Origin of the sequence: Empedobacter sp. UBA7611 (assembly GCF_002484365.1) — a bacterium.
Classification (GTDB): domain Bacteria; phylum Bacteroidota; class Bacteroidia; order Flavobacteriales; family Weeksellaceae; genus Empedobacter; species Empedobacter falsenii_B.
The window spans coordinates 1-56,262 of record NZ_DLJR01000057.1 but is presented as its reverse complement, the minus strand read 5'-3'; the positions used below and the strand labels follow the sequence as shown (position 1 = coordinate 56,262).

The window sequence follows — 56,262 nt, the reverse complement described above, 5'->3', positions numbered from 1 at the left end:
CGTTTTATTCGGCTATTTTTTTCTTCTGTATATTTTATAATTTCAAATGAACTTCTCATTTAGCAAAACCTCTCGGTATTTGCGGTTGCAAAGGTAATACTTATTTTTTTAACTAACAAAATTTATTTTGATAAATTTTTAAAGTTTTTATTTCAACAAGTCAAATTTACTCTCACTTTCAAACTCCTTTCGGAATCGGATTGCAAAGGTAAGACTTATTTCAAAACTCTCAAATTTATTTTTAAATAATTTTGTCGCTATACAAGTCCTTATGTCAATTTCAATACTACTCGTCTTTCGTATTGGGATTGCAAATATACAACCCATTTTTCCGAACTTCCAAACATACTTTACATTTATTTTACATTCTTCCCTTAAGTTGCTGGTACGATGGGAAATATTTTTTGTTTTTTTTAGATGTGAGAAGTGAGATATTAGATTTTAGATTCTAAAACTTCGTTTTTACCGCAGAAAATGATTTGACGTTTTACTTTTCTTCCAAAAAAGAAAAGCAAAATGGATACTTTATGGTTATCGACTCGGGGAAAATTCTACTTCGTAGAATCTATTTATAAATAAAAAAAGCTCGAATAAATCGAGCTTCAGATAATTATTCATTTCATAATATTATACGAGATGTTCCAAAATTGTATTTAATTCTTGTAATTCGACCAAGAAACCATCGTGTCCAAAAATAGAATCTATTTCGATAAATTTTGCATTTGGAATATGATTCGCTATAAATTTTTGTTCCTTTGGGGGAAATAAAATATCCGAAGAAATTCCAATCACTAAAGTATTCGAAGAAATCTGAGCCAAAGATTTCTCTAAAGATTCTCTATTTCGAGCCAAGTTTTGTGAATCCATCGCTTTCGAAAGTGTCCAATAAGAATGTGCATTGAATCGATTTGCTAATTTTTCACCTTGATATTTTTGATAAGAAGACGCTTTGAAATCGTTGTAAACAGAATCCTCGTCTTTTTGCTTCTGTTCATATATAATATAGGTACGATAAGACAACATCGCAATTGTACGTGCTGCAATCAATCCATTTCTTCCTCCATTCTCAGTTTTATCGTTAAAAGTTGCATCTGCCTCGATAGCTAAACGCTGAGATTCGTTGAACGCAATTCCCCAAGGAGAATGTATTGCATTCGTCGCCAACAAAACTAAATTGTCCACTTTAACTTGATTCAGCAACGTAAATTCTAACGCTTGTTGACCACCGAGTGAACCACCAATTAATAAATGAATAGTCGAAATTCCTAAATGGTCTGCTAACAATTGATGCCCATTTGCCATATCTTTTATCGTAATTGTAGGAAAATCTCGATAATAAGGCGAATTTGTTTCAGGATTTGTAGACAACGGATTTGTTGTTCCATAATTAGAACCAATCACATTGGCACAAATAATAAAATGATCTTTTGGATTGAACAATTCATTTTCTCCAAAAAGACCAGCCCACCAATCAAAAACATCCGAGTTTGCCGTTAAAGCATGACAAACCCAGATGATATTATTTTTTTCGGGATTCAATGTTCCCGCTGTATGATAAGCAATGGTTAAATTTTCGAGAATTTGACCATTTTCTAATTCAAATGGTTTTGTATAATTATATTGATGAAAATTCACTGAATTAATTTATAGCTAAAATACTCCGTTTATTTAATTTTTTCAAAAGCTTGTTGAAGATCATTTTTGATATCATCAATATATTCAATTCCGACAGAAAGACGCAATAAACCAGGAAAAACTCCAGCAGATTTTTGTTCATCATCGCTCAGTTGTTGATGAGTTGTTGCAGAAGGATGAATAATTAACGATTTTGCATCGCCAACATTTGCCAAATGACTAATCAATTCTAAACTATCAATAAATTGATTCGCTTTGTCTGCATCACCTTTAATTTGGAATGATAAAACAGCTCCGAAACCATTTTTCAAATATTTTTTTGCCAAATGATGACTTGGAGAAGTAATTAATCCAGGATAATTCACTTTTTCAACTTGCGGATGAAGTTCTAACCAACGCGCAATTTCTAACGTATTGTCCAAATGTTTCTGAACTCTTAACGACAACGTCTCTAAACCTTGTAACAATAAAAAAGAATTGAACGGTGAAATTGCTGGACCAAAATCGCGCAAACCTTCGACGCGGGCACGAATAATAAACTGAATATTACCAAAAGGACCATTCACTCCAAAAACATCGGAAAAAACTAAACCATGATAACCTTCTGATGGTTCAGAAAATTGTGGAAATCTACCATTACCCCAATTATAATTTCCACCATCCACGATAACTCCACCGATAGAAGTTCCGTGTCCACCGATCCATTTTGTTGCAGATTCTACGACAACGTTTGCTCCATGCTCTAAAGGTTTGAAAATATAACCGCCCACACCAAACGTATTATCCACAATAAATGGAATGTTATATTTTTGTGCAATTGCAGCGATTGCTTCAAAATCTGGAACATTAAAACTCGGATTTCCTATCGTTTCTGCATAAATCGCTTTTGTATTTTCATCAATTAATGATTCAATTTTTGCTGGATCTGCATCTTCAGCAAAGCGAACATCAACACCTAAACGCTTAAAACCAACTTTGAATTGATTATATGTTCCGCCATAAAGATTAGAAGCCGAAACAAAATTATCTCCTGATTCTAAAATATTATTTAAAGCAATAAATTGTGCCGCTTGTCCCGATGAAACAGCTAATGCCGCAACACCACCTTCCAGCGCAGCAATACGTTTTTCGAAAACGTCAGTTGTTGGATTCTGAATTCTTGTGTAAATATTACCAAATTCTTTCAAAGCAAATAAATTTGCTCCGTGTTCGGCATCATTAAATACATAAGAAGATGTTTGATAAATTGGAACAGCGCGAGAGCCTGTTGATGGGTCTACTTCTTGACCTGCGTGTACTTGTAAAGTATCGAAATGTAATTGTTTTTCTGTTGACATAATAAAATTGTTTTGAATGTGACTACGATTAATAAATAGTAGGGTAGGTTAGTTAGCTAAAATTAGCAGCTGCACATTCGAATTTTACTATTGATACAATTATAGATGCTCTGAAGCAGGACGCCGTGTCCAAAAGAATGTTTTTTAGAATTGTACTTCATCTTTAAAAAAATTATTCATTTCTAACTACACTTTGTAGTTTTATATTTTATGTGAAATTAGAATAATTTTCTAAATAATAAAATTTATAATTAGTTTTTAGAAAATAAATCTATAAAATTGATTTAAAAAGAATATTCATGCCAAAAAGTTAAAAATATTTCTTTCGAAATCTATAAAAAGGATTTAAACAGAATAAAATTTGAAGTAAAAAAGAGAATATTAAGTAGAAAACATAAAAAAAGGAGATCAAAATTGATCTCCTTTTAAGTTTTATGATAAAAAAGTAATTAGTTTGCTAAAACGATTACTTTATTATTGTTCATTTCTATTGTTCCTCCTTTGATATCTAACAATAATGTAGATTCATTAGATGGAGAACTATAAACTTTTCCAGATTGATTATCGAAATCTTCGAAAGTTTTTGTGTGAACTTTAATTTTGATTGTTCCTTCACCTAAAGTTGCAACGATAGGAGCGTGGTTATTTAATAACTGAAATTCACCATCTTTACCTGGTAAAGTAACAGCATCTACTTCTGCATCGAAAACTACGAATTCTGGCGTAATAATTTGTAAGTGCATAATCCTATTGTTTTTAAAAAAAAGAGTACTTAGCAACTTTCAAAAAGAAAAGAAACGTAAGCACTCTTTATATGGTTAAATTATATTATTTAGCTTCTGCTAACATTTTTTCTCCAGCTTCAATCGCTTCTTCGATTGTACCACGTAAGTTGAATGCAGCCTCAGGATATTGGTCAACTTCACCATCTAAGATCATGTTGAATCCTTTGATTGTATCTTTGATGTCTACTAAAACACCTGGGATACCAGTAAACTGTTCTGCAACGTGGAATGGTTGAGATAAGAAACGTTGGATACGACGTGCACGGTGTACAACTAATTTATCCTCTTCTGATAACTCTTCCATACCTAAAATCGCGATGATATCTTGTAAAGCATTGTAACGTTGTAAGATTTCTTTTACACGTTGTGCTGTTTCGTAATGTTCTTTACCAATAATTGCTGGTGATAAGATACGAGATGTAGAGTTCAACGGATCTACCGCTGGGTAAATACCTAATGAAGCAATTTTACGATCTAATACCGTTGTAGCATCTAAGTGCGCGAAAGTCGTAGCTGGCGCAGGGTCAGTTAAATCATCGGCAGGTACATATACTGCTTGTACAGATGTAATAGATCCGTTTTTAGTAGATGTAATACGCTCTTGCATAGCTCCCATCTCAGTTGCTAATGTTGGCTGATAACCTACGGCTGATGGCATACGTCCTAATAAGGCAGAAACCTCAGAACCTGCTTGTGTAAAACGGAAAATATTATCTACGAAGAATAATACGTCACGTCCTTGACCTTGTCCATCTCCGTCACGGAAATATTCAGCTAATGTTAAACCTGTTAAAGCAACACGAGCACGTGCACCTGGAGGTTCATTCATTTGTCCGAAAACGAAAGCAGCTTTAGACTCTTTCATGTTTTCGCTGTTTACTTTAGATAAATCCCAAGATCCACCTTCCATAGAGTGCATGAAATCTTCACCATAATTAATTAATCCAGCTTCAATCATCTCACGCATTAAGTCATTACCTTCACGAGTACGCTCACCAACACCAGCGAATACAGATAAACCTCCGTGTCCTTTAGCGATGTTGTTCATCAACTCCTGAATTAATACTGTTTTACCTACTCCGGCACCTCCAAATAAACCAATTTTACCACCTTTTACATATGGCTCTACTAAGTCAATTACTTTAATCCCTGTAAATAAAACTTCTGCAGATGTTGATAATTCTTCGAATTTTGGAGCTGGACGGTGAATAGGTAAACCATTTTCTTTGTCTAAATTCCCTAAACCATCAATAGCATCTCCAACTACATTAAATACACGTCCTTTGATGTCTTCTCCGATAGGAACCATAATTGGTTTTCCTAAAGCGATAACTTCTTGACCTCTTTGTAAACCATCAGAACTATCCATTGCGATACAACGTACAGTATCTTCACCGATGTGTTGCTCGACTTCAAGAATTAATGTTTCTTTTCCTTGACGAGGAACCTCTAATGCATCATAAATATTTGGAAGGCCTTCTGCGTTATCAAAAATAACGTCAATTACAGGTCCAATAACCTGTGCAATCTTACCTTTCTTTTGATTTGCCATTATATGAAATGATTTAGTTTATTTTATTTGGGTGCAAAGGTAAGTTAAAAACATTGTATAATTTATATACTTTTTAAGATTTTTGTCATAATATTTTGATTAGTAATCAGAATATTACAATCAAAGGAAATTAAAAATAGATTTGAAGTTCGATTTGAAAGCCTTAATTTTGTGCAAAATCATTTTTAGTGAACGTTTATCAATCCTTAGAAGAAATCAAACCAATCAAACGTCCTGTCCTTACTTTGGGCATGTTTGATGGTGTGCACATTGGACACCAATCTATTCTAAAACAACTCAATACAATTGCAAAAGAAATTGATGGAAAAAGTGTTTTGATTACTTTTAATCCACATCCTCGAATGGTTTTACAACCAAATTGTGATCTTAAATTTTTGAACACTTTAGAGGAAAAAGAAAATGTTTTGCGTCAATTTGGGTTAGAACATTTGATTATTCAAGCGTTTACAAAAGATTTTTCGCAAGTAACTTCTGTCGAATTTGTCAAGAATTTATTGGTTGATAAAATTAATATTGATACGCTAGTGATTGGCTACGATCATCATTTCGGGAAAAATAGAGAAGGAAATTTTGAACAATTACAAGTTCTTTCGAAAAAATATGGTTTCAATTTGATTCAATTGCAAGCTGTCGAAGAAAATGATGTGGCGGTGAGTTCTACAAAAATTAGAAATGCACTTATCGAAGGAAATATCGCGTATGCGAATAAAGCGTTGAACTATCAATATCCGCTTTCTGGAGAAGTTGTTCATGGTGACAAAATTGGTCGTACACTTGGTTTTCCTACCGCTAATTTACAAGTTGATCCCAATAAATTAATTCCAAAAGATGGCGTTTATGCCGTTGATGTTTTTGTGGATAATCAAAAATATTTAGGTTTATTAAGCATCGGATTTAGAGAAACGGTTACCAATTCTCGTGAACATCGAGTAGAAGTGAATATTTTGGATTTTGATCGAGAAATTTATGGAGAAACAATTCGCCTTGAGTTTTTAGGTCATTTGCGAGATGAAAAGAAATTTAATTCGTTAGATGATTTAATTACAGCGATGAATCAAGACAAAGAAAATGCAATAAAATTGTACGGAAATAATTAAAAAAGGTTCGCTTTTAGCGAACCTTTTTTAGTATGACTACTTATTATAATATGTAAAAATTTCTTTTTTATTCTTTTCCAAAACTCCCAAAAGCGTAGCATCAACCTTTGGTTCGTTTGTCGTTAAAACAATTTTACTATTTACTTTCTCGAATGTAATGACAAGATTATTCGTTGTACTTTCAAATGAAATTTTATTTTTCAATTTCTTCTGTAATTTAAAATTCGTTCGTAAAATATCTGATTTTACTGTAAACTTCAAAGGTTTATAAACAATTGCAGATTTGTCAATCTCAGATTTTTTTGGTGAAACATCTAAAACCGAAGCTGTTTCTAACGAAGAATTTGCAGCGCGTGTTTCTGCAACAACCGTCATTTTCATCACATCAGAAGTATCTTTTAATTTAGCATTTTGTCTACTTACACCATTTGCGACTACAACACCAGAAGCTTTACTTGCTAACTTATCTGAAATGACTGAATCTTTTGTGTTACCAAAATTTTGACTATTTGCTTTAGCATATTGACCTTCTTTTTCTATGGAATCTAAAACCTTAGAACGAACTTCCATTGCTTGCGGTGCTGATAAATTAACTGGAGCATTTGGAGCGGACGCATTAGATAATTGAGGAAAATATCCTTCGTCAGCAATTGCGTCAGCAGAATGTCCTTCAATTACTTTATAAACAGGCTCTTTTGTAACTTCATCATTCTTTACTATTTCTAGAGGTTTTTCCAAATCTTTATCTTTCGATTCCAAAACCACTATTTCTTCTTGTTCAGTAGGTGATTGCTCAATAACTGGGGCATTTGTTTTGACAATTTCAAGTAAATTTTCTCTATTTTCAGTATTAATATTCTCGATAAAAAGTACAAAGTAAGGAATCGCAATCAACGCGAAAACAGCAGCAGAAAACCATACACTTGAAACAAATTCGCGAATAGGTTTCTTTTTCTTTTCCTCGTTCTGCAAACCAGATTCAATACGTTTCCACACCAAATCTCTCGGCTTTTCGCCGACAGTTTCGTTTCTTCTTGATCGAAATAAATCTTCTATTGGATCGTTTGTGTTCACGATAAACTTGATTTTATATTTTCATTCTTACTTAACATTTCCTTCAATTTCGTCTTCGCTAAATTAAGTTGCGATTTCGATGTTCCTTCTGTAATGCCCAAGCTTTCGGCAATTTCTTTGTGTTTATACCCCTCAATAACGTAGAGGGTAAACACGAGACGACAGCCTTCGGGCAGATAATCGAGGAGTTTCATCACATCATTTTCTTCTATTTGTTGCGAAGCTTCTTGATTAGATGAAATAGAAGAGGAGTAATCGTCAACATTGAGATGAAAAATTTTATTTTTCCGCAACTCCATCAAACATTCATTAATCATAATTCTTCGCATCCATCCTTCAAAACTTCCTTCGAACGAATAATATTCAAGATTCTGAAAAATCTTCAAAAATCCTTTTACCAACGCATCTTCCGCTTGTTGTATATCGGTAAAATAACGTTTACAAACCGCAAAAAATCGCGCATCATATTTTTCGTAAAGCAGCCGCTGTGCTTTCGAATCATTGCTGATACAAGCTTTTATGAGTTGTTTTTCGTCCAAAATACTTTTTCTTTCTTATTATTTAGATGCGAAAATTACGCTTCTGGTTGCTTTGATAGCGTAAAATATTTGTTAAAGTTCTGAAAACTTATTCATTAAACATAAAAAAAAGTCGCTACAAGAGCGACTTTATATTCATTTTTAATTGATTTTTTTATCCAACTAAATTATGTTTTACTAGATATTCTGCAATTTGAACCGCATTTGTAGCTGCACCTTTGCGTAAATTATCTGCAACAATCCAACAATTTAATGCATTTGGTTGAGATAAATCACGACGTATACGTCCTACAAAAACATCGTCTTTTCCTTCTGAATAGAAAGCCATTGGATAAGTATTTGTGTCTGGATTATCTTGTACTGTTACACCTTCCTGTTCTGCTAATAATTTGCGAACTTCGGCTAAATCAAAATCATTCTCAAATTCAATATTCACCGACTCCGAATGTCCTCCTTGCACAGGAACACGAACCGCAGTAGCAGTGATATTCATTTCGTCCACACGCATAATTTTACGAGGCTCACGCGTTAATTTCAATTCTTCTTTTGTATAACCTGTTTCTTCATCAAAAACATCACAATGAGGCAATGCATTTTTGAAGATTTGATATGGATAAACTTTCGCAACATCACGTCCTTCAATTTCTCCATTCAATTGTTCAACTGCATCTTTACCAGTTCCTGTAACCGATTGATACGTAGAAACAACAACACGTTTAATTCCATATTTTTTATGCAAAGGATTTAACACCATTACCAACTGAATTGTAGAACAGTTAGGATTTGCGATAATTTTATCATTTGTTGTTAAAATATCTGCATTGATTTCTGGTACAATCAACGGACGATCTGGATCCATTCTCCAAGCCGATGAATTGTCAATTACAGTTGTTCCAACTTCTGCAAACTTAGGCGCCCACTGTTTGGAAGTTTCTCCACCTGCTGAAAAGATTGCGATATCAGCTCGCATTTCTACAGCATCCTGCATTGATACAATTTTGTATTCTTTTCCTTTGTACTCAATAGTTTTTCCTATTGATCTTTCTGATGCTACTGGTATAATTTCAGTGATTGGAAAATTTCTTTCTTCCAAAACTTGGAGCATAACTCTGCCGACCATTCCGGTAGCGCCTACGACTGCTATTCTCATTTGTTTATTAAATAATGTATTATAAAATTTCGAATTGCTAATTTACTGATTATTTTGATACATTTTTCTCTCTTTCATAGGTTTAGCAATCAATTTGATATGATATATTTTATGTTATGATGTTAATTCAGGTTTTTGAACTTTTCCTCGAATTAAAATTTATAAATCTCTTTTTTATAAGAATTTTGAACACAAAAAAAGTGGAACAAATTGTTCCACTTTTTAAAATATTTTTGAAATAACCTTCAAATTTAGTCTTAAGCAAACTCGTTGTAAGCTGCTTTTAAGTTTTCTGCAATAGCTGCTGCAGAGTGCCCTTCGATGTGGTGACGCTCTAACATATGTACTAATTCACCATCTTTGAATAAAGCAACTGCTGGAGAACTTGGAGGAAATGGAGCAAAAAATTCACGTGCTTTTGCTACAGCATCTTTATCAAATCCTGCGAAAACTGTTGTTAAGTGTGTAGGAACTTTATCATTATCTAATGACATTACAACTCCTGGTCTTGCAGCACCTGCAGCACAACCACAAACACTATTTACCATTACCAAAGTTGTTCCTTCTTGTTTTATTGCTGCTTCTACTTGTTCTGGAGTAGTTAAATCTTCAAAACCATTAGAAGTCAACTGAGCCTTCATTGGCATTACTATTTCTGCTGGATACATATTGTTCTTTTTTTGTTTTAAATAAAAATAAATTATTTTCAAAGTTACATAATTCTAAAACTTTTTAGAATACTTACTTTTGCAGCAACAAATTTACATAGAATTTTGCAATATGAAATTGACTTTTGGTAAGAATGAGAAACTTAAAAGCAGAAAAGCATTCGATGAATTGTTTTCTGATGGAAAAACATTTGTTTCTCATCCGATTAGATTTGTCTACAAAATCAAGCCGAAAGCGGATTACAATATAAGGGTAGGAGTAAGTGTTGGAAAGAAAAAATTTAAATACGCAGTTGACCGAAATTTATTGAAACGCCGTGCTAAAGAAGCTTACAGATTAAATAAATTGTTACTTGAACCTAATGAAAACTATTCGGTTGATTTAGTGATGATTTATACTTCTACAAAACATCAACCTTTTGAAGTAATCGAACAATCTGTCAAAACTTTATTAGAAAAATTAAACGAAGCGATACAAACAAAAAAAGATTAATCCGAGGATTAATCTTTTTCATTTATTATAAGTTGTAAAACTGTTTATTTCTTAAGATTTGCCTGCAATCTGAAAAAACTAAAGTATACAGATACTAAAATTAATCCACAAACCGATGCTCCAATTCCTAAAACGCTACGAAAGTTTTCTTCAGCCATAAAACCAGCTTTATAATCCATCTCATATAGGTTGTAACCTAAACCTATCAACAAAACGATTGTCGCGATATAAATATATGTTTTCATTAGATAATGAATTTTTAAATTTTAATTTCATTCATAAACAATGCACCGATATTTGACGTAAATAATTTGATTGCGATTGACAATAAAATTACTCCAAATACTTTTTTCAGCACCGATAAAACTCCAGGTCCCATCCATTTTTCGAGTTTTCCTGCGAATTTCAGCACCAAATATACGATTAACATATTTAATATAATCGCAATCACAATGTTAATATCTGCAAACTGCGAACGAAGCGAAAGTACAGTTGTCAACGATCCTGCACCTGCAACTAACGGAAACGCAATAGGAACGATGGATGCAGAGTTAGATTCGACTCCTTTTTGGATTTCAATTCCCAAAATCATTTCGATAGCGATGATAAAAATCACAAAAGCTCCAGCAACGGCAAACGACTGAACATCAACACCAACTAATTTCAAAATTTTTGTTCCGAAAAATAAAAACGAAATCATCAAGATTCCTGCTGCGATAGACGCTTTTTCAGACTGAATATGCCCAACTTTGCTTCGAATTCCTACAATAATTGGAATACTTCCTAAGATATCGATAACTGCAAAAAGTACGGCGAAAGTTGTTCCGATTTGATTGAAAGAGAATTTCTGAAAAAATGATATTATATTTTCCATTCGTATTTAGTGATAATTAATTGGTTGATGCAAAAATAAAAGTTTTTATGAACAAATTTTCATAAAAAAGCAAGAAATCAATCTTAATCCAACCAATTCTTAAAATCTGTCACTTTTTCGCGACTCACAATCATATCTTGTTCGTTGTAAGTATTTAAAATTATTTTTAATCTAGAATTAGAATACATTGTAATTTCTTTAATCGAATCGATTTGAATAATTTGACTACGATTAATTCTAAAAAACTTTTTCGGGTCGATTTGTTCTTCCACTTTATCCAACGAAAAATCTACCAAATAATTTCGGTTTTCTTTTGTATGAATATACGTTGCTTTGTTTTCACTAAAAAAACATTCAATATTATCGATTTCTATAATTTTGATTGATGTTCCTATTTTAATCGAAAAACGTTCTTTAAATTTTTCTGTTTGATTATTTGAAAAAAAATTTTTCAATTCATTTAGATTAAAACTTGAAGATGCTTGCTGAAATTGTTTTTCAAATTTTTCAATTGCAAACTTCAATTCCTCTTCATCAACAGGTTTCAACAAATAGTCAACCGAATTTAATTTAAACGCTTTCAATACATATTCGTCATAAGCCGTCGTAAAAATAATCGCTGACGAAACATCAACTTGATTAAAAATCTCAAACGATAAACCATCTGATAACTGAATATCCAGAAAAATTAAATCTGGATTTGGATTCGTTTTCAACCACGCTACACTTTCTTCTACAGAATGCAACATTTCATGTATTTGATAACCCAATTTTTCTACACGTCGCTTTAATAAACGCGCAGCAGGCTTTTCATCTTCTATAATTAATATTTTCATCTTTTTTTAAGTTAGTTCACGAGTCGGTTTTCTCATAAAAATTTTATTCCAAACAAATAATAAAGCAAGTATAATGACAAAAATGATCAATGTTGCGAGATTTGTTTTTGCCATTAAAGCATGAATTGTTGCTGGAACAATAATCGATTTTGTTCGAATCGTTGAAAAGGTTAATACAAAAGAAAAAACAATGCACAATAACATGAAAATTCCAAAACCTCCAAATTGATCGAAATCTTTAAAAATTAGTAAATGCCAAACAGCCCAAAATACTCCTGTTACAATGCTTTTTATTATCCAAAATATATTTCCTAAAACATCGTTCAAATAACCTCTCCAGGTATATTCTTCAGCAATATCATAAAGCAACGTAACAGAAATAAAAATCGCTGCCCACAAATGTTTATTAATTCCGTAATCGTTATTTATCCCATAAATTGAATAACCAACGAGTAATATAAATGGAAAAATCAATGTTTTGAAACCTTCTTTTCCTAGAAGAGAGACTTCTTTTTTAACTTTAGAGAATTTATAGAAAAGTAAACTAATTAGAAAAATAATCAACCCATGATTCATATTCCAAGGCAGTTGAAAATCGACTAAACCTCCAAAAATCAATTGTAAAAAATTAGGACATTTACGAATCAGAAAAGTTCCGATTAATATCAATCCATAAAAAATAATTATTCTAACCCAATTTGTTTGCTTTATTTGATTTATAAAATTCATTTATTGCCACTTTTTATTTTGCTCTTTTTCCAAGATTTCTTTGGCTTTATTCTCTTCCCAACCAGAACCATACGCAAAAACTTTTACAGCATTTAGTGCAACGCCCAATCCCCAACCTAAAACTGGCCAATAAAACCACCAATGTCCATTATTTGTAACTAAATTCAGAATAAAAAAGAATAAACTCATTACAACATAAGTTCCTAAATGCGCATAAAACTTTTTCAATTCTTTTGCACGCTCTATTGCACGTAAATAAGCTTGTTGTTCGTCAAAATTTTGTGTATTCATAGTTGTATTTTTTTGTGTTAATATGGGAAGTTCTACACGAAATAGTTGTTCATTTTTTTCGATGTTCACTTCTCGGTTAGAAATTAATTGATAACGATTAATAATATTTTTCAGCCCAATTCCTGTCGAATCTTTAATGGTTTCTTTTGGTTGAAAAGAGTTTTCAATGATCAAATAATTATCTTTTTTATAAATCTTAATTTTAAGAGGTTTTTGATCAGATACAATATTGTGTTTAATCGTATTTTCTAATAAAATCTGCAAAGAAAGTGGTACAATAAATTCGGTTTCAGAGAAAGTTATTTGTTCAATTTCGAAATCGATGCTATTTTCAAATCTTAATTTTAGAAGGTTGACATAGGTTTTTGCAAAATTTATTTCTTCTTGAATCGACACAACTTCTTTGTCTTTTTGTTCTAAAACATATCGATAAATCTTAGAAAGCGATGTTGTAAAATCTATCGCATTATCTGGATTTTCTTCAATCAAACCAGTTAAAACATTCAAACTATTGAATAAAAAATGTGGGTCTAATTGATTTTTTAAAGTTTCGAATTGTGCCGTTGCTGTTTCTGCTTTTGTTGATTCTATGACAATTTTACGTTCTAATTTATTTTTTTTTCGATCGATAATAAAGAATAAAAACAAAAAGAAAACCGTGATAACTGCAACTAAAAGATAATTGATCGATTGATCGTAAAAAATATATTTCTGCAAAAGGAGATTCGCAAACTCCACGAATACATAATACAATACCAACGTATAAATAATAGAACGTAAAAAATACTTTCTTAAAACTTTTTCTGGTTTAGGCGAATCTGGTACATCTGTTCTATATTCATTAAAAACGCTTGTATTCACAAAAGATGCTGCAACACTGAACGAAAAATATCCGATAAAATATTTGATAGCTTCTGGATGAAAAAATTGATTGAATGATACATTTGGAGATGTAAAAAATATCACGCTATAAATCAAAACATTGATTACAAATAGAATCAAAATATTACGAACAATTAACTTTTTGTCAGAAACAATAATTCCCTCAATGAATTTGTAAACAATAAATCCTAAGGCTATAAATTTCGTAGAATGACCAACTAATTTACCTAACTCAAAAGATGATGTTATAGGATATACCGATTCACTTTCATTTAAAATATATATAAATAATATCAATGAAATTAGAATAGAAAAAATTGTTATTAATCTTTTATTATATGGTTCCATATCAAGCAATCAAATTAATTAACCAAAAAATAATTTCGTGAATAAATTGTGCAACTAAAGCTATCATTATAGTACGTTTTTACATTCGTTATTCAACAAGGCTTCGGCACGATCTTTTCCCCATATCGGTTCATTATTCTTTGGCTTTTCAGTATCGAATAAAGCTAAAGATTTTTTTACATTTTTACAATCTTGTGTAATATCCATTCCGCTATATTTTGCAGCATTGATATTGAACTCAGCCAAACCTAAAACAGAACGCGGATTAGTAGGGTTTAACATCAACGATTTTTGATAGATTTGTACTACTTCTGGATAATAAATTGCTCCATTTTGCATTGGATTCTGCACAATTTCTGCTGTTAAATACAAGGCTTTTAAATTGAGAATTTCTACATTTAATGGATTATTTCTGACTAAATCATCGATTTGAGTTTTTACATTCAAAAGAATTTCTTCATTTTTAGTAATATCTTTTGATTCGAACGTTTTCAAAACTTCAGAAAAAGTCAAGTAATATTTAGGCAACCATTCATTTGGATAATCATTTATTAATTGCTTAAAATTAGCTTCAGAAGAATGATTTCCTTTGTTCCATTCCGTTAAAGTTTTATTCATATCTGATTCAAAATTCTTTTGTGCAAAAGTTGATACAGTGAATAAAATTGCGATTGTTAAGAAAACTGTTTTTATCATTTATGTTTTTTTATTTGTTGAGTCAAAGTTCTTACAAACACTTCTTGTTTGAAATTATATGTTACCGAATTGTCAATTTTTGAGGATGAGTTGTAAGGACAAAAATAAAAGGGACAACTCAAAACTGAGATTGTCCCTTTTACTATCTAAAAAACTTGAAATTTATTTTCGTAATAATTCTTCGGAAATATTTTGCGTAGCTTCGAAAACTTCTTCTAAATTTTGATGCAAACCACCAAAGGCATATTTAGCTTGTCGTGCGTTGTTCAGCAACAATTTCCATTGTTCTACGGCTAATTCACTAACACCATTTTCGATCAATTTATTTGCAATCACCTCGTCAGAAAAATGAGCTAAATCTGTATTCGTTTTTAATAGCGCAGCATTACACAAAATATTTTCTTGTAATTGATAAAAATCTTTTTGGTCTTCAACGTTTATTTTTTGCTTCAATTCATCTAATTCAGCAGAAATTTGACTCGAATTTATCGTTGGTTTTTCAACCAAAGTAAACTTTTGGGTTTCTGTTTTTGGTTGGTATGATTCAAAATTATTTTGCTCGTTAAGAGGTTTTATTTTTGGTTCAATTTTTTGTTTTTGTGTCGGGTTATTTTTCTTTCTCATCAAAAATAAACTTCCAGCACTCAATGCAATTACACCACCAGTTAACCACAACCAACCGCTTTTTCCTTCTTTCACATCGTTCGTCATTTCTTCTATTTTATCAGAAATTGTCGAATCTGGTGAATTAGAAGCCACAGCCGTTGCAGAAGAAGTTTTAGAACCTGAAACAGACAAATTAATCGAATCTGATTTCAAGGTTACATATTTCTCTTTAACAGGATCGAAATAACTAAATTCTACAGGCGAAATCGTATATTCTCCTCCAAAATTTGGGACAAGAACTGTTTGCTCAGCAACTTTTCCTTTCATTCCTGTATCATAGGTTTTATATGCATCGCGTTTTTTCGGTGCGAATTTTTCTAAATTTTTTGGCGTCGTAATTTCAGGTAAATTAATCGTATTAAAGTTTCCTGTTCCAATAATTTCAACATCAAAATTTACACTTTCATTGGTTGCAACTTCTTTTTTATCAACCGAAGCGTTCATTTTAAATTGACCAACTGCACCGCTAAAATTCTTTGGCTTTCCTTCTTCTGGAAGTGCTTTTGCATTAATCACAACTGGATTACTACGCACTTCTACAGGCTCCGCTCCATACGTTGTTTGCAACACCACATCTACCGAAAACGGATCGATTTCTATCTTTCCTGGTTTTTGAGGAAAAACATAATAACGTGCAATTTCTTCGGAGAAATATTGTTTTCCTCCAACAATTTCTTGCTTGATATTTTCGGGAGAGCTTTTTACAATTTTCGGGCTTAATCCGTCTAAATTTCCTTGACGAAAGTTTTGTTTACGATTAAGATAAGATAAATCTTTTACGTATAATTTTACTGATAAACCAACTTGTTCGTTCACATAAGGATTCGTTTTCGAAACTTTACTTTGTAGAAAAACAGGCTGCGAAGTATTACTTCTAAAATTGTTGTGCGTCAACCCCGTTCCTTTCACTACAACATCGACAGGTTTCGATGTATAGGTTTTTCCATTAATCACAATTTTAGCAGCTCCAATTCGATATTTACCTTCTTTTTCAGCAACAAAAGCAAGGATAATTCCTTCTTCTATCACTCCTTTTCCATTCACATAAGAAACATTTTGCGAGCGTTGTTCACCTACAATTTGTAATCCATTATGTGGAGGATATTTCATTGGTTGATCAATCGAATAACTATCTGTATTAGATTCGATAAAAAAGCCCACGCTAAATGCTTCTCCTAAACTGACCTGTGTTTTATCTGCATCAGATTTAAAAGAAATTTGTTGTGCTAACGCTGTGATAGACGTTAAGGCAAACACTAAAAAGCTATTTAAAACGCTTGTCGTTGTCATTACCAATCCTTAGATGTTGTTGTTCGTTGTTTTTCTGCTTTTTGTTGAATAATTTTTCGTTGGGTTTTGGCTTCCTGATTTTGCAATGCTTTTAGCAAACCGTCTCCCAAATTATTCTTTGCATTATCTTGTTCTTTTCCGTCTCCATTATTTCCTTGTTTGATTTCTGGAGATTGATTATTTCCTTGTCCTTTATTGTTTCCATTTTCACCACCAGCTTTCGGGTTTCCTCCTTGATTTTGCTGTTTCTGCTGATCAGATTGTTGTTGTTGAGATTGATTCTGATTCTGATTTTGCTTTTGGTTATTTTGGTTTTGTTGATTCTGTTTATTTTGCTGCTGTTGTTGTTTTTGCTGATTACTTTGATCTTGTTTGTTTTGATCTTTATTATCCTTATTATTTTGATCTTTTTGTTTCTCACGTTCTTTTTCTAACATTTTTTTTGCTAATGCATAGTTGTAACGTGTTGCATCATCTTTTGGATCATTTCGTAAGGCTTGTTTGTAATTATCAACAGCATTTTGATAATCTTTTTCCTGCATAAAAGCATTTCCTAAATTGTGATAAGCCAAATGTTTATCATTATTCGTTTTAGATACTTCAGCAGAACGTTTGTAATGCGCTATACTTTCTTTGTAACGTTTTTGTTGAAATAAAGCATTTCCTAAATTGTAATTTGCTTTGACAGAAGTTGGATCTTCCATGGTAGCTTTCTTGTAGGCAACTTCTGCATTATCAAATTTTCCTTTTTGATAATACTCGTTTCCTTCAATAATGTAGCTTTTCGCTTTCGATTGACTATAACCAAAAACGGATAAAAGCATTATTCCTAAAAATCCTATTTGTTTTAAAAAGTACATCATTTTACCATACAAACTTACTATTTCTTTTTGTTAAAAATCTTATATTCAGATGTTAATAATTCCACAAAAAGTAAACAAACCGCAACCGCTAAAAACCACTGATAAATATGATTCATATCTCTTGTTGTAGAGTTAGCAATTTCGTTTTTATCTAATCGGGCTTTATACATTGATAATGCGGATAATGCATCTTGCGTATTATCCAAATGAATGTAAGTTCCGTTTGTATCTTGTGCCAATTTGCGAAGATTTTTATCTTCTAATTTTGTAATAACTATAGAACCTGTTTCGTCCTTTTTATAGTCTTCGGCGTAGCCATTGTAATACATCGGAATTGGAGCTCCTTTATCTGTTCCAACACCAACTGATACAATATGAATTCCGTTATCTTTTGCTATTTTAGAAGCTTGATTAACTGTATTTTCGTTGTCTTCTCCATCCGAAATTAGTACAATTAATTTACTTGTATTCGCCGATCCTTTGAATGTTTTTGCAGCTTCCTGAATCGCATTTAAGTAATTTGTTCCTTGACTCGAAATTAACTCAGTATTAACATTTTGCAAATAACTTTCGATTGCAGCATAATCATTTGTCAATGGAGAAATGGTATAAGCATTCGCCGCAAACGCAACCAAAGAAGCTCGATCTCCACCTAATTGATGTAATGTTTCTGTGATTAATTTTGTTGCTTTTTCTAATCGAGAAGGAGCAACATCTTGCGCATTCATCGAACTTGATAAATCTAACAAGAAAACCATATCAATTCCTTCGCGCTTTACTTGCACATCTCGTTCACCATAAAGTGGATCCATCAATGCAATCACCATTAAAAATAAAGCCACACAAAATGCAATGATTTTGAAGCCATAACGCTTTGAAGATGTGATTGGAAAAACAAATGGAAATAATTCTTTATCTGCAAATGTTTTCTTTACACGTTCGCGCCATTGAAATACTGTTATCGATAGAAAAATAACGACAAACAATAAAATCATCAACCAAATATTATGTAATTCTCCCCACTGCATTAGATTAATTCTTTAAAAACGGTTCTTCGTAAAATGGCTTCTAATACCAAAAGGATGAATGCAGGTAATAAGAATCGTGCAAACAATTCGGTATAATTATAATATTTGACTTCGTTAATTTCTGTTTTTTCAAGTTTATCAATTTCGTTATAAATATTTTTCAAACTTTCATTATTCGTTGCTCGGAAATATAAACCTCCCGTTTTATCAGCAATTTGTTCTAACAATTTTTCATCAATTTGTACAGGACGCATATCAAAAACATAATCACCTAACATATCGTAACCATAAGGCATAGGTGCCATTCCGTTTGTCCCAATACCGATTGTATATACTTTAATTCCCTTTTCAGCTGCAATATCAGCAGCTTGTCTTGGCGAAACATACATTAAATCTCCAGAAGGATTTACACTTTCAACACCATCTGTAATCAAAATAACTACTTTAGATTTTGCCTTACTATTTTTGAGATGATTAACAGCTGTTGCTAAACCAACTCCAATTGCTGTTCCATCAGCTAAACTACCTGAATGTAACATTTCGATTTCTTGCGTCAAAACATCACGATCTGTTGTTAATGGAACACGTGTCAAAGCTTCTCCAGAATATTCGACCAAACCAACTCTGTCCGTTTTTCTTCCAATTGAAAAGTCTTTTGCAACTTCTTTTAACGCTGTTAAACGATCTGGTTTCAAATCGCGTGCTAACATACTCAACGAAGTATCTACAGTCAATAAAATATCAACTCCTTCGTCCGATTTTACTTTTGTTGTAACATCTACATAACGTGGACGAGCCAAGGCAACAATGCACAAAGCCATTGCGATAATTCGCATCAAAAATAAAAGTGGTTTGTACGTCGCTAACGAACTTTTTGCACCTCCAAATGCTTTGAGCGAAGGTAATTTTAAGGATGCTTTTTTCTGGCTCGTTTTGCGAATTTCTCTGAAAATAAAGAAAGGCAAAGCAAGCAATAAGAGTAAGATCCAAGGATTTTGAAACTCAAAATTTAGCATTCCTAATTGTTATTAAACTGTTTATATTTTTCTCCCGTCACTTGATCTTTTTTCAAATCTTCGTTCTCCGGAATTTCTAATGGTTTTACACGATCTACAAATTCATCTACCCAATTTCGATGCGAAATATTTGTTGGTTCATCAAATTCTTGTTTGGCGAATTTTACCAAATCAGCATCGAACAAAAATTGTTTAAATTTCTGTACATCTTCTGGTAAAACATCTGGTTTTGTCGCAACATATTTTACTAAATCATCCGACAAAATTTCTAATGCAGAAAAGTTATAAATACGTCCTAAATATCGTCTTACAATAAATGATAATTGCGTGTAATATTCTTTTTGTTCGCCTCGTTTCAAATATTTCTTGGCATCCAACGCTTTTAAACTTGCTTTCGCTTCGTCATAAGGCGTTTTGTACGAATCTTTGCCAGATAATTTCGATTTTGCGCGAACATATAATACAACCAAAACAATTCCGATGATAAATAAAATCAACGCAATAATGCCGTACAACCAATATTTATTCCAATAATCTCCAATAGAATATTCTTCTTCCATCACAGGTTTTATCGGGAAAATTGCATTTTTCGTTGTATCAATTGCAATATCTTGAATATCAATTTCGAGTTGTTTTGTTGTTAAATCTTTTCCATTTTTCTGAATGATAAATGATGGAATATTAAATTTACCTGCATCATATCCAGTCAATTCTAAATGTTGAACAATTTCAGATTTTCCATCCGTTTTTACAGTGTCAATTTTTTGACCTAAAACTTCGATGTGATGATTAATTGAATCTGAAATCGTAGGAAAAACAACTTTATCTCCTTCTTTGTAATCAATTTTCAATTCATATTGGATTGGCTCGCCAATTTTGATTGTCGTGCGATCCAATTTTGGCGTAATTTCTTGCGCAAATGAAAATTGAAGGATAAAAAAACTTACTAAAAGCAATAAATTCTTCATTAGGCTTTATGACTTTTAAAGTAGTTTAACAATGGGCGAACATAATCTTCGTCGGTACGAATACTGATTGCGCCTGAATGATTTTTCTTGAAAATAGATTGATAACGTTGATCTAAATCACGATAATATTGCGCATATTGTTGACGCAATTTCTTCGATGAAGTATCTATCAAGCGGATTTCGCCTGTTTCGTTATCTTGCACATGAACCAAACCTACATCTGGAAAAGATTGTTCTTTTTCATCATAAACTCTAATTCCAGTCACATCATGTTTTTTTGCTACGATTCGCAACGCTTTTTCATAATCAGACGAATCAATAAAATCTGAAAGAATAAAAACATTTGATTTTCGGCGAACCAAATTCATAAATGTTTCCAAAGTCTCTGCTAAATCAGTTTTCTTACTTTTTGGCTCATACGAAACAATTTCTCTCACCAAACGCAACACATGTTGTTTTCCTTTTTTGGGTGGAATAAATTTCTCCACTTGATCCGAATATAATATCAAACCAACTTTATCATTATAAGTAATTGCCGAAAAAGCCAATGTAGCGCTCAATTCAGCAATTGTTTCCATTTTAATTTGTTTTCGTGTTCCAAAGTTTTCAGAATTCGAAACATCAACCAATAAAAACATGGTTAATTCTCGTTCTTCTTCAAAAACTTTTACATAAGGTTCGCTGTATCGAGCCGTTTTATTCCAGTCGATATTACGAACGTCATCACCGTATTGATAAGGACGAATTTCACTAAAAATCATACCTCTTCCTTTGAATGAACTGTGATATTCACCCATAAAAAGGTTGCTCGCTTTGCGCTTGCTTTTTAGCTCAATACGTTTTACACGTTTGATGATTTCTTTTGCATCCAAAGTTTAAATGATTTTGAATAATGGTTTAAGGAACTGGAACAACATTAAGAATATTGTCGATAATTTCTTCTGGCGTAACATTTTCTGCTTCTGCTTCGTAGCTAATTCCGATACGGTGACGCAACACATCTTTTGCCATTGCACGCACATCATCTGGAATAACATAAGCGCGTTTGCGTAAAAATGCATACACTTTAGAAGCTTGTGCCAAATTGATCGATCCACGAGGCGAAGAACCAAACGAAATCATTGGAACCAATTTTTCTAATCCAACTTTTTCGGGAAAACGAGTCGCGAAAATAATATCCAAAATATATTTTTCAATTTTTTCGTCCATGTAAACTTGTTTCACCATTTCGCGCGCATCCAACAATTCTTGTATAGAGATTACTTTCTCAATTTTTGGAAATGATTGATTAATCGAATTTCTCAAGATCAAACGTTCTGCTTCAAATTCCGGATAAGTAATTACAGTTTTCAACATAAAACGGTCAACTTGCGCTTCTGGCAAAGGATAAGTTCCTTCTTGTTCCACTGGATTTTGAGTTGCCAAAACCAAGAAAGGTTTTTGTAACGGATACGTTTCATCACCAATTGTTACTTGACGCTCTTGCATTGCTTCTAACAAGGCAGATTGTACTTTTGCAGGCGAACGGTTAATCTCATCAGCTAAAACAAAATTGGCGAATATTGGTCCTTTTTTGATTCTAAAATCGTTTTCTTTTACATTGTAAATAAGTGTTCCCACAACATCGGCAGGTAACAAATCTGGTGTAAATTGTATACGAGAAAAAGATCCATCAACAGCATCAGATAATGTTTTAATCGCCAATGTTTTTGCTAATCCAGGAACACCTTCTAATAAAACGTGTCCATTTCCAAGTAATCCGATTAATAGACTTTCAATCATTTTTTCTTGTCCAATAATCGCTTTATTGATTTCCGATGTCAACCTTGCAATGCTTTCGCTTTTTGCTTCTATTTGTTGGTTTAGTTGTTGTATATCCAAAATTTCGTTGAAATTAATGTTTATATTATTGATTCAAATTTCCTCTAAAATTAACAAATACAATTGATTTAGAAATTAAAACTTTCATACAATATTGTTAAACTTTGTTAAGACAAAAGTAGTGTACCAAACGATTTGATTATTATTTTCAGGAAAATTTTTCCAAGACTTACAAACTATTTATAAACAATAAACGTTTCTAAATAATATTTCTTTAAATCATTATACAATAACTATTTAAAGAATATTTATATTTTTACTGAAAAACAATACTGTATGAAGAATTATTTACTGATGATTTGCTTTATGACAAGCATTTTAACTTTTGCTCAAAAGATTCAGGTTGTATCTGGAAACACTGATTTTTTAAAAGATCAAAAAGAAATTAATGTTCAACTATTATTTGATGATGTTAAATTTTATGATGAAAATAAAACTGAAACTGAATATTTAGAGAAACGTGAAAAAGATGTTTTAAATAATCCGAAAAGAGGAGAAAATTATTGGAAACAATGGCTTGCAGATTGGAATGAAAATAGAAATGTTACTTTTTTGGATAAATTTATAAAAGGAACTACTAAATCTAAAAAATTAAATTTTGTAAAAAATCCAGCTGCAAAATATACTTTGATTATCAATTCTGAATGGATTTATCCTGGTTATCATGCTGGTATAGCTATTGAACCAGCAAAACTAAGCACAACTTTAAATTTTGTTGAAACTGCAAATCCTTCTAACATTTTACTTTCTATAAAATCGGATAAAGTAAAAGGAACTTCGGGTAAAAATGATTTTGTTATGGAATACGGTCGAATTGCTTCTGCTTACGAATCAACTGGAAAATTATTAGGAAAAGAATTGAAATAATTTTTCAAAAAAATACATCAAAATCCATTCGATAAAGAATGGATTTTTTTATTCAATAAATTTGACAACTTTGTTAAAAAATTTAATAAATCCTTGATTTCACCGATACTTAACACTCGTTTACCTCAATATTTTTGACGTCTTTTTTTTGTGTTGCAACTTTGTTTCAAGAAAAATGAAAAGAATATAATTCTAACATTTAGTTGTAAACAAAAACATAGATTATGAAAAAAGCATTTTTATTAGCAAGTATAATGATGGTTATGGCAGTTTCTGCTCAACAAAGACCACAACAAGGTGAACGATCTGGAAATAGAAAAGAGCAAAGAGAACGCCCAACTGTAGATCAACAATTAAAAAAATTTGATCAATATAATTTGAGTTCTACTCAAAAGAAAAAAGTAAAATCGTTGTTAGAAAGTAGAGATTCTGACATGAAAAAAGAATTTGCGAACAGAGACAAAAATTCTACTCAAAAAGGAGAAAGAGGTTCTCGACCAGAAAAAGGTACAAACGATTTTGATATTAAATTAGAGAAAATTTTAGACAAAAATCAGTTCAATCAATACAAACAAGATCGTGAAAAACGTATGAAATCTGATAAATTTAGTATGCACAAAAAACGTGATGCAAAAGGAAATAGACCTTCGTCTAAATGTGCATAAAATCATAAAAAATAGGGTTAACCTATAAATTTTGATGGTTAACCTCTATTAATTTAAATTTTGAAAGAATATTTTAAAATTTGTATGAGTTTTAAAATTATTATTGAATAGCACAATGTGTTATTTTATTTCATAAGTAAGTTTTTTTAAAGTAGTTTTTAAAATTCATTTTCATTCAATTATCAAGTGAAAAGCGAGCTAAATCGGCTCGCTTTTCTTTTTTTATTCTTCTGGCATTGCTTGCCATTTTTTATAAAGATTAATGATGAAATAAAAACTTATTAAATATAAAATTGGATTGATGTAAAGAAAAATTTTTGCAAATTCTTGTAACATCAATAATTCTTTATTTGTTTGTCTAAACTCATAAATATTCATATGTTTATTTGCTTCATATAACATTTCTTCACGCAAATCTGTGTAAAAACTAAGCATCACAATTCCAATAAAAATATTGGTCGCAACAAACCAATTAAGATTAACACCTGTCAAAACTTTATATTTTTTGGAACGTAAGCCAATTAGTGTAATCACTATAAATGCAATGTAAAAAACAAATAAAATAATATAAGGTGTGAATTGTGTATAACCAATACTCGCATCGATAGAAATTCCGAAAACGCTTCCTAAAATTGCCAAAATTCCTGCGCCAATTAATGAAATTAACCAAACTTTGAACGAACTAAATCTGAATGTAATGATAAGAACGGTAATAACTAAAGCGATTAGTAAATAATACTGAATATGTTCTAACCAAGTGGAACTATATTTCGAAAACTCAATATTTTCATACACTTTGTTTAAACTTGATTGGTTGATATAATCATTCAGTTTTTTATCTACAGTTTGATAAGGATCAATATAATTCAATTTATGATCAATGAAATAATATGGATATTGAGGCAAATAATCAATCCAATTTTTATGTTTGAACTGATAACCAATTTCTTGCTTTTTTAATAAATCGGTATAATTATTCAATAAATTTTCAATTACTTTTCGATCATTTTTTTGCAACAAAGCAATCCATTGTTCATCATAAAATTGATGATTTAAAGTAGAATCTTTCGGATTGTTAAAAACCAAAAAACTATAATTATACAAACTTGCTAAGTTGTAATAAACATCTGGTTTTCCAGCAGAATTTAATGATACTGCAGCAGAATCGACAACAGCATAAGTTGAATCTACAGCTGCTGTAGTAGGATAGTCCATTTCTTCTTGAAATGAATCTGTAGATGAATTATTCTTTTTTAGAGGTTGATACGTTTGATTAAAATTAATTTTAGAATAACTAAATCGCTCCGGAAAATAATCTCTTAATAAGGTTTCAAATTCAGGATTTCTGAAATACGGATCCAAAAAAGCATCATATGAGTATGTTGGATTTTTTCTTAAATATTCTCTCTTATTTTTTTCATATAATTCTCTTGTTTCTTTTTCCAAAACCAACGAATCAAAAGCTGGAACAGACAAATTTCTCGAATAATTATCGTATCCAAAATTTGGTTGCAACGTAAAACCTTGCGTTCTATTTATAATATCGATATCTTTCAAATATTGTTCTTCGCTCATATAATTTGAAACACGTAATTTAAGACCAGTTTTGAACGAATTTGGTACATAAAACATCAAAAATATAATGACGAAAACGGCTAAAAATTCTTTGAACAAATAATTTCTTGAGGTAGGGTAATTTGATTTGAAACGATTATTTTTTATATAGAAATACAACCAAATAACGCCGATAATGACACCAATTAATAGATAATAAATTGCAATTCCTGAGTTGAAAAACACTTCATAAAGTCCAGTTTCTTGCAGTTGAGATTTTTTAGTAAAAAACAAAAAACCATTGATAAATGCAATCAAGTTGAAAACTAAAACCGTCAACAAAATCCAAATAAATTTCAGATTCCAAATCAATGGATATTTGGTAATTAAAGTTTGATTTATTTTTTTGAACATAGTTGGTGGTTTTAATTGACAAAAAAGCGACGACTTGATTTCGAAATATCTCGAATGTATTTTACTTTCAATAATGATTTTCCGATTTCGGACAAAATCATATTCATCGAAATTTCATCATCAAAATATGCGATATATGATCCTCCATTGAATTTTATCTGTTTAATTTCGATGTTAGATAAAGCTGTTAATAACTCTTCTTTTGTGTTTTCCACATCAATTTCAACAATCGTAAAATCACCTTCCAAATCATTTGTATCTCCTTCTATTTTAAGCTTTCCTTGCTCTAAAAAGAGAACTTCTGTCGATACTTTTTCAACTTCGTACAATTGTTGAGAACTCAAAATAACACCAAAAGGATTGCGAATAGATTGCGATAAAAATTTCAAATCTTCGAGAATAATTTGTTGCGCCAAAATATCCAAATTCGCCAAAGGTTCGTCTAATAACAAGACTTTTGGACGACGCAATAACGTTCGCGCCAACTCGAATCGCATTTTATAACCAGACGACAATTGTCGCCATTGCAAATCCTTGTAAGGCCAAAGCCCCAAACGCGCCAACATAACATTCGCTAATAACCAATTTTCTTCGTTGTAAATATCATAACATGTCAAGGTAAATTGCAGATTTTCCATCAACGAACCATATAAAACTTCTATTCGTTGCGGCACATAAACTAATTTTGTTTTCAGCTCGAAACTAAATGTTTTTGCTTTAGAAAAATGATAAATTATTTCGCCAGAAGTTGGTTTCAATTCACCACAAATTAAACGTAATAAAGTCGTTTTTCCATTTCCATTTTCTCCAACTAATCCAACAACTTCTCGTGATTTCAAATCAAAAGTAATGGGATGAAGTTTAAAATTTCGACGATGATAAACTTTTTCAACATTGTTGGTTGATATCAATGTTTCTTCTTTTTGAAAGGGCGGAGGAGGAGCTTGTTTCAACTTTTCCACCAATTGTAAAGCTTGCGTTGTTTTATTTTCGTTCGTAGAATTCTCGTTGTAATAAAGATTCGAATAGGAGATAATCTCTTTGTAAAAAGATTTCTCACCCAAATCCAACACACAATCAATTAATCGACGATAACCCAAATCGAGATCATTGTGCTGCAAATGATTTTCTACTTCGTTTAGTCGTTGGTTAAATTCATTCATAGATTGATTATTAAATCATTACGAATATAACAATCCTTTTCTATAAATAAAATGGCTAATTGTAGGGAGATTTCAGTTTCAACAATTTTTAATAAACTATCTTAATTACTTTTTAATTCATTATTTATAAATGTTTTATAATTAACAATTTTAACTTTATTAAATCAATTTAGTTCTAAATTCATCATTATTCACAAGTTTTAATAAAGTCTATTCATAACTTCTTAATTAATTTATTTTGAATAGTTTACTATTAACAATATGAGTAATTAATCAAGCTGTAAACATTCTTTTTATAACTCAGTTGAAAAGCAGTTAATTTATTAAATAACAAGTGATTACTATTAACAATTTTAGAATCATTGAGATTCCTCCTAACGTCGGAATGGCAGAAAATTTAATGCTAAAAAAAATGTCATTCTAAACGAAACCACAGTAAAGTGAAGAACCTAATCATTAAGATGAGAAGTTGAAATAAATTCAACTCAACAATTAAGACAAAAAAAGTCGAGCAAATGCTCGACTTAATTTTTCTACTATTTTAAGTATTTTTTTCCCTTTCTTATTTTAAAATTGCGGCAACTCCTGGTAATTCTTTACCTTCCAACGATTCTAACATTGCGCCACCTCCTGTAGAAACGTAGCTTACTTTGTCATCGTAACCAAATTGTTTTACGAAAGCAACAGAATCTCCTCCACCAACAAGTGAAAAAGCGCCGTTTGCCGTAGCTTCAGCAATTGCATCACCTAAAGCAATAGTTCCTTTTGCAAAATTTGGCATTTCAAAAACACCTAAAGGACCATTCCAAAGAATTGTTTTCGAATTGTTAATTACATCTGCAAAAACTTTTGAAGATTCTACACCAACATCCATTCCCATCCATCCATCAGGAATTTCATCTGAAGGAACTGTTTGTGTATTTGCATCATTACTAAAATTATCAGCGATTACATTGTCAACTGGTAAATAAACTTTTACATTATGTTTTTCACATTCAGCCAAAATTTCTTTCGCTAAATCTAATTTATCATCTTCTACCAACGAATTTCCGATTTTTCCGCCATTTGCTTTCACAAATGTATACGTCATTCCACCACCAATAATCAAGTTATCAATAACTGGTAAAATATTGTTGATAATCGTAATTTTAGAAGATACTTTAGCACCTCCAAGTACCGCTGTTACAGGTTTTTCTCCGTCTGATAACACTTTGTTAATAGCTGTTAATTCTTGTTCCATTAACAAACCAAAACATTTATTTTCTGGAAAAAATTCGGCAATAATTGCAGTCGAAGCATGTGCGCGGTGTGCTGTTCCGAAAGCGTCATTCACATAAATATCTCCAAATTGAGCCAATGCTTTAGCAAAATCTTTATCTCCAGCTTCTTCCTCATTATGGAAACGAACATTCTCCAATAATAAAACTTGGCCTGATTTTAGATTACTAACTTTTTGTTTCGCATCATCGCCAATAACATCATTCGCAACGATCACATCAACACCAAGAATTTCTGAAACTTTTGATGCAATATGTTTTAATGAATATTTATCATTGAATTCGCCTTTAGGACGTCCCAAATGACTCATTAATACAACAGCGCCACCATCTTTCAATATTTTGTCAATCGTTGGTTTTGCAGCTCTAATACGTGTATCATCTGTCACATTTAAATTTTCGTCTTGCGGAACATTGAAGTCAACACGAATCAATGCTTTCTTGTTTTCGAAATTGTAGTCGTTGATTGTTTTCATATTTTGATTTGAAATTTTGAACTACACAAAAGTAATCAAACTTTCATTTTGAGACTTAAAATCATTCAATACAATTTTCAACTATTAACAATTCATAATAATATATATAGTTTAATTAATTTTTAAATTTTAAAAAAAGAAAAAAATGTTACTATTATTAGCACTGTTAATATGTGGATAACTAAAGTGAGATAAATTTTATTTAATAGCAATTAACAAGCTATTATTTGTAATTTTGTTTTGTAATGAAAGAGTTAGATATTCTATCAACAATTTATCATTTTGGTTGATAAACAACTTTTGTTAAAAAGAAGTTTTGTGAAAACTATTCATAACGGTGTGTAAATCTTTTATGCCAAAATGAAAACTTTTGCTTGACTTGTATTGATTTATTTCTAATTGATTTTTTGAATCAGATTTCCAAATTTTTCTCTCGAAAAGTTATTAGTTTTATTCAATCATCTTTTAACAAGTTGTTACTTTTACTTAACATTTGATTTACAATTATTTAAACAAAAACAACAAAAACACCTGTTAATTAAATGAAAATTGCAATCGGAGCGGACCATGCTGGGTTCGATTATAAGGAGAAATTAGTACCCTTTTTAACAAGTCAAGGATTTGAGGTTGAGGATTTTGGTACGTTCTCAACAGCGAGTGTTGATTACCCTGATTTTGCACACCCAACGGCACAAGCTGTGGAAGATGGAAAAGCAGATTTCGGAATTTTGATTTGTGGTAGTGCGCAAGGCGTTACAATGACTGCAAATAAACACCAAGGAATTCGTGCTGCATTATGTTGGATGATGGATATTGCCAAGTTAGCTCGTCAACACAATAATGCAAATGTGTTAACTTTACCTGCACGCTTTATTGCGTATGAATATGCAGAAGAAATTGTGAATACATTTTTAGCAACAGAATTTGAAGGTGGTCGTCACCAAGGACGCGTAGATAAAATTGCTTGTTCATACAACGGATAATTTTATACATCTATTATAAGATATAAAATCGGTCAATTCGTTAGAGTTTACCGATTTTTATTTTAAAAATTAAATTTAAAACTATTATAAAGTTTAAATAGTTAAGTATAAACAATATTTTATATTTAAAATTAAATATTTTTAAACCAATTTAAGTCAATAGTATATTTATTGATTTTAGCTGTTCTACTTTTACATCAGTTAAAAAAACAAATCATTTAAAGATTAAAAAGATGAGCAGAGCATTATTACGTAGAGAACAAGCAATCTCTTTTGTAAAAGAAGAATTTTCGAAAGGATTACAAAAAGAATTAAACATTATTCCAGTTTCTGGACCATTGGTAGTTTTGGATGGAACAGGTATTAATGATGATTTGAATAGTATCGAAAGACCTGTAAAATTCCCTATAAAATCTTTGAATGATAAAAATGCGGTAGTTGTACATTCTTTGGCAAAATGGAAACGTATTCGTTTGAAAGAATTAGAAATTGAGCCAGGCGAAGGAATTATAACAGATATGCGCGCTTTGCGTCCAGACGAAGATTATTCGCCAATTCACTCTATTTATGTGGATCAATGGGATTGGGAAAAAGTAATTGTGCCGCAAGATCGCCAATTGGATTATCTTTTTTCGACAGTAAAATCGATTTATGAAGTTATTAAAAAAACGGAGCAAAATGTAGAAGCAAAATATCCACAATTGAAAGCTGTTTTACCAGAACAAATTACATTTATTTCGTCTGAAGATTTATTACAGAAATATCCAACTCTTACGCCGAAAGAAAGAGAAAATGCAATTTGTAAAGAATTTGGAGCTGTTTTTATTTACGGAATTGGAGGAGAATTGAGTAATGGAGAATTACACGATGCACGTGCTGCTGATTATGACGATTGGAGTACAGAAAACAGTGCTGGTTTTAGAGGTCTTAATGGTGATATTTTAGTTTGGAACCCTGTTTTAGAATCTGCTTTCGAGTTATCCTCGATGGGAATTCGTGTAGATAAAGAAGCTTTGACCAAACAATTAGAAATTAGAGATTTTTCGGATCGTAAAAATTTATTATTTCACTCGATGTTGTTAGATGACAAGTTAACAGAATCAATTGGAGGTGGAATTGGACAATCGCGTATGTGTATGTTTATGTTGAAGTCTCGACATATTGGTGAAGTACAAGCGAGTATTTGGGACGGAAAAGTAAAAGAAAAATTAAAAGAAGAAAGCATCGAATTATTATAAATGAAAAAGCAGTTTCAAAGTCTTGAAACTGCTTTTTTTGTATCTTATATAGAAATTAACATTGTTTATAACTGTTGATAAAGCTTGTTAATTAGGTTTAATTAAGCAATTTAATAGGTGTAATAATTGTTAACTAAGAAATACGTTCGTTTTTCTTTGCAATAAAACTATCATAGAATTTTTTGAAACCATGATGATTGATTAAATAGAAATATTTAGGAAATAATCGATTCAATTCGTATTGAATTTGTCGAGGAAATTTAGACTTTCTTAAACTGCGATCAATCTGAATTTGCGTTTCTACTGGAGCTGGTTTAACAAGCGATGGAAGAAGGTTGTAAATTCTCAAATCAAATTCCCAAGCATGCTGTAAATCACAATCAATAGGACGTTGAATTGTAGGAAGCGGCGTTTTAATTTTATTTAGAAATTTTTCTGCTGCTTTTCTTGTCCAAATGGCTGCAATTGTTGTGATTGGAATACTCGTTCCACAAGCTGCAATTATATATTTTTGGTCAACATCAGCTATTTTGATATGTTTTCGTTTTCCATTAAACAACTTCAAAACATCCCAATGATCTTTTACTTTTAAATCATTATATTGATTCATTGCTTTTTCTACAGCAGATTTAAAATCATTAACCAAAATAGCATCATCTTCTATAATTAAAGCAAAATCATTTTCAGAAGCCAAAAAAGTTTCTAGCGTTTTCACATGACTCAAATAACAACCAATTTCTCCAGGAACTAAATCGCGGTCATATTTATTTTTTACTTTATAGGTTGACGAATCCAAAGTTTTGGCATCTACAGCAGAAATTCTTTCGTAAGTAATCTCACATTTTTCGAATTCTTTTTGCATCAATTCAAGCCGATCCGTAGCTCGATCAAGGTTAATCAAGTAGGTTTGGTATAATGGTTTAGTTTTCATTCAATTAATTATCAATGCAAAAATAGTTTTTTTGGCTCAATTTTCGCAATAAATCAAAACGTTACAAGTAATCTTATCCTTTCCATAACATAGAATTGGCTGTAAATTGTTATTTTAGAAAAAGGATATATTACCTTTGCAGTGGTTATGTTGTTTATTAACATCTTATTAATAGTTATTAAAAATAATTTGATAATCAAATAATTAAGATGTTTATTTATTAACTATTTTAAAATAAATCTCTAAAAAACAAGAAGAGATTTGACAGAAAACAAATTATGCCAAGAAGAAATTTTAAAAATACAAAGGCGAAAAAAGACAAAAACATAACAAAGTTTACGAAGTCTATCATCGAAGTTTTATTTCAAAATCCGAATAAACCTTTAAATTATAAACAAATTGCAGCAGCTTTAAACCTAACAAATCGAATTGATACAGAATTATTGATTAAGAATTTGAATGTTTTATTAGCTGACAAGAAGATTTCTGAAGTAGAAAGAGGAAAATACAAAATCAATGCAACCAATGATTATATGGTTGGGATTGCGGATTTGACTTCTTCAGGGAGTGCTTATATTATGATTGATGGTCTTGAACAAGATGTCTTTGTACAAAAAGGAAAAACGAGAAATGCCTTAATGGGCGATACGGTTCGCGTATATGTTTATCCAAAAAAACATGCCAATCAATCGAGAGCAGAAGGAGAAATTGTAGAAATTATCGAGCGCAATAAAACTGAATTTACTGGTATTTTCGAGCTAGGAAAGAACGGAAATTTTGGTTTTGTAACGATGCAAAATGGTAATCATGATTTCTTTATTCCGAAAGAGAAAATTAAAAATGCTCAACCAGGAGAAAAAGTTGTGGTTCGATTAACAAATTGGCCAGAAGGATCTAATTCACCATTTGGCGAAATCACGCAAGTTTTGGGTAGTCCAGATGATACGGATGTAGAAATTCATGCGATTTTGTTAGAATACGATTTGCCAGCTCAATTTCCTGAGGAAGTAGAAGAGGAAGCAAATCAGTTGGATACTTCGATAGATGAAGCCGAAGCAGCTCGCCGTAGAGATATGCGAAATGTAACGACATTTACAATCGACCCGAAAGATGCAAAAGATTTTGATGATGCTTTATCTATTCGAAAATTAGAGAACGGAAATTGGGAAATCGGTGTTCACATTGCTGATGTTACGCATTATGTTCGTCCAGGTTCGTTAATCGAGCAAGAAGCATACAAACGTGCAACTTCCGTTTATTTGGTGGATAGAGTAGTGCCAATGTTACCTGAAGTTTTGTCGAATGTTGCATGTTCTTTGCGTCCAAACGAAGATAAATATACGTTTTCGGGAGTTTTTGAAATGGATGATAATGCGAAGATTGTAAAAACATGGTTTGGTCGTACAGTAACGCATTCGGACAGACGTTTTACATATGAAGAAGCACAAGAAATTATCGAAGGAAAAGATGGCGATTTTAAAGATGAAATCCTGACTTTAGATCGCTTAGCAAAAACAATGCGCCAAAAACGTATGAAATATGGAGCAGTTAATTTTGATAAAGTTGAAGTAAAATTTGATTTAGATCAAGCGCATAATCCACAAGGAATTTTCTTCAAAATTTCGAAAGATTCGAATAAATTGATTGAAGAATTCATGCTATTATGTAACAAAAAAGTTTCAGAATTCATTAGTTTAGATAAACATGGAAAAGAGAATGCGAACACTTATATTTATCGTGTTCACGATGATCCAAATCCAGATAAATTATTAGACTTAAAGAATTTTATTCGCCAATTTGGGTATGAATTAGAGATTGGAGATCGTAAAACAACTATCAATTCTATGAATAAGTTGTTAGCAGAAGTGAAAGGAAAACCAGAAGAAAATATGGTTGAAACTTTGGCAATGCGAACAATGGCGAAAGCAAAATATACAACAGAGAATATAGGACATTACGGTTTAGCGTTCGATTACTACACGCATTTTACATCGCCAATTCGTCGTTATCCAGATATGATTGCGCACCGTTTGTTGCAAGATTATTTAGATGGTAAAAAATCTCCTGCAGCGGCTGTTTACGAAGACAAAGCAAAACATTGTTCATCTCGCGAAAAAATTGCTGCAGAAGCAGAACGAGAGTCAATCAAATATATGCAAGTAAAATATATGGAGCAATTTGTTGGCGAAACTTTTGATGCTTTTATTACAGGTGTACAAGATTATGGAATCTTTGTTGAAATTCCAGAAACGCGTTGCGAAGGTTTGATTCGTTCTCGTGCTATGAAAGGTGATCATTTTGTTTTTGACGAAAAAAATCATGCTTTAATAGGTAAACGCACACGTGTTAAATATCAGTTAGGAAGTCCGGTTAGAATCAAAGTTTTAAATGCTGATTTAATCAAGAAGCAATTAGATTTTGAATTAGTTGATGCTTAATTTTCATATTTTAGACTTATCTTGCAGACCTTAATTATGTTATGGAAATAATATTTTCGGCCATACTAATAGGTTTTTTGTTAAGTACAATTCTTATTGGACCTGTATTTTTCTTACTTATTGAAACCAGTTTGCGTAGAAGTTGGAAAACCGCTGTAGTCCTAGATTTGGGAGTTATTGCAGCTGATATTTTGTGTATTGCAGCAGCCTATTACGGAAGTAAAGATTTTACAGATTATGTGACCAATCATCCAAAGTTTTACCGCATTTATATCATTGCAGGTTTCTTTGTATTGATTTACGGAATTTTCATGTATTTCTCTAAACCAAAGCTACATATAGAAGGCGAAGCAGGATTTGTAAGCAACAATTATTTGAGAACGTTTATCAATGGATTCATTATGAATTTGTTGAATATCGGTGTCATTGTTTTTTGGTTTGTAATTGTCTCTTCAATTATGATTCAATATCCAAATCCAAGCGATTTTATGCTGTATATGGGCGTTGTTTTGACCACCTATTTTGTAATAGATTTGGGAAAAATATTTTTGGCAGGAAAACTTCAAAAACGTTTTACCGATCAAAAAGTATTTATGGTACGAAAAGGAGTTGGAATTTGTCTTTTAATCTTTGGATTAATCATTATCCTAAAAGGTTTCGGATTCTTTAAAGAAATCGATCAAAAAATAGAGAATCAGCTCATTAATCAAGAACAAACAAGTTAGAAATATAAACTCCCATCAAATTTTTTGATGGGAGTTTTTTTATTCATATGGTTGAATTAATACTTCTGATGGAATATTAAGTTTCTCGGTTAATTTTCGAATCATACTAAGCGATAATTTTCTTTTCTTATTCAATATTTCGCTTGCTCTACTCTTTAAACCGATTATTTCTGCTAAGTCATTTTGTGAATAACCTAATTGTTCTATTCTAAATTGTACTGCTTCTATTGGATCAGGAAATTCTATAGGAAAATGTTCTTCTTCATATTTTTCAATTAGAATACTTAGAATTTCTAATTCATCACCTTCTTCAGTATTTGGTTCAGCATCAAAAATCATTTCTAAACGTTCTAATGCCAAATCATAATCTTGTTCTGTTTTTATAGGTTTAATATGCATAATTTTAAATTTGATTTGCGTTAATTTTATCGTATTCAGCATGAGTTCCAATAAATCGAATCCACACCATTTGATAAGGAAAATTAATTTTTACAATCAATCGATAATTGTTCCCTTTGATATTAAAACAAACACGATTATTCTCTAATATACTTGCATTGGGATATTCTAATTTTAATTCGTTTAGATTATTCCATTTAGCTTTTTCAACTTCTTGATACCACGCTTTCAATTGCTGTTCACAATCTGAATGTTTAGCCCAAAATTCTCGGAGTATTTTTCTTGCTATAACTCTCAATTAGATTTGTTTATACAAAATTAAATAAAAAATTCCCAAAACGGGAACTTTTGTTTGAATTAATTTTTGAAATTATTTACTTCAAAAGAGATTTTCCAGAATCTTTATAATTCCATGTTTTTACTTTCATCAAATCAGCAATAGTAGAGGCAATTTGATTGAGATAAGTTTGGTTTTGTTTGAAATTTTTAGGATTAATTCTGTTTCCAATCATCAAAATAAAACCTTCGTCCGATCCAGGAATTTCATCATAATGTTCTGACCATTGTCTTCCATTTCCACGTCCGTGATCAGTTGTTACAATAATAGTTGTTTGATCTTTATAGAATGGATCGCTTTGTACATAATTCCATAATTCCTCAATCATTCTATCATTGCGGTTTATTGAAGTAATATATTGATCGTAATCTTCATCATGTCCAAAATCATCAGCTTCTCCATAACCAATAAAAAGTAATTTTGGCTTTTGATTTTTCATCGCTTCTAACGCAAATTCGTGCGTAAAAATATCAAATCTTGTTGCCCACCATTGTTTTGGTGTTTCTAATTGAAAACGTTCGATAAGCAATTCTCGTTCAGATTTGTTTTGATTAAAACTATCTTGATATCCAGCATTTACAAACAATTTAGAACGTTCTTGATTGAAAATATTTGTATACATTCTCCAGCTTCCAAAAGCCATTACTTTATTGTTTAAATTCTTTTGTTGATTTGCAATTTCAAAAACTGAAACATTAGGATTCGGAATATCTTTGTTATTTTTAATTCGCTCATCATCAGCTTTTCCTGTAATAATTTCGTTGTATCCAGGATAAGACCATAATCTTTTGTTGGTCAAATTAACAAAGTTTTGTTCATCACGATTTCCTAAAATAACTCCTTTGTCTTTAATCGTTTTCCACGTAAATGGCATCAATAATTCGCGACGTTTTATAGAATCTTCTGTCCAATATTTTTCATTAGTTTGAACAATAAGTGAGTTGTATTTTTTATCATTTAAAATTGATTTTTCAACTCCTCGGAAAACTTCTTTCCAACGAACACCATCCAGCGTAACCAAAATAACTTTCGGTTCTTGAGCAAATAAAAAATTTGAGAATAAGGCAAGAATAAGAAATGTATACTTCATGTGATTATAATTTCTTATAAAAATAGGAAAAGCATCGATATGATGCTTTTAAAAGTATTATTTTTCTAATTTATTGACGATTTGTTGATAAACATCTTCGGCACTCAAATTTTGAAAATAATCATAATTTTGAAACTTTTTTGGATCTTTTCCAAAGATAGAAGTTGGACGAATTTTCATCGTTTCGTCTTGTATTACATCATTCATAGATTGTCCATAACCCAAAAATCCAGCAAATGGATGCGTTCCGCCCCAAATAGAAATCGTGCGCGTTCCCATCAACGAAGCTAAATGCATATTTGCGCTATCCATAGAAATCATTACTTCTAATTTAGCAATTGCTTGTAATTCTTCTTCAAAAGAGATTGTTCCAGCTAAAGATTTGATGTTTGGATTGAAATTTTCCCATGTTTTTAATTCATCAATTTCAGCTTTACCACCGCCAAACAAATAAATTTTGTGTCCATTTTTAGCTAATTTCGTCGCTACGATTTTCATCTTTTCGATTGGATACATTTTACTTGTGAAGGCTGCAAAAGGAGCAATTCCAATTGATTTTGGTTCCTTAATCGATTTTGGTTCGATTTTATGCTTTAAATTGACGTTAAAACCAAGTTGACGTAAAACATCAGCATAGCGTTCAGTTGTTAATTTTAATTGCTTAAAAACGCGATTTTTTTGATTGACTAAAGCTTTTTTCTCCTCACGACCTTTATCTAAAGTAGCCGTTTCTGTTCCGTTAAGTTTGAATAGAGTTGTAATTACTTTTGATCGGATTACGTTGTGAAAATCAGCTACATAATCAAAATTATATTGTTTTAATTCTTTGTATAATTTGAACAAGCTAAAAAAGCTTTTGTAGTCTTTGTTCAAATCAACCGAAATAAATTTGATTTGAGGAAATTGCTTGAAAATATTTCCCATAAAAGGGCGCGAAGCAACATAAACTTCGATGTTAGGATTTTGTTCAATAAACTCTTGTAAAACAGGAGCAATCATTGTAACATCCCCCAAAGCAGAAAAACGTAAAACTAATAGTTTTTTATGATTCGTTTTCTCCATTATTCCTATTGTTAATTTCTTTTGCAACCATTTTCATTTGCTTTTCAAATTCTTGCTTAGATGCTTCAAAATATTGATCAGAATTTTCGGCATGTTTTGCAATTTTACGCAACGATTTTCGGTCACTTTTTATGAAAATTTCCCCAATTTTAGACGCTTCTTCAGGTGAAAAACCATATTTCATCAAGATTTGTCTACCAACGTAAACAGATGAGAAAAAGTTTTCTCGATAAACTTCGTCTATACCATCTTTCAAATAATTATACGCATAACTACGATTATTTGCACGAACAATAATTTCGAGATTCGGAAAGTTTTTACGAACAATATACACCAATTTTTGATTGATTTCTGGCGGATCCAAAGCTGCTACAAAATATTTTGCATGCTCCGCACCAGCCGATTTTAGTAAGTTCACATTTGTTGCATCGCCATAAAAAACATTAAAACCCTGCTTGCGCATTTTCTCTACACGCTCGCTATCGTTATCCAAAACAATCGATTTGATACCAGTGCTTTTCAACACACGACTAATTGTATTTCCAAAATCACCGAAACCAGCAATAATAATTTCACCTTCAGCTGAATGTGGAGTGATTTTATCGTTTTCAATAATAGGTTTAACTCTCGTTTTAACTCCAAAATATTTTAGAATTAATTTTTCATTTAAGACTAAAAGTAATGGCGTAATCACCATTGTTATCGCTGTTGTTGCTAACATCAAATCGTACCATTCTTTGTTTAGAATATCTAAATTTCGAGTCAATGATAAGATAACAAAAGCAAATTCTCCGACTTGTGATAAAAGTAAAATAAACAACCATTTTTGATCAAAATCGAATTTATGTTTGATTCCGATTAACCATAAAACCAATGATTTTATCAACATTATTCCAAATGTTAATCCAAGAATCATAAAAGGTTTATCTGCAATTAATTTGAAGTTAATCGTCGATCCAACTGCAATAAAAAAGATTCCTAATAATAATGATTTGAACGGCTCTATATCACTTTCTAATTGATGTTTATATTCATTATTCGCTAAAACAACACCTGCGATAAATGCTCCCAAAGCAGGAGAAATTCCAACTTTTTGCATTAAAATTGAAACTCCAATCACTAAAAGTAGGGCAGAAGCGGTGTAAATTTCTCGAACTTGTAATTGTCCAACATACTTAAAATAAGGTGTAATAATGTACTTTGCAATTACGTAAATAAATGTTATTGCACCAATAATAACTAAGGTTTTCATGAACGCTGGTCCACCAACTAACAAACTTTTAGAATCATCTCCAATGGACTGAATCAAAGAATCTCCGACTAAAAGTGGGACAATTGCCAAGATCGGAATTACCATAATATCTTGAAACAACAAGACTGAAAAAGTTGATTTTCCTATACTTGTTTTGGTCAACCCTTTTTCGCTAAGTGTTTGCATAATAATGGCTGTTGAAGACATGGTTATTGCAAAAGCTATAGAAACAGCCAAAGAAAAATCCATTTTCAAGGCAAACATTCCGACTAAAGTTGCAATAATTATCGTTCCCAAAACTTGCATTCCCCCAAGGTTGATGATTTTATTTTTCATCTTCCAGAATTCCTTTGGATCAAGTTCTAATCCGACCAAAAAAAGCATCATTACTACACCAAATTCTGTGGCGTGCATAATGTCTGTTCCGTCATTGCCAACAAATTTCAGCACATAAGGTCCAATTAAAACTCCTGCAATTAAGTAACCCAAAACCGAACCCATTCCTAATTTTTTGGAAATAGGAACGCAGATTACAGCGGAAAAAAGAAAAATAAATGCTTGGCCTAAAAAGTCGTTCATTATTTTATAAGGTTGATTAGATGATGCGTCTAACTATTATTTTGTTTTGATTGAAATGCAATCGCATAAAATTTGAATTGTTTTATCATCGCCAATAATCCGTTTGCACGTGTTGGAGATAAAAATTCTGATAAACCAATTTCGTTGATAAAATCTGTATCCGATTCTAAAATATCTTTTGGCGTTTGATGATTGTACATTCTCACCAATAATGCCGCAATTCCTTTTGGTAAAATAGCATTAGAGTCAGCTTTAAATTCGATTGTATCACCGTCTAATTCTGCATCTAACCAAACAGAAGATTGACAACCCTTGATGATTTTATCATCTGTTTTTGCTTCTTCTGGTAAAGTATTTAAACTTTTTCCTAACTCGATTAAATATTCGTAGCGTTGTTCCCAATCTTCAAAAAATGAGAATTCGTCTACTATTTCGTTTTGAATTTCTTTAATTTTCATACTACAAAGTTAGAAAGTTTTTGATAGTTTTTCCTCAAAAAAAGACGTTAAATAGCTTGATTCTTTTAGATTTCTTATTTTTGTGTTTTGATAAATTTCAATTCCCAAAAAATGAAGTACACTTTCATTGTTAATCCAAATTCTGGAAACGCAAAACACGATATTTCACTCGATTTTTTACAATCAAAATTTGATTCTTCAGACGAAATCGTTTTGAAAGAAACTGCTTATCAATTTCATGCAAAAGAATTGGTGAAGGAGGCGATTGCAGAAAATTCGGATGTGATTGTAGCATGTGGTGGTGATGGGACAATCAATGAAGTGGCGAGTGCTTTGGTGAAAAAAAATATTCCGTTAGGAATAATTCCTGCTGGATCTGGAAATGGTTTGGCAACAAATCTTAATATTCCGAAAGATGCTAACAAAGCGATTGAAATTATCAAATCAAATGCTATTCACAAAATTGATGTTGGTAGAGTAGAGGACAAGTATTTTTTTAGCAATTTAGGTTTTGGGATTGATGCAGAAGTCATCAAAACGTATGAAGAGAATCAAAAGCGTACGATTACTGGATATGTTGATGCTTCTGTGAAAACCTTGTTGAATTATAAATCGAAATTGTTTCGTCTTTATATAGATGATGTAATTATCGAGAAGAGTTTTTATTATCTTTTCTGTTCTAATTCTAACATTGCTGGTTATGGGATCTCTTTTACACCCAAAGCTGATTTGTCTGATGGTGAATTGGATTTATTGATGATAGAAGATTTAGATGTTTTCGAGCAGTTTTATTTTTCGGTATTGGTTTTAGCCAAAAAGATTGATTTTTTGAACAAAGCAAAGTATCGAAAAGTTAAGAAATTTAAGATTGAAAGTTTAGATCATAATCCGATTACGTATCAGCTTGATGGAGAGATTCATAAAACCGATTCACTTCAAGTAAAAGTTAAGGTATTACCAAATGCTTTAAAAATCATTTTTTAAACCTTAATTATCTATTTAATTAACAATATAAATTGTACATTTTCAATCAATTAAAATGTTATTAACGTAGTTATAAACGATTTGTTTGTAACCAATTTCATCATCAATTTATTTATTAATCTTCGCATTCGTTGTAACTTTGATTAAAATTTTTGCAATGAATACGCCTTATAAAATTTTAGCAATCGATTCTAATCATGAATGTCTGAATAATGGACTTCGCGAAGTAGGTTTTATTGTTGATGAAGATTATACTTCGCCCAAAGAAATCATCGAACAAAAGATCAATGAATATGATGGAATGATTGTAAGGAGTAGATTTCCAATTGATAAAGATTTTTTGGCAAAAGCAACGAATTTAAAGTTTATTGGTAGAGTAGGGGCAGGCTTGGAGAATATTGACGAAGAGTTTGCTGCCGAAAATAACATTGTTTTATTTAATTCTCCCGAAGGAAACCGTGATTCTGTTGGTGAACATGCGATTGGTATGTTGTTGATGTTGATGCATCATTTGCGTAGAGCTGATAACGAAGTTCGTAATGGAATTTGGAAACGCGAAGAAAATCGTGGAGATGAATTGAAAGGAAAAACGGTTGGAATTATTGGTTACGGAAACATGGGAAATGCTTTTGCGAGACGCTTACAAGGCTTTGAAGTCAATGTGATTTGCTATGATATTTTGCCAAACAAAGGAAATGAATTTGCGAAACAAGTTTCGTTAGAAGAATTTTTTGAGCAAGCTGATGTTGTAAGTTTACATACGCCACAAACGCCGGAAACGATGCAAATGATTAATGCAGAATTTATTTCTAACTTCAAAAAACCATTTTATTTTGTGAATACAGCTCGTGGAAAATCTGTTGTAACAAAAGATTTGGTCGAAGCAATTAAAACAGGAAAAATTTTAGGCGCTGCTTTAGATGTTTTAGAATTTGAAAAATCGAGTTTCGAGAAATTAGTTGCATCTGAATTACCAGAAGAATTTCAGTATTTAATTCAAGCAGATAATGTTGTTTTAGCACCACATATTGCTGGTTGGACACATCAAAGTAAAGTGAAATTAGCAGAATTTATCCGTGATAAAATAATAGATTGGAAGGATAATCAATAATAACTAAAGCTTAGAATTATCTAAGCTTTTTTTGCTCCATAAATTCCAGAAGCGCATCCAAAAAAGTATTCTTTGTATTGAACATTTAAATTATTTTTCTTAAAAATCGCTTCTACTTTTTTACATGATTCAAATTTTTTGGTGTACAACCATAACATTTTATAATCATCTGGATTTCCCAAAAATAGTTTGCCAAGAATAGGAATTATTTTACCTAAGTAAAAAGAATATAAGAAATAGAGTATACTATTTTGAGGTTTTGATATTTCTATAAATGTAAATTGTCCTTCTTTTTTTAACATTCGATAAACTTGTTTCGCTAATAAATCAATTTGAGATTCATTGAAAGTTTTCAAACCAAAAGCACACGTGATAATATCAAATTCTTCTGATTTTAATTCATTTTTTAAAATATCATCTTGAAAGATTTCTATCTTATTTTGGAAAATTATTTTACCTTTTTTTCTTGATTTCTCAACCATTTCTTCTGAAAAATCTAAGGCATAAAATTCTGCGTTTGGAAATCTATTTTTTAAATAAGACCAATTTTCGCCTAATCCTGATAGTAAATCAATTACTTTAATTTTCGATTCTTTTTTATTTAATGCTTTGATAAATTGTTTTCTCCAAATAATTGAAAAACCAAAAGAAGTTATATAGTTCATTCTTTCGTATGAATTTGACATTTTATTAAAGAGTTTTTTTACAAAGGTTGGATCGTAAATATCATTCATATCGATTAGTTTTAACTAAAAAGGTTCCGAAATTTCGGAACCTTTTTTCATTTTGTAAGTTTTTTGTAAACTTTATACAAAATAACTGCTACTATAATAACAAGAACGATTTGGAGTAGAATCCAAAGTATAACATTAAATGTCGATTCGCCTGAAATTGATAGCATATATATGTCTCATGTGTTAACTGAATGCTAAAATATAAATTATTTTTAACATTTTATTAATAATTTAAAAAAAGTTTTATTCTTCATCTTGGTGTGTTAATTGATAACTTATCACATGTCAATAGATAAGTTTTTTTTGCACCCTAAATTTGTATAAAAATAAATTACTATGAATTACCAAATATTTAAATCAGAATCAAGAGGAGGAGGAAATCACGGATGGTTAAACTCTAAACATTCTTATAGTTTTGCAAATTATTACGATCCAGCACGTATTCATTTTGGTGCTTTGCGCGTTGTAAATGATGATATAATTACTGGAGGAATGGGATTTGGAAAACATCCTCATGATAATATGGAAATTATTACAATTCCTACAAAAGGAGGAATTTCGCACGAAGATTCAATGGGAACAGGTTCTGTAATTGAGTCTGGAGATGTACAAGTAATGAGCGCTGGTACAGGTGTTTTTCATAGCGAAATGAATGCTTATGAAGATCAAGAAGGACACTTTTTTCAGATTTGGATTATTCCAAATAAAATGAATGTTGAGCCTCGTTATCAACAAATTTCTGTTCGTGATGTAGCAAAAGAGAACGAATTGTACCAAGTTCTTTCTCCAAATGCAGATGATCAAGGAGTTTGGATTCATCAAGATGCGTGGATTTTCTTAGGAAATTATACAGAAGATAAACAAGAAACATTCAAAGTACAAAAAGAAGGAAATGGTGTTTTCTTTATGGTTGTGGAAGGAGAAGTAGAATTTGACGGAAACAAATTAGGACGTAGAGATGTCATCGAGATTAAAGATACAAACGAGTTTTCGTTTAATGTAGTCAAAGATTCTCGCTTGATGTTAATCGAAGTTCCTATGGATATTTAGAAATTTTTTCAAGTTTTAGTTGTTTTATATATAGAGCAGATTTCAGAAATGGAGTCTGCTTTTTTTGTTAAAAAAAATAGCATTATCAATACAAGTATTTAGTATATTTACTGCTTATATAACTTTAACTCAAAACGTACTTAATCTATACTATATGAAACGTTTATTCATCATTGCTTCTTTCGCTTTAATGATTATCAGTTGTAAAAATGATAACATTGAAATTGATTCTACATCTGCACAAACTTTTAGTGAAACGGTAGACAAAATTTCGAAGGCTTTGCCTGTTATGCAACAAGATAAATTTAAGGAAGCTTTACAGATTATTTTCGAGTATAACACAAGTCAATCAATGGATAATGAATCGCGTTGGGGAATTGTGCGTACGTTGTTAGATGGAAAAACGGTAGATGAGGTTTTTGATATTGCTGAAAAAGTCGCGTTACAAAATAAATTTACATGGAATAGAAATCAAGTTCCTTTGGTGAATGGAATTCCAAAATCAGGTGCAATTGAAACTGTAGAAACGCCTGCTGAACCGACTTCTAATGTACAACGTTTCGATTTTAGTTTAAAACAAGATGATACAGGAATCTCAATTTCTCCTTTTTTCTACAATGCACAAGGAGAGGAAATTCAGTTGGATAAAGCTGTAACGGCAACGATAGAAGTGTTTAATTCAGGTAGTATTGTGTACACATTTCGTTCTACAATTGATCCAAATTCTATGGATGATTTGTACAGAAAAAATACAATTAATATTAAATATTCGTCATTAGATGCTTCTAAAATTAAGAGTGATCGATTAGATATTTTGGTTCGAATTCCGAATTCTGAACGATATTTAACGAATCGTAAAGCGATAAAAGTTCCGTTGAATTTAGTTGGTGCTGCTGAGGTTGTAGATTCTCTTTTGGTTGAAAGTACGCCTGCACATGTAAGTAAAGAAGCTGGAATGGTAAAATCTCTTTCGAATCGTTTTATGACAAATTTATCAAAGAAAAATTATTCTGGTGCTTTTGCGTTGACAAGAAGTGGCGAATGGAATACTTTCCAAAAATTTTCTTCTGATGAATCAATTAAGAATTTAGAGCAAGCAACAATTAATGATGCAAAAGTGTTAGATGCAGATGAAAAAGTTGCATTGGTTGAAGTGAATGCAAATTTAAAAGACCAATCATCTAAGACGTATCAAGTGACTTTAGAAAAGATCAATAATAAATGGTTTGTGGTTAATTTTAAATAATTCTCAAACTTATTAAACATAAAAAAAGCGTTCAGATTCTGAACGCTTTTCTTGTTTTATATTGAAATGAATTATTGTCCGTTAGCTTCTTTAGCAGCGTCCGCTTTCATTTTTTCGTTAGCTGTAATCGCAATTTCTACACGACGGTTTTGAGCACGTCCTTCTGCAGTTGTATTATCAGCAATTGGCTCTTCTAAACCTTTTCCAGTAGATGTTAGACGAGAAGATGCAATTCCTTTCGAAATTAAATAATCTTTTACAGATTGTGCTCTTTGTTCAGAAAGTGGTTTATTATAAGATTGAGAACCTACGTTATCAGTGTGCCCAACGATTAATAAATCTGTATCAGGATATTCATTGAAAACTTCTACTAATTTATCTAAGTTAGATTTAGCAACAGCAGTTAAAGAAGCTTTGTTGTAATCAAAAGTAACTTTAGAGTTTTCATCTAAAATTAAGTTAATCCCTTCTTCCGTTCTTACAACTTCTGCACCTGGTAAAACTTGCTCAATTTTTTGCGCTTGTTTATCCATGTTGTTACCAATAACACCACCAGCAGCTCCACCTACAGCAGCACCAATTACAGCACCTAAAGCAGTGTTACCACCTTTACCGATATTATTACCTAAGATTCCTCCAATAACACCACCAGCTACAGCACCAATACCAGCACCTTTTTGTGTATTATTTGCATTTTGTACAGCTGTACAAGAAGACATCATAAATGATCCTCCTAATACAATTGCGGCTATTTTAGTATTTATTTTTTTCATAATTTCTAAGTTTTTTAAATTGTTGATTAACGTACGAAGTTATAAATCACTTGTGCAATTTTTCCGTTTGCATTGATATCTTGTACCAATTTCATCGAATTTGCATCAACATAATCTACACGCATTTTATATCCTGCTGTATTTTGTTTTGCTTTGATTCCGGTTACATCTTTGAAGATAAAGTAAGTTGTAGAACCATCTTGTTGTAAATCCCAAATAATATTTGCTGTTCCTGAAGGGCAATCTCCGCCAGCGTTATTAAATGTATATGTTCCTTTTTTGTTGTTTTGAACTAAGTTCCATGTAGAACCTTCATAACATTCTGGGTTTGCTGTGTCAAAAACTTTCGCAACTGCAACAGTAACTTTTACATTACCTTGTACCTCGTTGGTTGTTAAACCTTGGTAGTCTACATTTGTCAAAGTCCATGCACCTCTCACTTCTTTACCTGTTTGTATTTCTTGTTTTGCAACGGTTGTAGATGCACAAGAAGTTAAAAATGCTGAAGCGCATATCCCAAATAATAAAATACTTTTTTTCATAGCTATTTATTTTATCTATTATTAATCTTAAAAAACGGCTTCTATAAATTAGATTTAATAAAGTTTTAGAAAAAAAACGACTTCTAATACATCTGATTAGATAATCATTCTTTAAAAACGCTTATTTTAATTTTCAGCTTTAATAATATAGATTAAAGATGAATACTGTCCATTATTTTTAGCTAAATAATTTGACTTTAAAGCAACTTTTATTGCATTAAAGTAACCAAATTTATTTCCCTTGTATTTCTCTGAAAGTAAACTCACATAAAATGCGTCAAGTTTCATTGGACTAATCTTATCAATTTTCATACCAAAGTTACTAAGTAAATTACTCATACTTTTATCAGAGAAGTGCCAAAGATGTCTTGGTACATCATAAGCTGCCCAATATTTACCATAATATTTAGCATCATATGATTGGTGGTTCGGGACAGCTACTACTAAGATACCACTTTTTGTTAAATGTTTCTTTAGTTCTGTAATTATTTCTTTCAGATTAGGGATATGTTCTAGAACATGCCACAAGGTAATCACATCATACTTTTCTGTATTCTGTTCTAATTCTGTAGAAGTGACTTTTTCGATTCCAACTTTTGATTGCGCAATTCTTCTTGCCGAATCATTTGGTTCCATTCCTAAAACATCGTAACCATTTTTTTGTAGATGCTCTAAAAAATCTCCAACACCACAACCATAATCTAGAATCTTTTTACCATTGCCAACTTTATTAATCAATTCTAATTTATTATTTAGATTGATTGATTTTGCCATTTGATAAAATCGTTCGAAAATTGATTTCTTTGCATCGGTATGGGAAATGTAATTTTTACTTTCGTAATACTTTCCTAAATTTTCGATAGGCTGGGGGAGAGTGTACAAAACTTCGGTTTCTGAATCTTCGTAAATCTCAAATTTTTCTCCTGTTAAAAAATAATCTTTTAAATCTAATTTCTTAATACCAGAAAATCCTTCTTTTGAAGGATTTTCTTGAGATGTTTCACGTGGAACATTTTCCATATTATCTTCCCATGTAAATTAATAATACACTTATATCTGCTGGCGATACACCACTAATTCTTGATGCTTGTGCTACCGTTGCAGGTTTTATTTTTGTTAATTTTTGACGAGCTTCTATTGACATCGATCCAAAAACATGATAATCTATATCAGCTGGAATTTTTAGATTTTCCAGACGATGCAATTTATCTGCATTCTGTTGTTCTTTCTTAATATAGCCTTTGTATTTGATCTGAATTTCTGTTTGCTCTAATTCTTCTTGATCGTATTCATTCGTTTCAATAAACTCTTTCACACGATTCAATTTTGTGAAGTCAGAAAGCTTTAATTCAGGACGAGAAATAACCGAAATCATTTTGTTTGGTTGTTTCAAAGGTGTTCCTTCGCGCTCTTCAATTACATCATTTATCTCTTGTGGCTTGATAGAATTTTCTTCGAAATAATTAACAAGCTTTTCAGCTTTATCAAATTTTTCTTCCATCCTTCTCAAGCGATCTTCTGAAGCTAAACCAAGCTCAAAACTTTTTCTTGTCAAACGTTCATCAGCATTATCTTGTCTCAATAAGATTCGATATTCTGCACGAGACGTAAACATACGATACGGTTCTTCTGTACCTTTTGTAATTAAATCGTCGATTAAAACTCCTATATACGCTTCATTACGATTTAAGATAAATGGATCCTTTCCTTGAATTTTCAACACAGCATTTATACCCGCCATCAAGCCTTGAGAAGCAGCTTCTTCATAACCTGTAGTTCCGTTAATTTGACCAGCACAATATAAGTTATCAATTAGTTTAGTTTCTAACGTATGTTTTAATTGTGTTGGTGGAAAATAATCATATTCGATGGCATATCCAGGACGTAAAATTTTAGCATTTTCAAAACCTGGAACAGAACGTAAAGCTCTTGCTTGAATATCATCAGGCAAAGATGTTGAGAATCCATTTATATAAAATTCCATCGTATGCCAACCTTCTGGTTCTGCAAAAATCTGATGACGATCTTTGTCTGCAAAACGATTAATTTTATCTTCGATAGATGGACAATATCTTGGTCCAGTCGATTTAATTGTTCCGTTAAACATTGGAGAACGATCAAAACCTTCGCGCAATAAATCGTGAACTTCTTGATTCGTATAGGTAATCCAACAAGAACGTTGTTTTGTTAATTTTGGCGTATTTGTGTAAGAGAATTTCGAAGGATTTTCATCACCTGGTTGCTCAACCATTTTCGTATAATCGATAGAACGACCATCTACACGAGGAGGAGTTCCTGTTTTCATTCTTCCAGCTTCGAAACCTAAATCAACCAATTGTTCCGTAATTCCAAAAGCAGCAGATTCTCCCATGCGTCCACCTCCAAATTGTTTTTCTCCAATATGAATCAAACCATTCAAGAAAGTACCATTTGTAAGAACAACAGATTTAGAACGAATTTTCATTCCCATGGCTGTAATTACTCCACAAACTTTACCATTTTCTATGATTAAGTTTTTCACCATATCTTGGAAGAAGTCAACATTCTCTGTTCTCTCTAAAGATAAACGCCATTCTTCTGCAAAACGCATACGGTCTGATTGCGCTCGTGGTGACCACATCGCTGGACCTTTTGATTGATTCAGCATCTTGAATTGAATTGCAGTTTTGTCGGTAATAATACCAGAGTATCCACCTAAAGCGTCAATCTCGCGAACAATTTGTCCTTTTGCTATTCCACCCATAGCAGGATTACAAGACATTTGTCCGATTGTTTGTAAGTTCATTGTAACAAGAAGCGTTTTTGCTCCTAAATTGGCTGCTGCCGCTGTTGCTTCTGCACCTGCGTGACCACCACCAACTACAATTACATCATATTCTGATTGAAATATCATTTGATTGTAAACTTATTTTTCTTGTTAAAATAATAAATGTTCCACGTGGAACATTATTGATTTAGATAGCTACTAAATGTTTCTAAATATTGATTTTCTTTAGCAGTCATCAATTCTTTGTCATCTGGTTCTTTGTCCATATAACCAGCAAAATGTAATATTCCGTGGATAACAACACGAGCCAATTCGTCCTCAAAAGAAACACCATTTTGCTCTGCATTATCTTTGATTCGTTCGACGCTAATAAAAATATCACCCATCAATTCGTCTTCAATAGAATTATCGAAACCGATAACATCTGTGTAATAATCGTGGTCTAAATATTGTCGATTAATTTGAAGTAAGTATTCGTCATCACAGAAAATATAGTTTAAATCTTCTATTGTTTTCCCTTCATTCTTCATACTCTCTACGATCCAATCTATCCAAGTTTGAGCATCTTTTAGCTCAAAATCTGTTTCGTAAAATATTTCTATCATTGTTCTAAAACCAGTAACCTAAACTTAAATTAAATAATCCTTTTTTTGTGTAAGGCAAATAACTCCAAATGAAATTTAAAGGTCCTAATGGACTATCGTAGCCATAGGTAACGCCATACCCAAGATATTTGTAATCTGTTAAACTTAATTGCTCAAATCTATCTGTGATATTTGCTATATTCATAAATAGACTTGCATAATGATTTTTCAAAATTCGAGCTTGGATATGAGAGCCAAAAAGCAATTGATTGTCGCCAATCGCAGAGCCAAAAGGAAGCCCATAAAACTTGGTATAATTGAAAAAATCTTGTTCAACATAACCTCCGATATAAAACTTCTGAGGCATTGTTACATTATCGTTGAAAAAGGTTCCAAAGTTAGCAGTAAATCTGTAACTTAGGAAATTATTTAACGGAAAATTTGCCTCTAAACTCGATTCTAACAAATAGTTATTTTCAAATCCAGTTACATTAGAATCAAACAAATACTTAAAGCTTCCATCAAATTTTAAACCACTACGCGCAAAATTTGCATTATTTCGATTATCTGCTTTAATATATCCATACGCTTTCCAATAATAACCTTCGGATTTTGCTGGAAATTCTTCATTAGAAGCAATAAAATTATTTGTGAAAACTTTTGTGTATTGATGCTCTAATCCAACGCCAATCGCAAATTTTTCTTTAATCGTGGATTGAATATAGAGTTGATTGATGTATTCTCTAAAGTTATAATTTACTTTTTTGTAGATATTATCTTGACCAAAGAAGTTTCTTAAATCAATTTCTTTGTCGAAATAATGCGAAAAAGAGTTGAAACCAATACTTGGAAAATAACCATTATCAATGAAAAAATTGATGTTATATCGCGCATAATCTCCAACCACAACATCAGCAGATAGCACCGAGTTTTTGACAAATAAATTCTTTGAAGTGAAGTTTAAAAGTAATCCTGTTTTGAATAAATCATCGTAATGTAATCCAAAACGGATTGATTGTTTGGTCTTATTTTCTTGAACTTTTAATGTCAATAAATTCTCTTCATCGTTAATTTCTGAGATTTTATACGTAATATTATTAAAGTTTCCAGAAGCATACAGTTTAGAAATTCCAGCTTTTAAATCATCATATTTTATAATTTCAGGAGTACGAATCCCTAGCTTACCTTCGATGTAATTTGTGTTGAAATTCTTCAATCCTTCTACTTCAATTTCTTTCACCAAAACATAATCATCAAGTTTAATTTCGTTTCGAGTTTTATTGGAAGCATGCTGTTTTTTCGCAATTTCTTTGAGTTGATCATATACTTTTTCCGAAGCAATAAGTCCGCGATTGTAAATAGAATCTACTTCATCAAAGCTTGTAACTGCGTATTCTTTAAGCTCTGGTTTAATCAATAAATCGACTAGTTTTTTCTGCTCATTGGTTTTTTTAACGATACTCATCGTCATAATTTGACTCAAAATATCAATAGCAGAATTTAGATCATCACGTTTTTGTAAACCATCACCCAATTCGACACCGATAATAATATCAGCCCCCATATCTTTCACTTCTTTCACAGGGAAATTGTTGACAACGCCGCCATCAACATATATTTTACCATCAATTGTGACAGGATCTAACATTGTTGGATAAGCGCCCGAAGCCAAAATAACGCGAGGTAAAAATCCTGAACGAAAGACTTTTTCTTCTCCAGTTTCGAGATCAGTTCCAATACAAACAAAAGGCGTTGGAAGTTTATTGAAATCATCAATATCATGAACTGGACGCAATAAATAAGTCAATAAATCAAGCGGACCTTGACCTTTTGAAATGGCATTTGGAATCGTTAATTTGAACTTATCAAAAGGTAATTCTAAGATGTATTTTTCTTTGTATGCTTTCTCGAAAAAAGGAATTTCTGCACGATCTTTATTTTGCGTAATCAGCGAAGAAATGTCCAATTGATGCATGATTTTCTCAAGCTCGTCAGGTGTATATCCAGCTGCATATAATCCGCCGATAATTGCGCCCATACTTGTACCTCCGATGTAATCAATTTTGATTCCTGCTTCTTCAATTTTCTTCAAAGCGCCAACATGTGCATAACCTTTTGCTCCGCCGCCACTCAATACAACACCCACTTTTAGACGCGTTGAATCGTTCTTTGTTTCTTGTGCAAAGGTCATGGTTGAAATAATGAAAATGAAAGCAAAAAGACTGCGCATAAATTGATCTAAATTGAGGAATAAAGATAGCAATTTTGAATCTAAGTTGTAGAATTGTTTAACCTATTCTACATTATTTTCATAACAACTTAAATAATATGAAAATTTCGAAAAGTCTGCAGAAAAAGCTTTATTTAGTTTTAGAAAAGGCTTTAGTTTTTCTATTTGTGAAACAGAAAGTGGATATGAATCATAAATTTCTGTTGGATAATCATCCTCATTTAAGATAAAATCATTTAAATAAAAAAGAATCTGTTCAGATGTTATTTCTAATTCGAATTCATTGTTCAGAGAATCGTCAGAATTATTATACTCTTCAATTAATCTAATTATTTTATCCATTTATTTTTTTTTAAATTACAAAAAAAGAGCTACTTTTCTGTAACTCTTTCAATAAATTATTCTTTGTAATAAACGCGTTTTATACGTTGGGAAACCGAAGTTAAGACTTCATAAGGAATTGTTCCTAACCATTCGGTAACGTTAGCTAAAGTTGGCGAGTTTCCAAAAATAGTCACTTCGTCACCTTCTTTACATGGAATATCGGCAACATCAACCATCATCATATCCATACAAATGGTTCCGGTAATTGTAGCCAAATGTCCGTTAATACCCACTTTTCCTTTTCCGTAACCAAGCGAACGACGAATTCCGTCTGCATAACCAACAGGTAAAGTTGCAATTTTGGTATGACGCTCGGCTGTAAAACGACGACCGTAACTTACAGTTTCGCCTTTTTCTATCTCTGAAATCTGAGAAATTACCGTTTTGAAACGCACAACAGGTTTCAAATATTTCTCCATAAAATCGGTATATTCAGAGTAGCCATACATTCCGATTCCTAAACGAACCATGTCATATTGATGCTCTCCATACGCCACGATTCCAGGAGAATTTAACGCATGTTTGATTGGTTTTATGTTTAACGCAGTTGTAATTGCCGCATAACTATTGTCAAAACGATTCAATTGGTATCTCGCATAATCTTCCTCCTCAGGCATATCAGCAGTTGCTAAATGCGTGAAAATAGAGCGAACATAGACATGCGAATTATCTTTTAGAATAGCAATTAGCTCTTCGAAATCATCTTCGTGAAAGCCAAGACGATTCATACCCGTTTCCATTTTTAGGTGAATTGGATAAGGTGAAGAAATTTGTTTTTCTTGTAGTTTCTGAATGAATAATTTCAAAACACGTAAACTATAGATCTCTGGTTCCAATTGATAATCGATAACAGTAGAGTAACTACTTTGTTCCGGGTTCATGACGATAATTGGAATGGTAATTCCAGCTTCGCGCAATTCTTTTCCTTCATCTGCAATCGCAACGCCTAAGAAATCGACACCGTTATTTTGTAAGGTATTTGCTACCTCAAAACTTCCTGTTCCATAACTATTCGCTTTTACCATGCACATCAATTTTGTGGTAGGTTTTAGCAATGAGCGGTACACATTTATATTTTCGATCAGGTGTTGCAAATTAATTTCAAGAACAGAATCGTTGGAACGTGTTTCTAATTCACTCGAAATTTTTTCTAATTTGAACGGACGAGCGCCTTTTAATAAAATAGCTTCGTTGTCGACGTTTTGATGACGGAACTGCTCTAAGAATTCTTCAGTCGAATTGAATGAACGAACATAGGATTCAAATAAATGTTTGAACTGAGAAATTTTTTCTCCAATTAAAACTATCTCATCAAAATGATAAGGGTTGACTAAATTGGCTGCTTGTTGATATAAATCGTGGTCAGATAAGTTACTTTGTAAAATATCCGTCAACACCAACGATTTTTTGTCGCGTGGTTGTTGATTTAACACATTTAGACCAATTTTTAATGAATTTAGATCAGAATTGAATGTATCATTAATTAAAATTGAATGATTAATCGCTTCTTTAATTTCCAAACGCATTTCGATTGGTAGAAGTTGACTAAATTCGTTTTTAAGTTGTTTATAATCAATATTTAAACTAATTAAAGTCGTTAAGCAAATTAAACTATTTTTAATCGAAGCATCATCGATAAAAGGAATCGAATAGGTGAATTCTTCTTGATTATGTAAAATAGAAATTTGTGTATTTGTCTGATTACTGATGATTTGCTTGATTTGCACAGTGGACAAATCTGAATAACCATATGTGAATTTATCAATTTTAGCTAAATGTGGATTTTCAAGAATCGCTTGATGTACTTTTTCATTTTCGATATTGAAAACTAATTTATCAACATGAGAAAATAGTTTCAATTTTTCATGAATCAATTCATCTTGATTTTTGAACTTCTCTAAATGCGCTTCTCCGATTTTTGTCAACACACCAATTGTTGGTTGAATAATTTCTTCGAGATTTTGCATTTCATTTGGCATCGAAATTCCCGCTTCGAAAATACCCAAATCGTTTTTCTCCTCCATTTGCAAAACAGAAAGTGCTGCTCCGAATTGAGAATTGTAACTTTTTGGACTACGAACAATCGAGAATTTTTTCCATAACAATTGATTCAACCACTCTTTGACAATCGTTTTTCCATTGGAACCGGTAATTCCGATCACAGGAAAATGAAATTGTTTGCGATGAATTTTTGCCCAATTTTGCAAAGCAAGTAGCGGATTTTCAACCTCGATAAAATTTGCATGAGGCAAATTTGTCAACGCTTTTTCTACGACAAAATTTCGAATTCCTCTTTGATAAGCATCTTGCAAAAACAAATGTCCGTCTTTTTGGTTTCCGTGAAAAGCAAAGAAAATTCCGTGAATTGGATTGACAATCATGCGCGAATCAAAGAAAATTTGATTGATGATTTCGTCTCCATTTCCAATCAAAGTACCGTTGATGATACTTGCAATTTGATTTAGATTATAAGTTTTCAACTTTATGTTTGTTATGTTCTTCCCAGAAAGCAACTCGGCTTAATGGTTCATATTCTAGTACTTCGCCAAGTTCTACAAGACGATCACTGTCAATTTTTCGGTGCGAATAATTGGCTAAATTTCCTGTACGAACGCAGATTGCATGCACTTTTGTTACATACTCGGCAGTCGCCATTAAATTGGGCATTGGACCAAAAGGACGACCTTTGAAATCCATATCCAAACCAGCAACAATAACGCGTTTGCCTTCGTTTGCCAATTGATTGGCTACGTCTACAATTCCTTCATCAAAAAATTGTGCTTCATCAATCCCTACCACATCGCAATCATCAGCCAATAATAAAATTGCTGAAGAATACTCAACTGGCGTTGATGTAATAGAATTTTGATTGTGTGAAACGACTTCGCGGTCTGCATAACGCGTATCTACCGTAGGTTTGAAGATTTCCACACGTTGTTTGGCAAATTCGGCACGTTTTAGACGGCGTATAAGTTCTTCGGTTTTACCAGAAAACATTGAGCCACAGATGACTTCTATCCATCCACTTTTTTTGTTATGATTAAAGGTATTTTCGAGGAACATAGTTCAAATAATTTAGATTAAAATGTGAGAACAAATTTACGGAATAAATTAGATGAAAGAAGTAAAAAGTAGATTAAAGCTCATCTTGAAACTTTAGATGAGCTTTAGTGTAGATGTATAGCGTGCTTAACTTACTTTTATTTTGCCTCTGTAATCTTCCCTAAAAA

Annotated in this window: 53 protein-coding genes; 12 read left to right on the top strand and 41 right to left on the bottom strand. The window is 31.7% G+C overall.

Features of this window, described 5'->3' with window-relative positions; genetic code table 11:
• Positions 1 to 627: 627 nt before the first annotated feature.
• From B3R94_RS09970 to atpD, 4 genes are all read right to left on the bottom strand, one after another.
• The gene (locus B3R94_RS09970) at positions 628 to 1,635 is read right to left on the bottom strand and encodes a homoserine O-acetyltransferase family protein (RefSeq protein ID WP_291100520.1); all 1,008 of its coding nucleotides are present in this window, start codon (positions 1,633 to 1,635) and stop codon (positions 628 to 630) included.
• Positions 1,636 to 1,664: 29 nt separating this feature from the next.
• Positions 1,665 to 2,972: an O-acetylhomoserine aminocarboxypropyltransferase/cysteine synthase family protein gene (locus B3R94_RS09965; RefSeq protein ID WP_291100517.1), complete on the bottom strand. Its 1,308-nt coding sequence runs from the start codon at positions 2,970 to 2,972 to the stop codon at positions 1,665 to 1,667.
• Positions 2,973 to 3,421: 449 nt separating this feature from the next.
• Positions 3,422 to 3,715: a F0F1 ATP synthase subunit epsilon gene (locus B3R94_RS09960; protein ID WP_038336143.1), complete on the bottom strand. Its 294-nt coding sequence runs from the start codon at positions 3,713 to 3,715 to the stop codon at positions 3,422 to 3,424.
• An 85-nt stretch (positions 3,716 to 3,800) separates the two neighbouring features.
• Positions 3,801 to 5,309, bottom strand: a complete 1,509-nt coding sequence (gene atpD, locus B3R94_RS09955) for a F0F1 ATP synthase subunit beta (protein ID WP_038336144.1) — start codon at positions 5,307 to 5,309, stop codon at positions 3,801 to 3,803.
• Positions 5,310 to 5,497: 188 nt separating this feature from the next.
• Between atpD and B3R94_RS09950 the strand changes: the two genes are divergently transcribed.
• A complete protein-coding gene (locus B3R94_RS09950; protein WP_291100514.1) occupies positions 5,498 to 6,427 on the top strand; it encodes a bifunctional riboflavin kinase/FAD synthetase in 930 nt (309 codons plus the stop codon).
• A gap of 36 nt (positions 6,428 to 6,463) precedes the next feature.
• On the opposite strand, the gene B3R94_RS09945 is transcribed toward B3R94_RS09950, so the two are convergent.
• The 4 genes from B3R94_RS09945 to B3R94_RS09930 form a co-directional block, all read right to left on the bottom strand.
• Positions 6,464 to 7,501 (bottom strand): hypothetical protein, encoded by a 1,038-nt coding sequence (locus tag B3R94_RS09945; protein ID WP_291100512.1) that lies wholly within the window; start codon positions 7,499 to 7,501, stop codon positions 6,464 to 6,466.
• Positions 7,498 to 8,040, bottom strand: a complete 543-nt coding sequence (locus B3R94_RS09940; RefSeq protein WP_291100509.1) for an RNA polymerase sigma factor — start codon at positions 8,038 to 8,040, stop codon at positions 7,498 to 7,500. Before B3R94_RS09940 ends, B3R94_RS09945 begins: the two co-directional genes overlap by 4 nt.
• Before the next feature lie 154 nt (positions 8,041 to 8,194).
• Positions 8,195 to 9,190, bottom strand: coding sequence for an aspartate-semialdehyde dehydrogenase (locus B3R94_RS09935; protein WP_038336152.1), 996 nt, complete (start codon positions 9,188 to 9,190; stop codon positions 8,195 to 8,197).
• Between the two features lie 257 nt (positions 9,191 to 9,447).
• Positions 9,448 to 9,858 carry a BrxA/BrxB family bacilliredoxin gene (locus B3R94_RS09930; RefSeq protein ID WP_038336154.1) on the bottom strand — a complete coding sequence of 137 codons (411 nt, stop codon included), beginning with the start codon at positions 9,856 to 9,858 and terminating at the stop codon, positions 9,448 to 9,450.
• A 112-nt stretch (positions 9,859 to 9,970) separates the two neighbouring features.
• On the opposite strand from B3R94_RS09930, the gene rnpA reads away from it, so the two are divergent.
• On the top strand, positions 9,971 to 10,351 hold the full coding sequence (rnpA, locus tag B3R94_RS09925) for a ribonuclease P protein component (protein WP_038336156.1): 381 nt from the start codon (positions 9,971 to 9,973) through the stop codon (positions 10,349 to 10,351).
• Between the two features lie 44 nt (positions 10,352 to 10,395).
• Here the strand turns inward: rnpA and B3R94_RS09920 are convergent, their stop codons facing one another.
• The 13 genes from B3R94_RS09920 to B3R94_RS09860 all read right to left on the bottom strand — a co-directional run bounded on the left by B3R94_RS09920 (position 10,396) and on the right by B3R94_RS09860 (position 22,737).
• Entirely contained in the window at positions 10,396 to 10,596 is a 201-nt protein-coding gene (locus B3R94_RS09920; protein ID WP_125350576.1) for a hypothetical protein, read from the bottom strand.
• 14 nt (positions 10,597 to 10,610) lie between these two features.
• Entirely contained in the window at positions 10,611 to 11,225 is a 615-nt protein-coding gene (locus tag B3R94_RS09915) for a MarC family protein (RefSeq protein ID WP_114998639.1), read from the bottom strand.
• An 83-nt stretch (positions 11,226 to 11,308) separates the two neighbouring features.
• Positions 11,309 to 12,061, bottom strand: coding sequence for a LytR/AlgR family response regulator transcription factor (locus tag B3R94_RS09910; protein WP_291100506.1), 753 nt, complete (start codon positions 12,059 to 12,061; stop codon positions 11,309 to 11,311).
• 6 nt (positions 12,062 to 12,067) lie between these two features.
• Positions 12,068 to 12,790 carry a CPBP family intramembrane glutamic endopeptidase gene (locus B3R94_RS09905; protein ID WP_280049785.1) on the bottom strand — a complete coding sequence of 241 codons (723 nt, stop codon included), beginning with the start codon at positions 12,788 to 12,790 and terminating at the stop codon, positions 12,068 to 12,070.
• Entirely contained in the window at positions 12,791 to 14,260 is a 1,470-nt protein-coding gene (locus tag B3R94_RS09900) for a histidine kinase (protein WP_291100503.1), read from the bottom strand.
• Between the two features lie 117 nt (positions 14,261 to 14,377).
• Positions 14,378 to 15,007, bottom strand: a complete 630-nt coding sequence (locus tag B3R94_RS09895; protein WP_052217862.1) for a hypothetical protein — start codon at positions 15,005 to 15,007, stop codon at positions 14,378 to 14,380.
• A 162-nt stretch (positions 15,008 to 15,169) separates the two neighbouring features.
• Complete coding sequence (locus tag B3R94_RS09890; protein ID WP_291100499.1) at positions 15,170 to 16,963, bottom strand: BatD family protein; 1,794 nt, start codon at positions 16,961 to 16,963, stop codon at positions 15,170 to 15,172.
• Entirely contained in the window at positions 16,963 to 17,826 is an 864-nt protein-coding gene (locus tag B3R94_RS09885; protein WP_291100495.1) for a tetratricopeptide repeat protein, read from the bottom strand. The genes B3R94_RS09890 and B3R94_RS09885 overlap by 1 nt, the downstream gene beginning before the upstream one ends.
• 17 nt (positions 17,827 to 17,843) lie before the next feature.
• A complete protein-coding gene (locus B3R94_RS09880; protein ID WP_125350569.1) occupies positions 17,844 to 18,854 on the bottom strand; it encodes a vWA domain-containing protein in 1,011 nt (336 codons plus the stop codon).
• Positions 18,854 to 19,870: a vWA domain-containing protein gene (locus B3R94_RS09875; protein WP_114998629.1), complete on the bottom strand. Its 1,017-nt coding sequence runs from the start codon at positions 19,868 to 19,870 to the stop codon at positions 18,854 to 18,856. Before B3R94_RS09875 ends, B3R94_RS09880 begins: the two co-directional genes overlap by 1 nt.
• A 2-nt stretch (positions 19,871 to 19,872) precedes the next feature.
• Positions 19,873 to 20,838 carry a BatD family protein gene (locus B3R94_RS09870; RefSeq protein WP_114998627.1) on the bottom strand — a complete coding sequence of 322 codons (966 nt, stop codon included), beginning with the start codon at positions 20,836 to 20,838 and terminating at the stop codon, positions 19,873 to 19,875.
• On the bottom strand, positions 20,838 to 21,710 hold the full coding sequence (locus tag B3R94_RS09865) for a DUF58 domain-containing protein (RefSeq protein WP_125350567.1): 873 nt from the start codon (positions 21,708 to 21,710) through the stop codon (positions 20,838 to 20,840). Before B3R94_RS09865 ends, B3R94_RS09870 begins: the two co-directional genes overlap by 1 nt.
• A 25-nt stretch (positions 21,711 to 21,735) precedes the next feature.
• A complete protein-coding gene (locus tag B3R94_RS09860; protein ID WP_038336178.1) occupies positions 21,736 to 22,737 on the bottom strand; it encodes an AAA family ATPase in 1,002 nt (333 codons plus the stop codon).
• A gap of 258 nt (positions 22,738 to 22,995) precedes the next feature.
• Between B3R94_RS09860 and B3R94_RS09855 the strand changes: the two genes are divergently transcribed.
• Complete coding sequence (locus B3R94_RS09855; protein ID WP_291100490.1) at positions 22,996 to 23,586, top strand: hypothetical protein; 591 nt, start codon at positions 22,996 to 22,998, stop codon at positions 23,584 to 23,586.
• A 224-nt stretch (positions 23,587 to 23,810) separates the two neighbouring features.
• Positions 23,811 to 24,251, top strand: a complete 441-nt coding sequence (locus B3R94_RS09850) for a hypothetical protein (RefSeq protein ID WP_125350800.1) — start codon at positions 23,811 to 23,813, stop codon at positions 24,249 to 24,251.
• A 222-nt stretch (positions 24,252 to 24,473) separates the two neighbouring features.
• Here the strand turns inward: B3R94_RS09850 and B3R94_RS09845 are convergent, their stop codons facing one another.
• The 3 genes from B3R94_RS09845 to B3R94_RS09835 all read right to left on the bottom strand — a co-directional run bounded on the left by B3R94_RS09845 (position 24,474) and on the right by B3R94_RS09835 (position 29,135).
• On the bottom strand, positions 24,474 to 26,219 hold the full coding sequence (locus tag B3R94_RS09845; RefSeq protein ID WP_291100486.1) for a hypothetical protein: 1,746 nt from the start codon (positions 26,217 to 26,219) through the stop codon (positions 24,474 to 24,476).
• A gap of 11 nt (positions 26,220 to 26,230) precedes the next feature.
• Positions 26,231 to 27,382 carry an ATP-binding cassette domain-containing protein gene (locus B3R94_RS09840; RefSeq protein ID WP_291100483.1) on the bottom strand — a complete coding sequence of 384 codons (1,152 nt, stop codon included), beginning with the start codon at positions 27,380 to 27,382 and terminating at the stop codon, positions 26,231 to 26,233.
• A gap of 562 nt (positions 27,383 to 27,944) precedes the next feature.
• On the bottom strand, positions 27,945 to 29,135 hold the full coding sequence (locus B3R94_RS09835; protein WP_291100481.1) for a phosphoglycerate kinase: 1,191 nt from the start codon (positions 29,133 to 29,135) through the stop codon (positions 27,945 to 27,947).
• A 542-nt stretch (positions 29,136 to 29,677) separates the two neighbouring features.
• On the opposite strand from B3R94_RS09835, the gene rpiB reads away from it, so the two are divergent.
• Positions 29,678 to 30,118, top strand: a complete 441-nt coding sequence (gene rpiB, locus B3R94_RS09830; protein ID WP_038336192.1) for a ribose 5-phosphate isomerase B — start codon at positions 29,678 to 29,680, stop codon at positions 30,116 to 30,118.
• A 233-nt stretch (positions 30,119 to 30,351) separates the two neighbouring features.
• Positions 30,352 to 31,356: an aspartate--ammonia ligase gene (gene asnA, locus B3R94_RS09825; RefSeq protein WP_280050807.1), complete on the top strand. Its 1,005-nt coding sequence runs from the start codon at positions 30,352 to 30,354 to the stop codon at positions 31,354 to 31,356.
• 133 nt (positions 31,357 to 31,489) lie between these two features.
• On the opposite strand, the gene B3R94_RS09820 is transcribed toward asnA, so the two are convergent.
• Positions 31,490 to 32,287, bottom strand: coding sequence for a glycosyltransferase family 25 protein (locus B3R94_RS09820; RefSeq protein ID WP_114998610.1), 798 nt, complete (start codon positions 32,285 to 32,287; stop codon positions 31,490 to 31,492).
• 278 nt (positions 32,288 to 32,565) lie between these two features.
• Between B3R94_RS09820 and rnr the strand changes: the two genes are divergently transcribed.
• Positions 32,566 to 34,725, top strand: coding sequence for a ribonuclease R (gene rnr, locus B3R94_RS09815; protein WP_291071704.1), 2,160 nt, complete (start codon positions 32,566 to 32,568; stop codon positions 34,723 to 34,725).
• 41 nt (positions 34,726 to 34,766) lie between these two features.
• Positions 34,767 to 35,450, top strand: a complete 684-nt coding sequence (locus B3R94_RS09810) for a LysE family translocator (protein WP_180905536.1) — start codon at positions 34,767 to 34,769, stop codon at positions 35,448 to 35,450.
• Positions 35,451 to 35,489: 39 nt separating this feature from the next.
• On the opposite strand, the gene B3R94_RS09805 is transcribed toward B3R94_RS09810, so the two are convergent.
• The 6 genes from B3R94_RS09805 to B3R94_RS09780 form a co-directional block, all read right to left on the bottom strand.
• Positions 35,490 to 35,849, bottom strand: coding sequence for a helix-turn-helix domain-containing protein (locus B3R94_RS09805; protein WP_038336230.1), 360 nt, complete (start codon positions 35,847 to 35,849; stop codon positions 35,490 to 35,492).
• 4 nt (positions 35,850 to 35,853) lie between these two features.
• A complete protein-coding gene (locus tag B3R94_RS09800) occupies positions 35,854 to 36,147 on the bottom strand; it encodes a type II toxin-antitoxin system HigB family toxin (protein ID WP_038336201.1) in 294 nt (97 codons plus the stop codon).
• Positions 36,148 to 36,223: 76 nt separating this feature from the next.
• The gene (locus B3R94_RS09795) at positions 36,224 to 37,276 is read right to left on the bottom strand and encodes an alkaline phosphatase family protein (protein ID WP_291100471.1); all 1,053 of its coding nucleotides are present in this window, start codon (positions 37,274 to 37,276) and stop codon (positions 36,224 to 36,226) included.
• Positions 37,277 to 37,333: 57 nt separating this feature from the next.
• Complete coding sequence (locus tag B3R94_RS09790) at positions 37,334 to 38,338, bottom strand: glycosyltransferase family 9 protein (RefSeq protein WP_291100468.1); 1,005 nt, start codon at positions 38,336 to 38,338, stop codon at positions 37,334 to 37,336.
• Positions 38,319 to 40,169 carry a monovalent cation:proton antiporter-2 (CPA2) family protein gene (locus tag B3R94_RS09785; protein WP_291100464.1) on the bottom strand — a complete coding sequence of 617 codons (1,851 nt, stop codon included), beginning with the start codon at positions 40,167 to 40,169 and terminating at the stop codon, positions 38,319 to 38,321. The genes B3R94_RS09790 and B3R94_RS09785 overlap by 20 nt, the downstream gene beginning before the upstream one ends.
• Before the next feature lie 29 nt (positions 40,170 to 40,198).
• Complete coding sequence (locus B3R94_RS09780) at positions 40,199 to 40,627, bottom strand: SufE family protein (RefSeq protein ID WP_038336207.1); 429 nt, start codon at positions 40,625 to 40,627, stop codon at positions 40,199 to 40,201.
• 111 nt (positions 40,628 to 40,738) lie between these two features.
• Between B3R94_RS09780 and B3R94_RS09775 the strand changes: the two genes are divergently transcribed.
• Both B3R94_RS09775 and B3R94_RS09770 read left to right on the top strand, forming a co-directional pair.
• Complete coding sequence (locus tag B3R94_RS09775; protein WP_125349113.1) at positions 40,739 to 41,611, top strand: diacylglycerol/lipid kinase family protein; 873 nt, start codon at positions 40,739 to 40,741, stop codon at positions 41,609 to 41,611.
• Between the two features lie 157 nt (positions 41,612 to 41,768).
• On the top strand, positions 41,769 to 42,722 hold the full coding sequence (locus tag B3R94_RS09770; protein ID WP_280045938.1) for a 2-hydroxyacid dehydrogenase: 954 nt from the start codon (positions 41,769 to 41,771) through the stop codon (positions 42,720 to 42,722).
• A 20-nt stretch (positions 42,723 to 42,742) separates the two neighbouring features.
• Here B3R94_RS09770 and B3R94_RS09765 read toward each other — a convergent pair whose 3' ends face one another.
• A complete protein-coding gene (locus B3R94_RS09765; protein WP_286476298.1) occupies positions 42,743 to 43,456 on the bottom strand; it encodes a class I SAM-dependent methyltransferase in 714 nt (237 codons plus the stop codon).
• A 336-nt stretch (positions 43,457 to 43,792) separates the two neighbouring features.
• Here B3R94_RS09765 and B3R94_RS09760 point away from each other — a divergent pair, with 336 nt between their 5' ends.
• The gene (locus tag B3R94_RS09760; protein WP_291100460.1) at positions 43,793 to 44,506 is read left to right on the top strand and encodes a pirin family protein; all 714 of its coding nucleotides are present in this window, start codon (positions 43,793 to 43,795) and stop codon (positions 44,504 to 44,506) included.
• Positions 44,507 to 44,660: 154 nt separating this feature from the next.
• Positions 44,661 to 45,752: a hypothetical protein gene (locus tag B3R94_RS09755; RefSeq protein WP_291066135.1), complete on the top strand. Its 1,092-nt coding sequence runs from the start codon at positions 44,661 to 44,663 to the stop codon at positions 45,750 to 45,752.
• Between the two features lie 71 nt (positions 45,753 to 45,823).
• Here B3R94_RS09755 and B3R94_RS09750 read toward each other — a convergent pair whose 3' ends face one another.
• The 9 genes from B3R94_RS09750 to B3R94_RS09710 all read right to left on the bottom strand — a co-directional run bounded on the left by B3R94_RS09750 (position 45,824) and on the right by B3R94_RS09710 (position 56,095).
• Positions 45,824 to 46,525 (bottom strand): OmpA family protein, encoded by a 702-nt coding sequence (locus tag B3R94_RS09750; RefSeq protein ID WP_291100456.1) that lies wholly within the window; start codon positions 46,523 to 46,525, stop codon positions 45,824 to 45,826.
• A 26-nt stretch (positions 46,526 to 46,551) separates the two neighbouring features.
• The gene (locus tag B3R94_RS09745) at positions 46,552 to 47,067 is read right to left on the bottom strand and encodes a lipocalin family protein (protein ID WP_291073191.1); all 516 of its coding nucleotides are present in this window, start codon (positions 47,065 to 47,067) and stop codon (positions 46,552 to 46,554) included.
• Between the two features lie 126 nt (positions 47,068 to 47,193).
• Positions 47,194 to 48,087, bottom strand: coding sequence for a class I SAM-dependent methyltransferase (locus tag B3R94_RS09740; protein ID WP_291100454.1), 894 nt, complete (start codon positions 48,085 to 48,087; stop codon positions 47,194 to 47,196).
• Between the two features lies 1 nt (position 48,088).
• Complete coding sequence (mnmG, locus tag B3R94_RS09735) at positions 48,089 to 49,960, bottom strand: tRNA uridine-5-carboxymethylaminomethyl(34) synthesis enzyme MnmG (RefSeq protein WP_185096036.1); 1,872 nt, start codon at positions 49,958 to 49,960, stop codon at positions 48,089 to 48,091.
• A 53-nt stretch (positions 49,961 to 50,013) separates the two neighbouring features.
• The gene (gene ybeY / locus B3R94_RS09730; RefSeq protein ID WP_286478541.1) at positions 50,014 to 50,439 is read right to left on the bottom strand and encodes an rRNA maturation RNase YbeY; all 426 of its coding nucleotides are present in this window, start codon (positions 50,437 to 50,439) and stop codon (positions 50,014 to 50,016) included.
• Positions 50,440 to 50,443: 4 nt separating this feature from the next.
• A complete protein-coding gene (locus tag B3R94_RS09725) occupies positions 50,444 to 52,609 on the bottom strand; it encodes a patatin-like phospholipase family protein (RefSeq protein ID WP_291100446.1) in 2,166 nt (721 codons plus the stop codon).
• A 102-nt stretch (positions 52,610 to 52,711) separates the two neighbouring features.
• The gene (locus tag B3R94_RS09720; protein WP_291100444.1) at positions 52,712 to 52,990 is read right to left on the bottom strand and encodes a DUF7683 domain-containing protein; all 279 of its coding nucleotides are present in this window, start codon (positions 52,988 to 52,990) and stop codon (positions 52,712 to 52,714) included.
• 56 nt (positions 52,991 to 53,046) lie between these two features.
• Positions 53,047 to 55,512, bottom strand: a complete 2,466-nt coding sequence (locus B3R94_RS09715; RefSeq protein ID WP_291100441.1) for a bifunctional UDP-N-acetylmuramoyl-tripeptide:D-alanyl-D-alanine ligase/alanine racemase — start codon at positions 55,510 to 55,512, stop codon at positions 53,047 to 53,049.
• Positions 55,499 to 56,095 carry a thymidine kinase gene (locus B3R94_RS09710; protein WP_280050819.1) on the bottom strand — a complete coding sequence of 199 codons (597 nt, stop codon included), beginning with the start codon at positions 56,093 to 56,095 and terminating at the stop codon, positions 55,499 to 55,501. Before B3R94_RS09710 ends, B3R94_RS09715 begins: the two co-directional genes overlap by 14 nt.
• Positions 56,096 to 56,262 lie beyond the last annotated feature (167 nt).

What these genes read in the sequence shown, in the direction of transcription:
- B3R94_RS09795 (WP_291100471.1), bottom strand. Translation starts at nt 37,276, where the DNA reads ATGAAGTATACATTTCTTATTCTTGCCTTATTCTCAAATTTTTTATTT.
- B3R94_RS09835 (WP_291100481.1), bottom strand. Translation starts at nt 29,135, where the DNA reads ATGAAAACAATCAACGACTACAATTTCGAAAACAAGAAAGCATTGATT.
- B3R94_RS09820 (WP_114998610.1), bottom strand. Translation starts at nt 32,287, where the DNA reads ATGAAAACTAAACCATTATACCAAACCTACTTGATTAACCTTGATCGA.
- B3R94_RS09760 (WP_291100460.1), top strand. Translation starts at nt 43,793, where the DNA reads ATGAATTACCAAATATTTAAATCAGAATCAAGAGGAGGAGGAAATCAC.
- B3R94_RS09745 (WP_291073191.1), bottom strand. Translation starts at nt 47,067, where the DNA reads ATGAAAAAAAGTATTTTATTATTTGGGATATGCGCTTCAGCATTTTTA.
- ybeY (WP_286478541.1), bottom strand. Translation starts at nt 50,439, where the DNA reads ATGATAGAAATATTTTACGAAACAGATTTTGAGCTAAAAGATGCTCAA.
- B3R94_RS09920 (WP_125350576.1), bottom strand. Translation starts at nt 10,596, where the DNA reads ATGAAAACATATATTTATATCGCGACAATCGTTTTGTTGATAGGTTTA.
- B3R94_RS09805 (WP_038336230.1), bottom strand. Translation starts at nt 35,849, where the DNA reads ATGCATATTAAACCTATAAAAACAGAACAAGATTATGATTTGGCATTA.
- B3R94_RS09780 (WP_038336207.1), bottom strand. Translation starts at nt 40,627, where the DNA reads ATGAAAATTAAAGAAATTCAAAACGAAATAGTAGACGAATTCTCATTT.
- B3R94_RS09765 (WP_286476298.1), bottom strand. Translation starts at nt 43,456, where the DNA reads ATGAATGATATTTACGATCCAACCTTTGTAAAAAAACTCTTTAATAAA.
- B3R94_RS09965 (WP_291100517.1), bottom strand. Translation starts at nt 2,972, where the DNA reads ATGTCAACAGAAAAACAATTACATTTCGATACTTTACAAGTACACGCA.
- rpiB (WP_038336192.1), top strand. Translation starts at nt 29,678, where the DNA reads ATGAAAATTGCAATCGGAGCGGACCATGCTGGGTTCGATTATAAGGAG.
- rnr (WP_291071704.1), top strand. Translation starts at nt 32,566, where the DNA reads ATGCCAAGAAGAAATTTTAAAAATACAAAGGCGAAAAAAGACAAAAAC.
- B3R94_RS09725 (WP_291100446.1), bottom strand. Translation starts at nt 52,609, where the DNA reads ATGACCTTTGCACAAGAAACAAAGAACGATTCAACGCGTCTAAAAGTG.
- B3R94_RS09785 (WP_291100464.1), bottom strand. Translation starts at nt 40,169, where the DNA reads ATGAACGACTTTTTAGGCCAAGCATTTATTTTTCTTTTTTCCGCTGTA.
- B3R94_RS09755 (WP_291066135.1), top strand. Translation starts at nt 44,661, where the DNA reads ATGAAACGTTTATTCATCATTGCTTCTTTCGCTTTAATGATTATCAGT.
- asnA (WP_280050807.1), top strand. Translation starts at nt 30,352, where the DNA reads ATGAGCAGAGCATTATTACGTAGAGAACAAGCAATCTCTTTTGTAAAA.
- B3R94_RS09850 (WP_125350800.1), top strand. Translation starts at nt 23,811, where the DNA reads ATGAAAAAAGCATTTTTATTAGCAAGTATAATGATGGTTATGGCAGTT.
- B3R94_RS09810 (WP_180905536.1), top strand. Translation starts at nt 34,767, where the DNA reads ATGGAAATAATATTTTCGGCCATACTAATAGGTTTTTTGTTAAGTACA.
- B3R94_RS09910 (WP_291100506.1), bottom strand. Translation starts at nt 12,061, where the DNA reads ATGAAAATATTAATTATAGAAGATGAAAAGCCTGCTGCGCGTTTATTA.
- B3R94_RS09935 (WP_038336152.1), bottom strand. Translation starts at nt 9,190, where the DNA reads ATGAGAATAGCAGTCGTAGGCGCTACCGGAATGGTCGGCAGAGTTATG.
- B3R94_RS09740 (WP_291100454.1), bottom strand. Translation starts at nt 48,087, where the DNA reads ATGGAAAATGTTCCACGTGAAACATCTCAAGAAAATCCTTCAAAAGAA.
- B3R94_RS09840 (WP_291100483.1), bottom strand. Translation starts at nt 27,382, where the DNA reads ATGAATGAATTTAACCAACGACTAAACGAAGTAGAAAATCATTTGCAG.
- B3R94_RS09930 (WP_038336154.1), bottom strand. Translation starts at nt 9,858, where the DNA reads ATGTATCCAGCAGAAATAGTAATGCCAATGAAGGCTCAGTTGACTTCT.
- B3R94_RS09905 (WP_280049785.1), bottom strand. Translation starts at nt 12,790, where the DNA reads ATGAATTTTATAAATCAAATAAAGCAAACAAATTGGGTTAGAATAATT.
- mnmG (WP_185096036.1), bottom strand. Translation starts at nt 49,960, where the DNA reads ATGATATTTCAATCAGAATATGATGTAATTGTAGTTGGTGGTGGTCAC.
- B3R94_RS09775 (WP_125349113.1), top strand. Translation starts at nt 40,739, where the DNA reads ATGAAGTACACTTTCATTGTTAATCCAAATTCTGGAAACGCAAAACAC.
- B3R94_RS09895 (WP_052217862.1), bottom strand. Translation starts at nt 15,007, where the DNA reads ATGATAAAAACAGTTTTCTTAACAATCGCAATTTTATTCACTGTATCA.
- B3R94_RS09880 (WP_125350569.1), bottom strand. Translation starts at nt 18,854, where the DNA reads ATGCAGTGGGGAGAATTACATAATATTTGGTTGATGATTTTATTGTTT.
- B3R94_RS09750 (WP_291100456.1), bottom strand. Translation starts at nt 46,525, where the DNA reads ATGAAAAAAATAAATACTAAAATAGCCGCAATTGTATTAGGAGGATCA.
- B3R94_RS09710 (WP_280050819.1), bottom strand. Translation starts at nt 56,095, where the DNA reads ATGTTCCTCGAAAATACCTTTAATCATAACAAAAAAAGTGGATGGATA.
- B3R94_RS09875 (WP_114998629.1), bottom strand. Translation starts at nt 19,870, where the DNA reads ATGCTAAATTTTGAGTTTCAAAATCCTTGGATCTTACTCTTATTGCTT.
- rnpA (WP_038336156.1), top strand. Translation starts at nt 9,971, where the DNA reads ATGAAATTGACTTTTGGTAAGAATGAGAAACTTAAAAGCAGAAAAGCA.
- atpD (WP_038336144.1), bottom strand. Translation starts at nt 5,309, where the DNA reads ATGGCAAATCAAAAGAAAGGTAAGATTGCACAGGTTATTGGACCTGTA.
- B3R94_RS09790 (WP_291100468.1), bottom strand. Translation starts at nt 38,338, where the DNA reads ATGGAGAAAACGAATCATAAAAAACTATTAGTTTTACGTTTTTCTGCT.
- B3R94_RS09845 (WP_291100486.1), bottom strand. Translation starts at nt 26,219, where the DNA reads ATGTTCAAAAAAATAAATCAAACTTTAATTACCAAATATCCATTGATT.
- B3R94_RS09770 (WP_280045938.1), top strand. Translation starts at nt 41,769, where the DNA reads ATGAATACGCCTTATAAAATTTTAGCAATCGATTCTAATCATGAATGT.
- B3R94_RS09885 (WP_291100495.1), bottom strand. Translation starts at nt 17,826, where the DNA reads ATGATGTACTTTTTAAAACAAATAGGATTTTTAGGAATAATGCTTTTA.
- B3R94_RS09870 (WP_114998627.1), bottom strand. Translation starts at nt 20,838, where the DNA reads ATGAAGAATTTATTGCTTTTAGTAAGTTTTTTTATCCTTCAATTTTCA.
- B3R94_RS09890 (WP_291100499.1), bottom strand. Translation starts at nt 16,963, where the DNA reads ATGACAACGACAAGCGTTTTAAATAGCTTTTTAGTGTTTGCCTTAACG.
- B3R94_RS09720 (WP_291100444.1), bottom strand. Translation starts at nt 52,990, where the DNA reads ATGGATAAAATAATTAGATTAATTGAAGAGTATAATAATTCTGACGAT.
- B3R94_RS09960 (WP_038336143.1), bottom strand. Translation starts at nt 3,715, where the DNA reads ATGCACTTACAAATTATTACGCCAGAATTCGTAGTTTTCGATGCAGAA.
- B3R94_RS09915 (WP_114998639.1), bottom strand. Translation starts at nt 11,225, where the DNA reads ATGGAAAATATAATATCATTTTTTCAGAAATTCTCTTTCAATCAAATC.
- B3R94_RS09855 (WP_291100490.1), top strand. Translation starts at nt 22,996, where the DNA reads ATGAAGAATTATTTACTGATGATTTGCTTTATGACAAGCATTTTAACT.